Below are 55633 nucleotides of genomic sequence, written 5' to 3'. Positions count from 1 at the left end.
ACCTTTTATCCGTTGAGCGATGGCCCTTCCATACAGAACCACCGGATCACTAAGACCTACTTTCGTACCTGCTCGACTTGTGGGTCTCGCAGTTAAGCGCGCTTTTGCCTTTATACTCTTTGAACGATTTCCGACCGTTCTGAGCGCACCTTCGTACTCCTCCGTTACTCTTTAGGAGGAGACCGCCCCAGTCAAACTACCCACCATACATTGTCCTTAGATCTGTTAATCTCAAGTTAGAACCCCAACATAACCAGGGTGGTATTTCAAGGTTGGCTCCACAAATACTGGCGTATCTGCTTCAAAGCCTCCCACCTATCCTACACAAGTTAGGTCAAAGTTCAATGTAAAGCTGTAGTAAAGGTTCACGGGGTCTTTCCGTCTAGCCGCGGGTACACAGCATCTTCACTGCGATTTCGATTTCACTGAGTCTCTGCTGGAGACAGCGCTGCCATCATTATGCCATTCGTGCAGGTCGGAACTTACCCGACAAGGAATTTCGCTACCTTAGGACCGTTATAGTTACGGCCGCCGTTTACTGGGGCTTCGATCAAGAGCTTCGCATACGCTAACCCCATCAATTAACCTTCCAGCACCGGGCAGGCATCACACCCTATACGTCCACTTTCGTGTTTGCAGAGTGCTGTGTTTTTAATAAACAGTTGCAGCAGCCTGGTATCTGCGACTGCCAACAGCTCAAAGAGCAAGTCTTATCACCATCGGCAGCGTACCTTCTCCCGAAGTTACGGTACCATTTTGCCTAGTTCCTTCAGCAGAGTTCTCTCAAGCGCCTTGGTATTCTCTACCTGACCACCTGTGTCGGTTTCGGGTACGATTCATTTATGACTATGCTTAGAAGCTTTTCCTGGAAGCATGGTATTTGCCACTTCGCTGATAAATCAGCTTGCTATCAGATCTCATTAATAACCGAGCGGATTTGCCTACTCAGTCTAACTACATCCTTCCACCTGGACAACCATCGCCAGGCTGGCATAACCTTCTCCGTCCCTCCATCGCATCATAAACAAGTATCGGAATATTAACCGATTTCCCATCGACTACGCCTTTCGGCCTCGCCTTAGGGGTCGACTCACCCAGCCCCGATTAACGTTGGACTGGAACCCTTGGTCTTCCGGCGAACGGGCTTTTCACCCGTTTTGTCGTTACTCACGTCAGCATTCGCTCTTGTGATACCTCCAGCACACCTTACAGTGCACCTTCACAGGCTTACACAACGCTCCCCTACCACTTAATTGAAACAATTAAATCCGCAGCTTCGGCTCCTAGTTTGAGCCCCGTTACATCTTCCGCGCAGGCCGACTCGACTAGTGAGCTATTACGCTTTCTTTAAAGGGTGGCTGCTTCTAAGCCAACCTCCTAGCTGTCTGTGCCTTCCCACATCGTTTCCCACTTAACTAGGAATTTGGGGCCTTAGCTGGCGGTCTGGGTTGTTTCCCTCTTGACGACGGACGTTAGCACCCGCCGTCTGTCTCCCGGATATCACTCATCGGTATTCGGAGTTTGCATCGGTTTGGTAAGTCGGTGTGACCCCCTAGCCGAAACAGTGCTCTACCCCCAATGGTGTTCGTCCGAGGCGCTACCTAAATAGCTTTCGGGGAGAACCAGCTATCACCGAGTTTGATTAGCCTTTCACCCCTATCCACAAGTCATCCCCTGGCTTTTCAACGACAGTGGGTTCGGTCCTCCGGTGCCTGTTACGGCACTTTCAACCTGCTCATGGATAGATCACTCGGTTTCGGGTCTATACCCTGCAACTCATTCGCCCTATTAAGACTCGGTTTCCCTACGGCTCCCCTATTCGGTTAACCTTGCTACAGAATATAAGTCGCTGACCCATTATACAAAAGGTACGCCGTCACGGAACAAGTCCGCTCCGACTGCTTGTATGCACACGGTTTCAGGTTCTATTTCACTCCCCTAACAGGGGTTCTTTTCGCCTTTCCCTCACGGTACTGGTTCACTATCGGTCAGTCAGGAGTATTTAGCCTTGGAGGATGGTCCCCCCATCTTCAGACAGAATTTCTCGTGTTCCGCCCTACTTAATATGTCGCTTAAACAGTTTCGCATACAGGACTATCACCTACTATGGTTGGCTTTCCCACGCCATTTTGCTACTGTAAAATTGATCGGCTCCTCCGTGTTCGCTCGCCGCTACTTACGGAATCTCATTTGATGTCTTTTCCTCGGGGTACTGAGATGTTTCACTTCTCCCGGTTTGCCTTACACAGTAAACTGTGTAATAACCAACTTGTGTTGGTTGGGTTTCCCCATTCAGAAATCGCCGGGTCACAGGATATTGCCACCTCACCGACGCTTATCGCAGGCTATCACGTCTTTCATCGCCTCTGACTGCCAAGGCATCCACCATGTGCACTTCATTACTTGACCATACAACCCCAAGGGGTCTTATGGGTAATGTGTAACGATTCACCTATGTTTACGCTTGATTCAGTTCTCTTTACTTTAGGTGATTGTATTGGGTACAATCACCATGGTTAATTATTACGTTGGATAATAATTAACCCAGACTCATACTATGTTGTTAAATAATGTTATAAACTTCGTCAGTTTATAAAATGAAAGCATAAATAAGAAATCTTATTTAAATTGCTTATGTATGCTTTGATGTTTATTGGTGGAGCCAAGGAGAGTCGAACTCCTGACCTCCTGCGTGCAAGGCAGGCGCTCTACCAACTGAGCTATGGCCCCAAAATGGTGGGTCTAATAAGACTTGAACTTATGACCCCCGCGTTATCAACACGGTGCTCTAACCAACTGAGCTATAGACCCGTTTTAAACATCTTACCAAAGAACAACTTGTTGTGAATTCTTGCCAATCAGATAACTTCGTTAAGGAGGTGATCCAGCCGCAGGTTCCCCTACGGCTACCTTGTTACGACTTCACCCCAGTCATCGACCCCACCGTGGTGATCGCCCTCTTGCGTTAGGCTAACCACTTCTGGTGAGATCAACTCCCATGGTGTGACGGGCGGTGTGTACAAGGCCCGGGAACGTATTCACCGCAGCATTCTGATCTGCGATTACTAGCGATTCCGACTTCATGGAGTCGAGTTGCAGACTCCAATCCGGACTACGATAGGCTTTTTGAGATTGGCATCACATCGCTGTGTAGCAACCCTTTGTACCTACCATTGTAGCACGTGTGTAGCCCTGGTCGTAAGGGCCATGATGACTTGACGTCGTCCCCGCCTTCCTCCAGTTTGTCACTGGCAGTATCCTTAGAGTTCCCGACCGAGTCGCTGGTAACTAAGGAAAAGGGTTGCGCTCGTTGCGGGACTTAACCCAACATCTCACGACACGAGCTGACGACAGCCATGCAGCACCTGTATGTGAATTCCCAAAGGCACTCTCGCATCTCTGCAAGATTCTCACTATGTCAAGACCAGGTAAGGTTCTTCGCGTTGCATCGAATTAAACCACATGCTCCACCGCTTGTGCGGGCCCCCGTCAATTCATTTGAGTTTTAACCTTGCGGCCGTACTCCCCAGGCGGTCTACTTATTGCGTTAACTGCGTCACTAAGTCTTTAAAAGACCCAACGACTGGTAGACATCGTTTACGGCGTGGACTACCAGGGTATCTAATCCTGTTTGCTACCCACGCTTTCGCACCTCAGTGTCAGTATGATGCCAGGGAGCTGCCTTCGCCATCGGTATTCCTCCAGATCTCTACGCATTTCACCGCTACACCTGGAATTCTACTCCCCTCTCACCTACTCTAGTCATCCAGTATCAGATGCAGTTCCCAGGTTAAGCCCGGGGCTTTCACATCTGACTTAAATGACCACCTACGCGCGCTTTACGCCCAGTAATTCCGATTAACGCTTGCACCCTCTGTATTACCGCGGCTGCTGGCACAGAGTTAGCCGGTGCTTATTCTGTGGGTAACGTCAGGGCTTATGGGTATTAACCATAAGCTTTTCCTCCCCACTTAAAGTGCTTTACAACCAAAAGGCCTTCTTCACACACGCGGCATGGCTGGATCAGGCTTTCGCCCATTGTCCAATATTCCCCACTGCTGCCTCCCGTAGGAGTCTGGGCCGTGTCTCAGTCCCAGTGTGGCTGATCATCCTCTCAGACCAGCTACAGATCGTCGCCTTGGTAGGCCTTTACCCCACCAACTAGCTAATCCGACTTAGGCTCATCTAATAGCGAGAGCTTGCGCCCCCTTTCACCCGTAGGTCGTATGCGGTATTAGCTTGAGTTTCCCCAAGTTATCCCCCACTACTAGGCAGATTCCTAAGCATTACTCACCCGTCCGCCACTAAGTATCAGAAGCAAGCTTCCTAACTTCGTTCGACTTGCATGTGTTAAGCCTGCCGCCAGCGTTCAATCTGAGCCATGATCAAACTCTTCAGTTTAATCTTTTATTTGCCAATGAAAAAGACAAGCTTTTTTATTGGACTTTAATTTTGGCTCATTCATCGTGTACATTATGTACTTACTAGCAATAATTGATATTTTTAAAATATCTGCTCATCGTGTAAATGAATTAACTTTGAGTATTTTTGCCTTACTTAAGATAAGTAATTAAGATAAGTAATAAGTATCAATGAATGATAATTTATTTAAGTATCTTGTATTGACAAAAATCCACACAAGTTGTTCTTTAGTTTGGATTTTAAATAGTGTGTTAATCATCGTCTGATTAACTTGAGCTGAACATTATAACATGGAATGTTTTAAAGTCAAGCGGTTTTTTTGTTTGTTTTGCATGATAATTCGATTAATTAAAAAACCATCGTTGCAATCAACGACGGCTATTATACGCTAAATTTTATTGGCGTCAAGCACTTTTTTTAAAAATTTTGAAAATTTTTTGTATTGTTAAAATTTTTTATTTAATGTGGTCACAAAACCTGATAATACATAAGCAATCCCTATCGCCAATAAGCCAACTGGAATATCATACAACACAACACCAAATACCAAAACAGCCAATAACAGCACAACAAATGGAACTTTTTGTTTATCAAATTCTTTAAAAGAATAATACTTTATATTGCTGACCATCAAAATCCCACAGACAATTGTCCAAAGAGCAAAAAACCAAGTTAATGCGGTGGGTATTGCTGTCATAAGACTGGCATATTTAGCTGCAACTAAGACAGAACACGCAATTAATAAAGCTGCCAAGGGGCTTGCCAGCCCAATAAAATATTTTTTATCCACAACATCGATTTGGACATTAAATCTTGCTAAACGAAATGCTGCACAAGCTGCATAAACAAATGCACACGCCATGCCAAATCGACCCAATGGTGCCAAAGCAAAACTGTAGATTAAAATTGCTGGTGCTAAACCAAATGCAATGCAATCTGCCAATGAGTCGTATTGTTCGCCAAAGGGGCTTTGGGCGTTAAACATACGCGCTGCTCGACCGTCCATACCATCCAAGAAAGCAGAAACAAAAATCGCAAGCCCTGCACGCTGATAATCTGCACTGGTGCTTAAAATAATGGAATAAAATCCTGAAAATAATGACAAAGTGGTAATTAAATTTGGAATCAAATAGACTCCTGAAGTCATAATGCGTTTATCACCTGAATGCTCAGGCTCAATCACCTCAAAGGTGATGCCATCATGCTCATGCTCATTTGATGCAGTATGCGTTTCAGGCTTTTGAATTTCTGACATAATTGCCCTTTTTTATTTATTAGACATCCAAAGCTATCTTAACTTGACTTTGTGATTTTACTTGATTTTGTGATAAAAATCATTCTGCAACCAACCACTTAACCACTGCCATCTCACCAAGAGACATTTGAGGGGCGTCTTGAGGCTTTAAGATCGGCGCCAAAAATTCAATGATCTCTTGAGCATGATCGGCAAATTGCCACGGTGGATTGATGACCAATAGACCCGTTCCATTTAGTCCAACAGCGACATCATTAGGATATAAATTTAACTCACAGACCAGTTGTTTTTTGATACCAGTGCGTTTCATTTTTTTATAAAATAAGTCAACTGCCTCAATATTTTTAATGGGATACCATAAAACAAAAGTCCCTGTCGCAAACTTTTTATGGCTGCTAACCAATAAATCTACCAAGCGGCTAAAGTCTTTATGCTCTTGTTCAAATGGCGGATCTAATAAAATGATGCCACGCTTTTCTTTGGGCGGTATAACAGCACGCACGCCCTCAAAGGCATCTCGATGATGAATACCGATCGGCAGCTGATAAAGCTGATAATTAAGCGCATCATATTCATCAGCGATCGCCTCAAAAGCTTCCGCGCGAAGCGGCGCATCCTCGGAGTGATATTCGCCATGATGCGCGATCCACCAAGGCGAGCCAGGGTAAACATGCTGATCATATTTTTGACGGGCAAATGCTAAGTCTGATAAATATCGGCTGACAGCTTTTGGCAGTCCGTCCAAGCCTGCCCTAACAGCTTGCTCAAGCGCGATAACGCCTCGCTGCGCTTCTTGGGTTTTTTGGATTTCGGTGCTTGCCAATGAGTACAAGCCACGACCGCCATAGGCATCAAGCACATAAAATGGCTTGGCTTTGGCGCTAAATTGGCTTAATAACTGCAAAAGTAAAATATGCTTGGCAACATCAGCAAAGTTACCTGCATGATAGGCATGTTTGTAGTTCATAAGTGAAAATTATTAGATGGTTAATTATTTATGGTATCATAAATAGGTATATTGCGCTATGCCTATTTATAAAGGCTTGGTCAGCAATCCTGAGTATGGCAGCGGCTTTTGATACGGCAATAATCATAAAGGTGATGATGGTGGATGCTTTGAGCATGTCAAAAAAAGGGTTTCGTGTTGATTGGTCAGGGCTGATCGATAATCGGTTGGATACTTTTTTGGAAATGGGCGTTTTGGTATTAGATGAGGTATTTGACCACCAAGATGTTTTATTGCTTCAAAAAGAAAGTGGGTTTATTGAATATAAATTAGCAACGCTAGCCCAAGGCGAGAGACGACAAAGCATTCGTGGCGATGATATCCGCTGGATTGATGAAGACTGTCCCATCGGCATGGATTATTTGGGCAGCATCATGTCACTGGCTGAATATTTTAATCAAGCGTTATATGCAGGGATTCGCCGCAGCGAGGCGCATTATGCTTGCTATCCTGCAGGTTTTGGCTATCAGTGGCATGTCGACAATCCTAAAGGTCGCGATGAGCGCGTTATTTCAGCGGTATTTTATTTAAATGACGACTGGTCTGACACTGATGGCGGAGAGATTTTGGTTATTGACAAGATGGGCAAACAGCAAACACTACAGCCCAAAGCCAACCGCTTGGTAATCTTTGACAGCAACCTTAGACATCAAGTCAATATCACTCATCGCTACCGCTTTTCGATTGCCACATGGATGAGAAAAGACGATCAGATTTTATGAATTATCATTGAGAATATATATGAAAAACACACCGTTTGTACTGATGACAATTTGCGCTCTCATGGTCGCGTGCGCGCCTACCAAACCGCCTGCCAAACCTAGTGAGCCGACTGACCAAAACCCAAAAGTCAGCACACCCACCCAAGACAAGATGCTTATCTCAAATATTGCCGATGACGCCAGCGAAGCACAGGTGAGATCAGTGCTTGGTCAGCATTTATCGCACGATCAGGTAGATTTGGTCATGTCTTGGATCAAAGATTATAATCAAACCATCCAAAAGGTCAGCCTAACAGACGGATTTAGTGCCAAACAGCCTGATTATGATACACTAGCTATGGATACTCTGTGGGCGGACGCCAAAGGTGACTTTATTGGTACAAATTGCCGAATTAATACTTTTGCCTTACTAAAAGACACCATCCATATCTCAGAAGACCCCACAAAATCAGACGCGCAAATGCTTTTTCCTGATCATGATGCGATTGAAGTGGGCGGCTTGATTGATGATACAGACTTGCCAAAATACAACCGTTTATATGGACGCGTCAAAACTCAAGCCACCAAAGATGCCAAAATCCATGCCGAGCACATGAAATCGCATTTTAAAGGCATTAAATTTGACGATCAAGCAACCATGCTATCGGTAGTTTTTCATGATGATCAAGATGGCGAGTATCTGTTTATCGGTCATGTCGGCGTGCTTGTTCCTGCTGACGATGGCTATTTATTTATTGAAAAATTATCTTTCCAAGACCCATATCAAGCCATTAAATTTACCTCAAAACAGGATGCTTATACTTATCTACTGACCAAATACGCTACACATTATAATCAGCCGACGGCACAGCCATTTGTGATGGAAAATGATACACTCGTAAAATGGGTGGAAGAATAATCCGATTTTTTCTTAAATTAAAATTTTAACAACATATTATTTAACAAAATATTACTCATCAATTCATTATTTTGGAGACATCCATGCACACTCCGACACTTGCGCTATCTATTGATTTAATTCGCGAACCTTCCATCACACCTGATGATAAAAATTGTCAAAATATCCTTGCTAAACGCCTATCTGAGATTGGCTTTGAGTGTGAGTTTATGCATTTTGGCGATGCGCATGACACTGGCAAAAATGCCCAAATCAAAAATCTTTGGGCAATCAAACATGGTAAAGATCCAAAAGCACCAGTGCTATGTTTTGCGGGGCATACCGACGTTGTACCCACAGGAGATGAGTCTCGCTGGAGATTCCCCCCTTTTTCTGCTACCATTCACGAAGGTAGGCTTTATGGGCGCGGCGCATCGGATATGAAAACGGGCGTGGCAAGTTTTGTTGTCGCTGCCGAAAACTTTATCAATCGCTATTCTGATCATTTAGGCAGCATCGCCCTGCTCATCACCGCTGATGAAGAAGGTCCTGCCATCAATGGTACTATCAAAGTCGCCGAAACCTTAAAAGCGCGTGGGCAAAAAATGGATTTTTGTTTGGTCGGTGAGCCATCAAGTACGCAGTCGTTGGGCGATGTCATCAAAAATGGTCGGCGTGGCTCTTTAAATGCCAAACTGACCGTCACAGGCAAGCAGGGTCATATCGCCTATCCATATCTGGCGGTCAATCCCATTCACGCGGTGTCAGCTGCACTTAGCGAGCTGATTGTGACGCATTGGGATGACGGCAATGACTATTTTCCCAAAACCTCTCTGCAAATCTCCAACATTCACTCTGGCACAGGCGCAACCAATGTCATCGGCGGTACTTGTGAAGTGCTGTTTAATTTTCGATATTGCACCGAAAATACTGCCGAGAGCCTTATGGCAAAAACTCATGCCATTTTTGATCGGCATTTTCAAGATAGCAAAGCAACTTATGAGATCGAATGGACACTTTCAGGCGTGCCTTTTTTGACCGAAAAAGGAGAGTTTGTCTCGGCGTGCGTCAATGCCATCAAAACTGTCACTGGCACCGACGCTAAGCTATCGACTTCGGGCGGTACTTCAGATGGTCGGTTTATTGCACCGATCATGGGCGCGCAGGTGGTTGAATTAGGCGTACTCAATGCCACCATTCATCAAGTGGATGAACACGTTGATATTGATGACCTAGAAAAGCTCACACAAATTTATGAAGAAATTTTAGTCAGTTTAATCAAATAACCTAAAAATTTATCGCCCAATTAAAAAGCACTTTGATTTGACCAAAGTGCTTCTTAATTATCTAAACATGAACAGATTATTTATAACCGGCGCGCTTCATCAGCATGATGGCTTTTTGTTGGTTTTGACCCGCTACTGAGACATTGATGAAATCTTGTTTAAATTTGCCCCAGCGAGCTACAGCGGGCGTTGGCGCTACCCGTATATTGGCTGGATATTCAAAGTTACGGTCAGCATACAAACGCTGTGCTTCGTTGCTAGATAGCCATTCGATGAATTTTTGGGCTTCGGCAGGATTGTCTGAATGTTTTACCACGCCTGCACCTGAAACATTGACATGCGTGCCTTTGCCTGCTTGGTTGGCAAAAAATACTTTAACATTATTGGCAACCTGAGGTTTGGAATTTAGCAAGCGTCCATAATAATAAGTATTGGCAATGCCCACATCACAGCGACCTGCGTTAATGGCTTCTAATAATGCTGTGTCATTTGCAAATGGTGCGGTTGCCAAATTTGCTACCCAGCCTTTGACCACTCTGTCGGTAGCAGCTTGTCCATGGTTTGCAATCATCGTTGCTACCAAAGACTGGTTGTACACATTATTAGAGGTACGCAAGCACAATCTGCCTTTCCATTTTGGGTCTGCCAAATCGGCATAAGTTGAAAGTTCGCTTGGATTGACCTTATTTGGGTTATAAAAAATGGTACGAGCCCGTACTGATAACCCAAACCAGTGATTTTTTGGGTCACGCAAATGTGATGGAATGTTGCTTTTTAATACAGATGAGTTGATGGGGCGTAAGACACCAGCTTGTGTCGCCTGCCAAAGATTGCCACCATCAACTGTGATAAGCACATCAGCTTGGGTATTTTTGCCCTCAGCTTTTAGCCTTTCCATCAAAGGACCGGCTTTATCGCTCACAACGGTCACCTGTGTGCCAGTTTTCTTTTGATACGCTTCTGCGATCGGCTTTAGTAGTTCATCGGCGCGCGCTGAATAGACAACGATTTCATTAGCAAATGCTGGGGCGGTAATTGCCATCGCCAATGCGGTAATAACCAGTTTTTTCATCATAGATCCTTTTATAAGCAATGTTATGAAACAATAAATTAACACCAATCATGCTACTTAATCTGTCTTAAAACCACCGTGATTTATACAGAAAAAAAAGTGCATCAATGTGACAGTTTGGTTAATAAACCTGTCAAATTTTATGCTATTATACTATAATAATTTCTAAATAGAAACAAGAAAAATTATCATTATCTATCATTTTTTGATAAAATATGATACCACCTTTTGATTTATCATAACTTTAATGCTCATGAATTCATCTTCCATTTTATCGCGCTTGTGGCTTGGTCTGTGTGCCTTGTTGGTTTTGGTGCCATTATCCGTCATTGTCTTTGCACTTAACAGTTTTGATGCTGAAATTTGGCACTTTTTGCTGGATTATGAGTTGCCACTGCTGCTTAAAAATACCGCATTACTGGTACTGGGGGTGGGCATTGGGGTAACAGTACTTGGCACAACAACCGCTTGGCTGACTGCCATGACCGATTTTCCGTTGAAACGCTTTTTTGGTTGGGCGATGATGTTGCCACTTGCCATGCCCGCTTATGTGCTTGCTTTTGTGCAGTTGGGTATTTTTGACTATACAGGTACCATTAGTACTTATTTAAGACAAGCGTGGGGCTTTGAAAATGGTCTGCCAGATATTAGAAATGGCTTTGGCTTAACGGTGGTCATGAGCCTAACTTTATATCCTTATGTTTATTTGTTGGCAAAAAATGCCTTTGGCAGCATGGGCAACCGAGCTCTTGAAGCGGGGGCATCATTGGGGCTGTCATCCGTGCAGTCATTTTTGAAGCTGGCATTGCCCATGGCAAGACCTTGGATTGCTGGCGGCAGCATATTAGCCTTGATGGAAGTATTGGCGGACTTTGGTGCGGTCAGCGTCTTTGGCTATGACACTTTTACAACGGCAATTTATCAAGCATGGTTTGGGTTTTATTCGCTTGATACCGCCAAACAGTTGGCAAGTTTATTAATTGGTCTTGTGTTTGTTTTTTTGCTGCTTGAACAGCTAAGCCGTGGTCGTCGCCGTTTTGAGACCACAGGTCGTGCCAGTCATCACCGAAATATTGTCTTAACTGGTCATAAAAAATGGTTCGCCACTTTGTACTGTGGGCTGATTTTATGTTTGTCTTTTGTCATTCCAATCATTCAGCTGACCGCATGGGCGATGTCAAGTTGGCAACAAATTGTGCTTGGTGAATTACTGATGCAAATTTGGCACTCTGTCAGCATCAGCCTAATGAGTGCTGTGGCGGTCGCTGTGGTTGCATTATTTATCGCCATTGCAGCTCGCTTGGATAAAAGTCGCTATGCTTTGATTGCCACCAAAATATCCACACTGGGCTATGCCATCCCAGGTACGGTATTGGCTGTTGGTGTCTTTGTGCCTGTTGCATGGCTTGATAATTGGCTCATTACCAACATATCTGCATTTTCAGATACCGATGCGATCTTTAAGGGGACGATCTTTGCCATGCTCATTGCGCTATTGATTCGTTTTTTGGCGCTCGGCGTACAGTCGGTCGATGCAGGCATGAAACGCATTCGCACGACGCACATCGAAGCGGCTGCCTCTTTGGGGTTGACGCCTTTTGGCACAGTGCGGCGCGTTTATTTGCCGCTGATCAAAAGTGCGCTGGGCGTGACCATGCTGATGGTCTTTGTAGATACCATGAAAGAGATGCCGATCACATTGATGATGCGTCCTTTTAATTGGGATACGCTGTCGGTGCGGATTTTTTCTTTCACCAGTGAAGGCTTGTATGACAAAGCCTCTTTACCAGCACTGGCGATCATTTTGGCTGGACTGATTCCTGTCATATTATTTGCTAAGATGGACCAAAAGTAGCCTTTATTTTCCTATCATCGAGACACTCATGCTAAGTATTAAAAACCTCTCCATCAGTTTTGATCAAAGACCCATTTTGACCGATATCAGCTTTGATCTACAATCAGGACAAATCGCTTGCCTGCTGGGCGCATCTGGCTGCGGTAAAACGACGCTGCTACGCTGTATTGCAGGGTTTGAGACGCCTGACAGTGGCAGCATCCGCATTCAAGATCAAACGCTGTATGACAGCCAAATTCATATCCCTGCGCATGAGCGACAAATCGGCATGGTATTTCAAGACTATGCCCTATTTCCGCATCTGACTGTGAAAGATAATATCGCCTTTGGGCTTTCTAAAATGGATAAAACCGCCAAGTCTAAGCGCGTGGAAGAAATGCTTGAGCTGATTGGTATGAGCGAATATGCCAACTACTACCCTCATGAATTGTCTGGCGGTCAGCAGCAGCGTGTGGCGCTGGTGCGTGCGCTTGCACCGCGTCCGAGTTTGATTTTACTTGATGAACCATTTTCAAATCTAGATGTTGAGCTAAGAACCAGTCTGTCCAAAGAAGTACACCGCCTGCTCACCTCCCAAAATGTCTCTGCCATCTTGGTGACACATGATCAAGCTGAAGCCTTTGCGATGGCAGATGTGGTTGGGCTGATTACCCAAGGCAAAGTGCAGCAATGGGATACACCAAATGCTCTATATCAGCGCCCTGCCAATGAATCAGTGGCGCGCTTTATCGGCGAAGGTGTGATTATTGACGTGCTAACTATGACAGATGATGGATTTGATAGCCCAATCGGCTTCATTCCTATTCCGCTGTCCGCTCACCCCACCAAAGCCTTGATCCGCCCTCATGATGTGAAGCCTAGCCAAGACGCCAACGCCATCGCTGTCACAGTCATTGATAAAGACTTTCGCGGCGGCTATTGGCTATACACCCTGCGCTCTGCCCAAGGTCAGACGTTACTGATGCAAACCTCAATGGCTGTCAATCACAGCAGCCATGAGATTGGCGATCATATTGGCGTGGTGATACGCCGAGCGTCTGGCATCACTGCAAGCGATTCATGACTGATTAAGCGTAATAAAAAACCCAAGCAAGTACTTGGGTTTATTTTTATAGCTCATCAAGCCACGCCATCTGAATGGCTTCTAAAATTCGCTCATTAGACTTGTTGGGATCATCATCAAAGTCTTCAAGCTCACACACATAGCGGTGCAAATCGGTGAAACGGATATATTGCACATCCTCATCAGGATATTTTTCAGCCAATGCAATGGCGATATCTAAAGTGTCTTGCCAAGTCAACTTCATGATTTTCTCCCATATTTTTTATATTGTATCACACTCGCTGATACGCGCCAATTATTTCATCATACTACTTAATTTATCACCAAACATAAAAATCAGCAAACCTAAAAGCATCACCAAAATGCCGATATATTTTTGCCAAGATAAGGGGCGAGTGGGCATTTGGATCAGCCCATAAGCATCAATCGCCATACCCGCTGACAGCTGACCTAGTATAATCAAGAACACCATATTGACCAAGCCGATCTTAGGTGCAAGCAGGACGGTAGAAAAAACAAATGCTGCACCAATCAAGCCGCCCAGCCAGCGCCACCAAGGCTGCTCCGGCAGACCAGCCCAAGCAAGTGTTAAATTGCTTTGGCTGATCATGATCACGCCCAAAAATATCGTCCCAATCAAAAACGAGATAAATGCTGCAATGACAGGCTGATCGCCTAGACCAGCTGCCAATCGTGAATTGATGGCTGCCTGTATGGCTGCACCTGCGCCCACAAAAAACGCCAAAAGCCAATAAAAATATTGCATGATCGCCTCCTGATATCATGCCACCATCATACACCATCGGGCGGCAGTGACCAAGCCTGTGACATAAAAATTACGCGCTATTTTTGTAGCGTGTAATTTGGGGTAATTACCATTATTAACCGTTCATCATCAAATATTCAAAGGCTGATAAGCCCGCCTTAGAACCTTCGCCCATTGCGATATTGATTTGCTTATATGGCACTGTTGTCACATCACCACAAGCAAAAATACCAACCTTACTTGTGCGACATTTGGCATCAATTTCAATCTCACCTTGTGGCGTCATTGTTACCAAGCCTTTGGCAACCTCTGAATTTGGCACCAAGCCAATTTGGACAAAAACAGCAGACAATGGTAATGTTTGGCTATTGCCACTGGTACGATCTTGATAAACCAAAGCATTGACTTTATTACCATCGGTGGTGATCTCGGTTGTTGCTGCTGATTTTATGATTGTGATATTCTCTCGTGCTTCAGCTTTGTCAATTAACACTTGATCGGCACGCAATGAGTCACCAAACTCCAAGACAGTCACATGATTGACAATCCCCGCCAAATCCAACGCCGCCTCAACACCTGAGTTACCACCGCCAATCACCGCAACATCTTTACCTTTAAAAAATGGACCGTCGCAGTGTGGGCAATAGGCGACACCATTGCCAATATTTTCATCCTCACCCTTAACACCAAGCTTACGCCATTTGGCTCCCGTCGCCAAAATCAAAGTGCGAGAAGTCCAAGTTGCGCCAGTGCTTAGGGTGACTTGATAACCACCTTCAACTTCTTCCAACTTAGTTACGCTGACATGCTCTTTGACGGTAATATTGTACTCTTTGATGTGTGTTGCCAAATTTGCAGCCAATGTATTGCCATTGGTCAAAGGAATAGAAATTAAGTTTTCGATATCTTGCGTATCTTTAACCTGACCACCGATGCGATCCGCCACGATCGCAACACGCAAGCCCTTACGAGCGGTATAAATCGCTGCCGCTGCACCCGCTGGTCCACCGCCAATGACAGTGACATCTTGGGTCTCAAGCTGCGGCTCATCACCTGCCGACAACAGATCTGGGTACTGCTCTTGCAGCTTTTCGATGATCTTGGCGGTATCCACTTTACCATTAGCAAATGGCTTACCGTTTAAAAAGACTGCTGGCACGCCTTGGATTTTTTTCTCAGCTACCAATTCAGGAAACACGCCACCATCAATCATTTCATTTTCGATATGATCGTTCAAAATCGCAAACTGATTGAGCGCTTGAATCACATCTGGACAGTTATGACATGACAATGAAACAAAAGTCTGGAATTTAAGCGGCTCTTGAATACGCTTAACCAGCTGCTGAATATCTTCATCCAGCTTCAATGTATGCCCGCCTGCCTGCAAGATGGCCAAAATCAATGAAGTAAATTCGTGTCCCCCTGGAATACCGCTAAACACAATACCTGTTTCGCGATTTTCTGTGGTGATTTTAAAGCTCATTGGTGATAAGTCACTGTCCACCGCCGAAGCGTCAAATTGGATTTTGTCAGTTGTGCCTGCAATTTTACTCAAAAAATCGACCAATTCGGCACGCTTATCATGTTCGCCCGCGCCGATCACTAGCTGAATTGGGCGCGTCATATTGGCGCTGTATGATTTGACGGCATCTAATAAACCTTGATCTAACATATTTCCCCCTAACGTGTTATGAAATTATCACTGTTTGAACAACTCATATCCTTATTATAACTCATTGAATCGCATTCAAAAAATTAGGAATTTCAAACATTGTCATTACTAACATTAAATCATCAAAATGCACTGTATTTAACTTGATAATCAGTGTCAATCTTGATAATATAATCTTAAGATTACAACTTGGCACTGATACTAAAATCGGTCCACGCATCTCAAGGAGAACACCATGCTACCAGAATATCGTGAACTTATGACCAAACTAAAAGCCGAAGGTGATAAGCACTTTTTGAAGCTGTTTGATGAGCACAATGATCTAGATACGCAAATTGATAATCTTGAAAAAGATCCTGTTGCTTCAGCCAGCCGTGTTGGCGAAATTGATGAAATGAAGCACAAAAAACTTCATCTAAAAGACGAACTAAAAGCCTACTTAGACAAAGTATCAGCTGAGCGTGGTTAATCAATCACCCTAAAGCCTTAAATCTCAAAAAATCAGTCATTCATTGGCTGATTTTTTATTGATATATTTTTAAAATTGCAAAATCGAATGAATAAAAATCCCCAAAGCTCATTACCTTGGGGATTATTTATCTGATAATATTGAGTCACTCAATATGCCAGCAGATCTTAGATTTTACCAACTAGGTCTAGGCTTGGCTTCAGTGTCTCTTGACCAGCTTCCCAAGCTGCTGGGCAAACTTCACCATCGTTGTCACGTACATATTGAGCTGCTTTAACTTTACGAACCATATCTTTGGCGCTGCGACCAATACCTAGGTCATGGATTTCAGCAACTTTGATCACGCCATCTGGATCTACCAAGAAAGTACCGCGTAGTGCTGCGTTGTCTTCTTCGATCATCACATTGAAGCCGCGAGTGATCTTACCAGTGCCATCACCAAGCATTGGATATTGTACTTTGCTGATCGCAGGTGAAGCGTCATGCCATGCTTTATGTACAAAATGCGTATCAGTTGATACAGCGTACACTTCAACACCTAAGCCTTTTAGCTCATCGTAATGTGCTGCCATGTCTTCAAGCTCAGTTGGGCAAACGAATGTAAAGTCATGTGGATAAAACATGAAAATTGCCCAATTGCCTTTCACATCGTCAGACGTGATGGTTTTAAACTCACCATTAACATATGCTTGGGTTGAAAATTCTGGAATGGTTTGGTTAATAATTGCTGCCATAATATTCACCTTTCTTTGGTTGATTTATTGGATTATACACCATAACTGCAAGCAAAAATTGCGATCCTATCGCGTCTGCGTTGCTGTTGCTGTAGTGTCTTAATTATAATACAACAAAATCATCCATTTTCTACAGTTAAAACTTCCAAAGATATTGTTTTATTTTATCAAACTTAGGTACAATAGGACTGTCATTAAGTGATGATAAAATTACGTTTTTAAGGACTGACATGATCACACTACGCCAATTAGAATTTGCGCTTGCAGTTGCCAAACATCGTCATTTTAAGCGCGCGGCTGAAGAATGTAACATTTCCCAATCAGCCTTAAGTTTGGGTATCGCCGAACTAGAAAAACAGCTTGATACACAGATTTTTGAGCGAAATAACAAGCAAGTACTCATCACCCCAATTGGCGAAGAATTACTAGAGCGAGCCCAAAGAATTTCTAGTGAGATCAATGACTTAATGACACGCGCGCACAGTCACCAAGTCCCACTTGCCTATCCGATGACCATCGGCATCATTCCGACGATCGCCCCTTATTTATTACCAAAAGTCCTGCCATCTCTTAAGCAGCTACATCCACATTTTGAGCTGTCAGTGGTCGAAAAACAGACCGAGCGGCTCATCGATCAGGTGCGCTATGGTCATATTGATACAGCGATCATTGCCCTGCCTTATCCGCTTGATGGCTTGCATGCGTTTGAGTTTTGGGCGGAAGATTTTTTTGCAATTTTACCTGAAGATGACGAACACATCCACAGTGGCAAAATTAACAGCGACGATTTATCCAAGACCAATTTATTACTGCTGGGTGAAGGTCACTGCTTGACCGATCAAGTGCTGTCTGTCTGTGCGCTGAGTAAAAGCGAGATCCAGTCAAGCTTTTCTGATGCCAGTTTAAACACATTGATTCAAATGAGCTTGGCAGGCATGGGGACAACCTTGGTACCCAAGATGGCGCTAGAGCAGATCAAAGACACCAAAGCAGTCCATGCCGTCCCTTTGGCTGAGCCAGGTCCTCATCGCCGATTGGCTTTCATTACTCGCCTCAATTATGCGCGCGTCAATGATGTGCGCCTACTGAGCGAAATTTTTGGTCAAGCGCTTGCGACGGCAGAAAACGAAGCATAATTCATCGTTTGGATTTTTTTAATAAGCCATGCCAATATTGATAATCTGACATGGCATTTTCGACACTTCTCCAAAAATCGGCGCTGTGATTGGCGTGATGCAGATGACACAGCTCGTGAACAAGCACATACTCCAAACATCCTAAAGGATAAGACGCAAGATGGGTGTTTAAAGTGATTTTTGCAGATATAGTATTGCAGCTCCCCCAACGACTGGACATCTTTCTTAGGCGGATGGCGGAGGCTTGTTTGCCCACTTTGGGCTGCCATTTGGCGAGCAAACTGGGCATGCGTCGGCGGATTTCATCTTGATAAATCCATGTGATCAGCGCCTGTTTGGATAATTGTTTTAGGCGCTCGAAGGTATGAGTAGGCAAATCTTTATGATGAATTGTTAGCCATTCTGCCACATCCAAGTACTCGCCCCAAAGTGTCTCATAGGGCGCCTGTTCCATCATCAATGCGCGATGGCAGCGTATCGCCCAATCTATCTTAGCGCGAATGGCGTCTGTCAGTATTTGATCGCAAACATGCTTGGGCGCACTGACCTTCAGTGCCGCTTGAGTCATGCGAAAGTTAATATGTTTCACTTGCTTTTTTTGGACAGACAACACAATACCATGGCTAGCAAATTCGTCAATCAGCTTAGCCATGGCATCGGATTTCTGATGAGATGTGGCAGAACGGTCAGCTATGCCAAAGTTTCGCTGAGAATTTGTAGGCATAATTCATCAAATGCCATGCCGCGAGCACGCGCTGCCATCGGTACAAGGCTATGATCGGTCATGCCTGGGACAGTATTTAGCTCCAACAAATACAGCTTGCCTTCTGTATCTTTTAAGAAATCCACACGCGCCCAACCCTCGCCGCCAATGGCTGAAAACGCATCTTTGGCAATTTGATGCATCTGCTTTTCTTGCTGCTCAGTCAAATCTGATGGACATTGATAGATGGTATCATCACGCAAGTATTTGGCTTCATAATCATAAAACTTGCCTTTAGGGATAATGCGAATGCTAGGCAAAGCCTCACCGCCAAGCAGCGCACAGGCATATTCGCCGCCAGTCAAAGCCTTCTCCGCCAAAATGGCGCCGTGATATTGCTTAAGCTCAGGATACGCCTTGGCAAGCTCGCCTGGATGTTCGATCATCATGACGCCCACGCTTGACCCTTCTGCGGCAGGCTTGACAAATAATGGCAATCCCAGCTTTTGTTCCACAGCATCAAAATCGGTCTCATCATCCAAAACCACATAAGGAACATTTGGCAAATCAAGCGCCTGCCAAATCAGACGACAGCGAAATTTATCCATGGCGATGGCAGAAGCAAGCACACCACAACCTGTGTAAGGAATATTAAAACCGTCAAGCACGCCCTGAAGACTGCCATCTTCGCCAAATGTGCCATGCAGCACATTAAATACCCGATCATATTGGCGCAGTGCCATGATATCAGTCTGCTTAGGATCGAAATGATGCGCATCAATACCTTTTGATAGGAGCGCTTGTAGTACTGCTTTACCACTATTGAGTGATACTTCACGCTCTGTACTTGTTCCGCCACAAACCACGGCAACTTTGCCAAAGCGATTTTGATCAATAGTTTGGGTGCTCATGTATTTTCTCTTTATTAATAATTCAATCAATTTGGGTCTTAAACTGTATTATTCAAATACAGCTGGTTATCACGTAGATCCAAGCAAATTTGTCCCACATTGCCCGCACCTTGGGTGATGAGCACATCTCCCGCCTGCAAGATCCGCTGCATAACAGGTGCCAAATTACCTTTATCAACCAAGGTGGGCTCTACTTCACCGCGAAGTCGAATACTGCGCGCCAGTGATTTGGTATCAGCGCCAACAATTGGCGCCTCGCCAGCAGCATAGACATCCAATAATAACAGTTCATCAACACCCGACAACACTTCCACAAACTCATCAAAACAATCGCGCGTTCGGCTATAGCGATGTGGCTGAAACATCAGCACCAAACGGCGCTCAGGATAGCTTTGACGGGCGGCTTTGATCGTTGCGGCTACCTCTGTCGGATGATGCCCATAATCATCAATCAAAAGCACATCACCATCATCAATCTGTACCGTTGCTTGATGTTCAAATCGACGACCTACCCCGGCAAATTTTGACAAAGCCTGCACAATGGCTTCATCATCCACACCTTCATCAGTTGCCAATGTGATTGCCGCCAAAGCATTATAAACATTATGCTCACCAGGGACATTAAGTGTCAGGCGTAAGGGCTCGTGATCTTTTCTTAAAACCGTAAAATGTGTCTTGGTGCCATCAGCGACCAAGTCGATCGCCTGCACATCATTATGTCCTTTTAAGCCGAAAGTCAGCACAGGGCGGGCAATTTCATCAATCATGCCGTACAGCTCTTTGTCATCGCCACAAACGACCGCCAAACCATAAAAAGGCATATTATGTAAAAACTGTATATAAGCTTGCTTTAATTTATCAAAGCTGCCTTCATAGGTATCCATGTGATCTTCATCAATATTTGTCACAATCGCTGCCATCGGGCGCAATGATAAAAAAGATGCATCGGATTCATCAGCTTCTGCTACCAGATAACGACTCTTACCTAAAGACGCGTTCGTTCCTGATGCATTCAATTTGCCGCCTATCACATAGGTTGGATCAAAGCCAGCTTCAGTGAGCATCATGGTCAGCATACTGGTTGTAGTGGTCTTGCCATGCGCGCCTGCTACAGCGATACTATGACGATAGCGCATGAGCTCGCCTAACATGTCTGCGCGTCGAACGACAGGTAAGCGGGCTTGTAAGGCTGCTTGAACCTCAGGATTTTTTTTATCAATGGCTGATGAGACCACTACCACATCTGCCATTTTGATATTACTGGCATCGTGACCGATATACACCGTCACATCCAAGTTTTCTAGGCGCTCAGTGACTGCGTTTGCCTTAATGTCTGAGCCAGTCACTGCATAGCCTTGGTTGGCTAATACCTCAGCAATACCACACATACCAGCGCCGCCAATACCAACAAAATGAATATTTTGAATTCGTCGCATTTCTGGAATTTCTATTAAGCGTTTTGGGAGCGTTGTTTTGGTTGGCATTTAAAAATTATCCTCAAAAAGGTAGTAAAAAATTAATTAACTGACCGCTCAATCACATCAGCCACGATGACATCAACTCGATCTTTTGCTTGACTGCGTGCGATGCTAGCCATGTGCTGACAGTGTTTGCGATCCAGCTCATCAAGTGTTATGGCGAGTAATTGACCAGTCAATGCAGACTGGGGCATCAAGATTGCGGCGCCAGCATCCACCAAAACGCGGGCATTGGCAGTCTGATGGTCATCCACAGCGTGCGGCAGCGGCACTAAAATCGCAGCAACGCCAGCATTTTGAATCTCCGTCACCGTCAAAGCGCCAGCACGGCAAACAATCACATCCGCCCAAGCATAAGCCGCTGCCATATCCTCGATAAATGGCTTGAGCTCTATGACATGTTTGGTATTATCAATGCCTGCTTGAGAGTACGCCACCAGCATCTGATTATGGTTATCTTTACCACATTGGTGCTGCAGCGACAGCGGACGATTGACAAGTTTTAGCATTTCAACGACTGCTTGATTGATTGCCATCGCGCCCAATGATCCACCCACCACCAACACTTTAAGTGGTGAATCGTCATTCAAATAACGCTCTTGTGGTGGCGCAATATTGGCGATAGATTGGCGTACTGGATTGCCCACAGTCAATACTTTTTTGCTGTCGCCATCAAACGCGCCATCAAAGGCTTGCAGTACTTTATCGGCATGACGTGCTAGATTTTTATTACTCATGCCTGCAATGGCGTTTTGTTCATGAATGATGAGTGGGATTTTGCACAGCTTAGCTGCCAAACCGCCTGGCGCGGTAACATAGCCACCAAATCCAACCACAGCATCTATTTGATGCGTTTGGATAATATTGCGTGCTGCCATGACAGATTTTAACAGCATGAAGGGCAGCTTTAGCATACGCATCAATCCCTTACCGCGCAGCCCTTGCATGTCAATGTGGTGCATGGTATGACCGTGTTTGGCAACAAGCTCATTTTCCATGCCCTTTGGTGTGCCAAGCCAATGAATGACAGCCCCACGCTGCAAAAGCTCGTCTGCCACCGCCAAGGCAGGAAACACATGCCCGCCAGTACCAGCCGCCATCATCAGCACATTTAATTTTTTTGACATAAAATTATCCAATCAATCACCCACAGCGATAAAGGCAGTTATTTTGGATGACTTTTTACACGAACTCAAGTAGTTTTTTGCGACATTTTGTCAAGCAAGTTTTGCGCATTCACTGCTAAAAACATCAAAAATTATCATTCAGCACTTGGCGTTGTATAATGCTTGAGATTCGTTTCAATAAATTCAATAAAATCAACTGCAATCTGCGTGCCGCACTGATCATCAATCTCACGCACGCAGGTTGGACTGGTAACATTAATCTCGGTAATATACCCACCAATGACATCCAGTCCGACAAAATACAAGCCTTTTTCCAATAAAGTTGGCGCCACTGCATTAGCCAATTGGCGTTCACGCTCCGTCAGTGGCATTGCCACACCCCTACCGCCTGCCGCTAAGTTCCCCCGTGTTTCGCCTTGGCTAGGAATTCGTGCCAGACAATAATCAACAGGTTTACCACCCACAATCAGCACCCGCTTATCCCCTTCGACAATGGCAGGGATGTATTTTTGTGCCATGATGGGTAACTCACCCATCTGTGTCAGCATCTCAAGCGTGGCGCCGATATTAGGGCTGTCCGCCGTCAAGCGAAAAATGCCCATACCGCCCATACCATCTAAGGGCTTGACAATCACATCTTGATGTTCAGTGATAAAAGCGCGAATATGCGCCTGCTTATTGGTGACGATGGTCGGTGACATCAGTTCGCTAAACTGCGTGGCAAACAGCTTTTCATTACAATCTTTGACAGCCAAAGGATCATTGACAACCCAAACACCTGCCCGCTTGGCATAATCCAGCAGATGCAGCGCATACAAAAACTTCATATCAAATGGCGGATCTTTACGCATCAAAATGACATCAAAATCCGTGGCAAGATGGGTTAATGCTTCACCAAGCTCATAAAACTTTTCAGGATTTTTAAAAACTTGTAATGGCCAAGCATCCACATTCAATGCACCCTGACTAAGCCAAAGATCACGAATTTGACAATAATACAGCTCATGCCCACGCTCATCAGCCGCCCACATCATCGCAAGCGTGGTGTCTTTTTTATAATTCACTGTGGCGATGTCGTCCATCACGATCAAAAATCGAAGCTTTTTCATCTCATCATCCCGATATCTTAATTATTTAACTATAACTAAAGTATTTCATTGTATCAGCCTTTAGTTGATGCCATATTCTGCACGATAAGCCTGCATCTGAGTCAGCTCATCTTGAGATCCATGTTTAGCAACATAATCAATAATATCATCCATCGTCACCAAAGCAAGCACTGGCACTTGCAGGCTCTCAGCAAGCTCTTGAATGGCCGATCGATCACTTTGACCTTTTTCTTTACGATCAAGGGCAACAATAATACCTGCAACGCTTGCCCCAGCTTTACTCAGCAAAGTAATAACTTCGCGCATGGCGGTACCTGCGGTCATGACATCATCGATCACCCAAACAGATTTACCGTTTAAATCAGCACCAACCAGCATACCGCCTTCACCATGATTTTTGGCTTCTTTGCGATTATAACCCCACTCAGCATTAATCTGATGCTCACGCCACAACACTTGAGCAGTCGCTGCCACAAAAGGAATGCCTTTATAAGCGGCACCAAAGATGACCAAATCATCTTGATTGGCGTGTTTGGCAAGGGTATCTGCATAACCTTCTGCAAGCACGCTTAATAATTCACCTGTTGATAGCAAACCTGCATTAAAGAAATAAGGACTTTTACGCCCTGACTTTAGGGTAAACTCACCAAAACGCAAAACATTGTTTTTTAAGGCAACCTCAATAAACCGCTCAGGATGAAATGACATAAAAATTCCTCAATCTGATAAAATTCATACATTAAACTATTTTACTCTGTATGATCGATTTTTACAATTAAACGAAGGATAATTTCAGCCAAAATAAAAACCCAATAGGCAAGCCATATTGGGTTTTTATAAACAGCTTAAAATTAAGCTTTGGCAGCGGCTTGAGCAGCAGCAACTTCAGCAGCGAAGTCCTCTTGCTTTTTCTCAATGCCTTCACCAACTTCTAGGCGCTTGAAGCTAACCACAGTGGCGTTTTCTGATTTTAGAACATCACCAACTTTTTTATCATTATCCATGACATAAGGTTGATTCACCAAAGTCACTTCGTTCAGATACTTTTGTAGACCGCCAGTGATCATCTTTTCAACCACTGCCTCTGGCTTGCCAGATTCTTTGGCTTTAGCTTCGATGATGTCTTTTTCGCGGGCTAGGATATCTGCTGGTACATCAGCTTCGTTCACAGCCAACGGATTGAATGCCGCCACTTGCATGGCAACTGCTTTACCCACTTCTTCAGAACCGCCTTCAATTGAGACAACAACACCAATACGCAGGCCGTGGCGATAAGCAGCAAGGTTAGCACCTTCAATCACTTCAGCACGGCGAACTTGGATATTCTCACCGATTTTTTGAACCAATGCCACACGCGCTTCTTCAACTGTTGAGCCATCACCGTATGGTAGCTGGGCAATCGCTGCCACATCTGTGGTGTTGTTTTCAAGTGCAAGCTTGGCAACTTTATTGGCAAATGCAGTGAAGTTTTCATCTTTGGCAACGAAATCAGTTTGGCAGTTTACTTCTAGTAGCAACGCTTTGCCTTCACCTTGGGCAATGATAATCGCACCATCAGCAGCGATATTACCTGCTTTTTTGGCAGCTTTTGCTTGACCTGATTTACGCAAATTATCAATCGCAAGTTCGATATCGCCGCCTGCTTCTTCAAGTGCTTTTTTGCACTCCATCATGCCAAGACCAGTACGGTCACGCAGCTCTTTTACTAGCTTTGCAGAAACTTGAGTCATGTCAATTACCTTAAGTTTTAATTGAACAAAAATTTAGGATAAGCTTGGTATGACCACGCCAAACCAAGCTTAATAAATTAGTAGTTGTTAACCACTTGACCAGCTTGGTCAACTTTATCTTCAACAGGTGCGGTTGCATTTTCACGGTTGGCTTGCTTATCAGTATCAACTGCATCAGCATTACCTTGAGTTTTAGCGTACTCTTTACCCGCGATGATGGCATCTGCCATTGCAGTCACATACAAATTAACAGCGCGGATCGCGTCGTCGTTCGCTGCAATCACATAGTCAACATTGTCTGGGTTTGAGTTGGTATCTACAATACCAATCACAGGGATACCAAGGTTTTTGGCTTCTTTGATGGCGATCGCTTCGTGGTCAACGTCAACAACAAACAACGCATCAGGCAAACCGCCCATCTCTTTGATACCACCCAAAGCACGCTCTAGCTTTTCCATTTGACGGGTACGCTCAAGTGCTTCACGCTTAGTCAATTTTGCAAATGTGCCATCTTCGGCTTGCTTTTCTAGCTCTTTTAGACGAGTGATTGACTGGCGAAGTGTTTTCCAGTTTGTTAGCATACCGCCCAACCAACGATGGTCAACATAAGGCATGCCTGCACGCTGTGCTTGTTCACGGATTACCGCACCTGCTGCACGCTTAGTACCAACAAATAAAATCTTGTTGCGAGCCGCTGCTTGTTTATTCACGAAAGTTAGTGCTTCGTTAAATTGCTTAACAGTATGCTCAAGGTTGATAATATGAATGCGATTACGAGCACCAAAGATGTACTGGCTCATTTTTGGATTCCAAAAACGAGTTTGGTGACCGAAGTGAGCACCTGCTTCTAGCAAGTCACGCATTGAGATTTGAGTTGGGTTTTTATCTGACATAAAAAATCCTAAAAGTTTGGGTTACGCCTCCACGAAACCAAAATACCGAATCCATTAGCACGCATTCGCCACAATGACGAATTATTCAAACCAACAGACACCCCAATATTTCAAATAATTTCGTGTGTGTAGTGTGAGTTTAAAAAATACGCCCATTTAAAAAATGGACGCATTATTATAGCAAATTATTATCAAAAAGTCCAAGTAAATGTTAGATAATGGACAGTTTTTATTCAGTCATTGATTTCTAAATATTTTTGGGCTTCTTGTAAGTCAACTGTCACCAAACTTGAGATGCCAGCGGTTGGCATGGTAATGCCTTTTAACTCATCAGCGATTTGCATGGCAAGCTTATTATGACTAATAAAAATAAACTGAACATCATCAGCCAATTCTCTAATCAACCCTGTAAATCTGGCGACATTGGCATCATCAAGCGGTGCATCAACCTCATCAAGGACACAAAAAGGTGCAGGGTGCTGCTTAAAAATAGCAAAAATCAAACTCAGTGCCGTCAAGGTTTTTTCGCCACCTGAAAGTACAGCAAGTCTTGAGTTTTTCTTACCCTTTGGTTGAGCCATCAGCACAAGCCCTGCTCGCCATTTGTCCGATTTGGGCAAGTCATCATCTGCCATCAAAGTTAAGCTTGCTTGACCACCACCAAAAACCTTTGAAAATAGTGCGTTCAGCTCTTTATTTACTGCCTCAAGTGCTGTCAAAAACAGTGTTTTGGTTTTTTCGTCAATCGCACGAATGGCATCTTGAAGCTTTTTCATGCTTTGGGTGATGTCATTGATTTGCTCATCCATGGGCGAGACGCGCGCCTCAAGCTCAGCAAGCTCAGCTGCAGCTGCCAAATTCACCGCACCAAGCTCAGCAATTTTGCTTTTGATTTGATTTTGCCTTGCTGAATTATCGGTGAAATTTTGATTAGGATTTGTCCGAAAATCTGCCAGTTTAGACGCTAAATTAAACGATTCATCCAGACGCATAAGCTCGCCACCAATGTCTTGAACACGGCTTTCACCGACCGCTGTATCTGCACTGATCTTTGCCAAAGTTGCTTGAGCGGTGGCAAATTTGGTATGTGCCTCAGTCAGCGTTTCTTGCAATTGACTTTGGGCAATTTGCTGTGCTTTGGCTGCCAACTCATATTCATCACTGGCAATCTTAAGCTCATGACTTACCGCTTTGGCAGCTTTAAACGCCTCTTCAAGCACTGGTAACTTTTGACTGAGTTCCTGCTGCATACTTTTGGTTGTCTCAATGTCCGCTTGGGTTTGTGATGCGCTGTGTTTTGCCATCTCAAGCAAACGCTCGGCATGGGTTTTGGCTTGCGTCAGTGTGCCAAGCTTGATTTGTAAAGCCTGATAGGTGTCATTTTGGGTTTTAAGCTTAGCGGCAGCTTCGTCGATACGCACCGTCTGCACCGCCATAGCTTGATTTGCTTGCTCAACTTTTGGCTCAAGCTCCCTTAAGCCAAAATCACAGGTCTCAATCTGCATATTAAGCTCTTGTAGCTCATTTTTAATACTGCTATTTTCATCATCCAGTCGCTTAAGCTGACTGTCAATACTCTCACGGTGTGCTTTTTCAGAATCAAGCTTGGCGGTTAGCGTTGTCACGCTTTGTTCTAATTGGTGCAGCTGCTGAGTGGCGGCGTGTTTTTGGGCGGTGATTTCTTCAAGCTCAATTTTACTGCTTTGAAGCCTTGTCATTGCTTGTTTGAGCTGCTTTTGATCTTTTTCAAGCGAGTCTTCAAGCGTATTCAGCTCATCTTCTAATATTTCCAATCGCTCAAGATGCTTTTTTCGATCACTCAAGAACTGACTGCTGGTATCGCCAAGTTTTGAAAGATGCATCATACCAAAACTGCCCACCAGCCAACCAGCCTTGGTGACAATCATCACACCAAGCAGCGCACCTATCTGTAGATCTGTGAGCGGCTCATCACCCACATATAAATAGCAGCGCCCAAATAACTCAAGCGTGGGCGCACTAAACAGCCGATCAAAGCGCACCAGCTGCTGTTGTAGTGATGTGGGTAATTGGGAGATCACCTCATTGGCATGGATTGATGAAGAGACAATGCCTGCATCGCTTTTTTTGCCTGACTTTAAGATGACATGATCATTATCATCCATCGCATGATCCAAAAAAGCCGTTGGCAGATCATCGCTCAGGCGCGCACTGAGCCAAAATCCCAAAAACTGATCCAAAATGTCTGCATGTGCCAAACCTGCCCCTGTCAGCACCAAACTTTCTTTTAGGCTTGGTAGCGCATTCAAGGCTGTGAGCGCATCCGCATCAGGCGCCATCGTGATTTTGTTTGACTGCACTTTGGTGTGCGTCAGTTTATGTAAAATTTCATATTCGCCCATCAAACTGGCATGGCGTTTTTCTTGGCTTTGCACATGAGCTTGGGACGTTTGAACCGCTACTCTTAGCTCTTCTACGACTGATTTTAGGGCTTCATCATCATTAAGATGTTCAAGCTTTTGTCTCAGCGCTGCGGCTTTTAGCGTATCGGCAGACAGCTGCTTTTGCGCCTCGGTGGTATCGCTGAAGCGGCTTTTGGCAGTGATGAGCTCATCATAACGAACTTGCCATTTATTTAACCCGATCTCCAAACGCTGACGCTGAGATTGTGCCAATTTCTTGAGATTTTCAAGATTATTTTTTTCTTGCATTAGGCTACTTAGCTCATCTCGGTGCGATTGCCAAGTCAACTGCACCTCACTTTGAGCTTGCTTGGCATGGGTAATCTCATGTGTCATCGCTTCTACTTTAGGCGTGATAACATCTAGCGATTGGTTAATTTGTAAAAGCTCGTCTTGTGCCTGATTTATCTTGGTTAGAGCTTCTTGATGCTGAGCCTGTAGGCGAGCGATTTTTTCATCATTTTGGGTAATTTGGCTATTGACTGTATAAAAATTATGCTGCGCGGTCTGCTCTGCCATCTGCGCATTGTGATAGTTATCTTTGGCTTCATCTTTTAGCCACTGCGCCTCAGCGACGCGTGCAGACAGCACATCCAGCTCACGGCGCACTTGATTGGCTTCGGCTTCTAGTTTGGCAAGCGCCTCACCTGACTTGCCCTGCTCGCCCTTTTTTTGTTCATGATGGCGCCACGCTTCAAATAAACGCCTGATCAGATCGTCTTTTTGTAGCACTTTTAATTCATCAGACAAGGCTTGGTACTGCTTGGCAGATTCCGCCTGACGGATCAGCGTTTTATGCTGCTTTTTGAGCTCGCCTTGTAAATCTGAAAGTCTTTTAAGATTATCTTGGGTTTCGCCAAGTTTTTTTTCGGTATCAGCTCGGCGTACCTGATAGCGAGACACGCCTGCCCCTTCTTCGATAAATTCTCGAAGCTGCATGGGGCTTGACTCAACGATGCGCCCAATCATGCCTTGCTCAATCACTGCATAACTGCGCGCGCCAAGCCCAGTTCCCAAAAACACATCCACCACATCACGGCGGCGCACTCGCTGACCGTTGATAAAATAATCAGACTTCCCTTCTTTGGTTACTTGGCGGCGCAGTGACAGCTCTTGATATAGATTTAATTCATGGCGAATACCGTGGGTTTCGTCTTGAGTATGCTCAAAAATCAGCTCAACACTTGCCAAGCTCTTAGCAGCACGCCCTTCCACGCCTGCAAAAATCACATCACTCATCGCACCGCCGCGCAGCTGCTTGGCGGAAGTCTCACCAAGCACCCAACGAATCGCATCGATGACATTGGATTTGCCGCAGCCATTGGGTCCTACGATGGCGGTAATATCATGTCGAAAAGTAAATGTTGTGGGATTGGCAAAGGATTTAAATCCTGCCAGTTTTAAAGATTTTAGGCGCATGAAAACTAAGACAGATGTGGCAAAAGGAGAGTATTTTAGCAAATTTTACCTAAGTATGCTAATCACAAAACCCAAATCGCCCTCAAAACAAAAACCATCACCAATGTGGTGATGGTTTTTGATGGCTCATCATGTTTTCGTTACCAAAGGCTTTTGTCTGGGCACGGCATCAATCAGTTCAAGCAGCGCCCTTTGATAAACATTGCGCTTAAAGGGCACAACCCCCGTCAAAGGAAACCAATAACTCACCCACTGCCAATCATCAAATTCTGGAACACCCACATCAAAACGGATGTGTTTGGTGTTGGCTTCATCAAGATATAACAAAAACCATTTTTGTTTTTGTCCAATGCACAAAGGCTCCTGCCCTGTACGCACATAACGCTTAGGCAAGCGATAACGCAACCAATCACGGGTGACTGCCAGCACTTTGACATGCTCAGGATGCAGCCCCACTTCTTCATACAGTTCACGATACATCGCATCCAGCGGTGTTTCGCCACGACTGATACCGCCTTGAGGAAACTGCCAACTGTCATGTCCGATACGCTTTGCCCACAAAAGTTGCCCGTGTGCATTTACCAAGATGATGCCGACATTTGGACGAAACCCGTCTGCATCAATCATACTTAAACTCTTAATTTATAAATTCATTTAAATTTCATCAAAGACTTTTGATGAATCACTTGATGTCTATTAAACCAAAAAACAGCGCAAAAGTATAGGGTTTTATCCAAGTGCTCTTGTGATCAAATTACCGTTTGTATAATGTGATGACAGCTTAATTTGGCTCATAATTTTTATGATAAAAAGTTTTTTACACCGTTAAAAAATCAATCGGCTAAAATCGGTAGCGACTCAAATGGTTTGCCAAAGACTGTCAAACCAAGTAAAATAAATTGATAAAAAGTTGAATGTTACATAAAAAGGTTTTGATATGGCACAATTAGATGCAGAACTGATTTGGGAAGATGGCGTGCATTTTGTGGGTACTTCACCATCAGGGCATACCATACATCTTGACGGTGATAAAACCGCTGGCGCAAGTCCGATGGAGCTGATTTTATTAGGACTTGGTGGTTGTGCCAGTTATGATGTTGTCACCATCATGAAAAAATCTCGTCAAGACATCACCGATGTCCGCTGCCAAATGCGCGCCCACAGAGCAGATACCATCCCTGCAGTATTCACCGACATTCACTTACATTTTGTGGTGGCAGGCAGCAATATCAAAGAATCACAGCTTGCCAAAGCCATTGAGCTATCCGCCGAAAAGTACTGTTCAGCCTCACGCATGTTGTCAGCAGGCGGGGTGAATATTACGCATGATTATGAGATCGTTGATGTATGATGTATGCACTCTTTGCTAATACCAATATCAAGCTTACCATCATCTTGATGGTCATCGCCTGCCTATTACCTTTTGTGTGTGCCGCTCTTGCCAAATATTTGGGTGGTTTTAACATAAAAGACAATCACACACCGCGTGAATTTTTGGCAAATACTCAAGGAGCTGCCGCAAGACTCAACCATGCTCAAACCAACAGCTTTGAGAGTCTGCCAATTTTCTTGGCTTCTGTATTGATTGCCATTTATGCTTTTGTACCTGCAAGCATCATCAATATGCTTGCGACAGGCTTTATCATCTTTCGGATATGCTTCATCATCAGTTATGCAGCAAATTTAGCCATTTTGCGCTCCGTGACTTGGATGCTGTCATTGATTTGCTGCATCGTGCTATTTATTTTGGCATATCAAATAGGCGTGTAAGCGTGATAAGTTAACACTTAACAAAAATATCTTTGCAGTCCTTTTAGTAGCAGATCTTCATCGACTTGGATATGGTTTAGGTGCGGTTTTAGCATTTGTGCGCCGCCACCTGTGAGTATCACTTCAAAATTTGGATAGTTAGCTTGCACACTGGCGACAGCGCCCACCACCCCAAATAGCACCCCATGATTGACAGCATCATCAGTGGTCCTACCAAGGCTTAAGTCATCAAATCGCCCTTGCTTGACGCCGATTTGCTGCGTACCTGCGTATAGGGCGTGGCGCTGCATATACACATTGGGTAAAATATAACCGCCCAAGTGCGTATCTTTATCAATAATATCAATGGTCAGCGCCGTGCCACACCCAACCACGCACTGCTGACGCATCGGATCAACCGCGCCAAGCATCTGCAGCCATCTATCCACGCCCAGTTGTGATGGGTCGTAGCGGCTAGTGAGCATGGGATGCTTATCGTTAACTTTGGCAAATTCAAAAGGGACGCCAAGCTCATCTAAAGTTGCCGCGATGGCATGGTTAATTTTTTCGCCCAAGACACTAGAAATCCCCACAAAACTTGGCTCAAACTGCGCAAATGTTCTAAGCAGCCCCATCAAAAGCTCATTGGGTGCTTTTAGGTGCTCTTTGGCATCAGATAAGATGATTTGATCATCTTGGATCAGCCAATATTTTAGGCGAGTATTTCCCAAGTCAAGCCACAGCACCATCGCATTTTCCATAACACCAATCCCTTAATTTTAACTTTTTAATTGAACCATGCCAGCAAACAGACTGTGCTCGCCTTGCTGAGTTTGTAAGACCAATGCCCCTTGATCATTGATGCCGATACAGCGCCCCGCGTGCGTGATCTTTTCTCGATCATCCTGCAAAAACACTTGCACATCTCGCCCCGTCAACACATGCACCTGATTAAATTCATGAACAAACTCAGTCAGCGCCTGATGATGAGCCAAAGTCAGCTGATTATGATGTGCGACAGCTTGGCAAATCGCCTCACAGATCGGCTGATACAGTGTCGCAGCGTCCGGTAACTCATCTGCCTGCCAAAGATCGCTAAGACTCGTGGACTCATACAGCGAATTTTGGATCATTGGGCTGTTTTTTACATTCAGCCCCACACCAATCACCAGTCCTATCAAGGTGCTGTGATGATTGATGGCTTTAAATACTGGCTCTATCAAGATGCCTGCCAATTTATGAAATTTAGGATGCGCCTGATCAATAAATCCCAAATCATTTGCCCATTTGACGCCAATAGTGGGTAGGTTTTTGGTCATGCGAATTTGGTTTATTTGCTCAATGATGGGCATTTTTACCAAATAAAAACCCACCAACAGTGAAATCAGTCCCGATAACTGATCAATGCCAAAGTCATGGGCTTGTGTCCGCATTGGCACATATAAAGACAAAAAAACATTACCTTGGGGGCTGATCCAAGAACGACCATGCTGTCCGCGCCCAGCGCTTTGTTGATCAGCGGTATATAAATGCAGCGTCTGATGTGCGATTTGACCTTGAGTGAGTGCATCCATCAGCTCAGAATTGGTACTTTGGGCAAGCTTAGCATGGCGATGGTTGGCTGTCACGGTTTGCCACAGTTGGTCAAAGTTGCTTTGGTTAACATTCATCAGATGACAATTTACGACAAAGATAATAAAAGTGCGTTATAATAGCACAAATTTAAAGAAATAATGGACGAATATCGATGATTTATATCTGGTTTGCAGCAGCTGGTATCATTGCCGGACTGTGCGCAGGATTATTTGGTGTGGGCGGCGGCATGGTGATTGTGCCTGCATTGATCTGGATTTTGGCAGCATATGGCATGCCAACCGACATCGTACCTCATGTCGCCGTTGGCACAGCACTTGCGACGATTATTTTGACTTCCATCAGCTCAATGAGCGCACACCATAAGCGCGGTGGGGTGCGTTGGGAGATTTTTAAGAATATGTCAAAAGGCTTAGTGCTTGGCAGTTTATTTGGTGCATGGGTTGCAACGCTGATTAGTGGTGCAGCATTACAAGCAATTTTAGGGGCTGGTGCTATCTTAGTGGCGATCAAAATGCTATTTTTCCCCAATCAAGAAAGACTAGATATACCACCACCGCCTGCTTATAAACAAGGGTTTGCTGGCGTTGTCATCGGTATTTTATCCGCCATCTTTGGTATCGGCGGCGGTAGCTTAACTGTGCCTTATTTAAGCCAAAATGGTGTTCCCATGCGACAAGCCGTCGGTACATCAGCCGCCTGTGGCTTACCCATTGCTTTGGCAGGAGCATTTGGTTTTATTTGGTTTGGGCATCAAGTTGGTACTGCCAATATTGATGGTTTGATTGGATTTGTGCATATTGGGGCATTTATTACAATCAGTATTTTAAGTTTTATCATGGCAAAAGTTGGTGCCAAGTTGGCTCATGCTCTACCCGCTCAAACCCTTAAGCGTGCTTTTGGCGTACTGTTGATGATTGTAGGCGTACGGCTAATTATGAACGGACTTTAGGACTTTAATACTTCATGATAAAAAGCATCGGTCTATGACAGGTGCTTTTTAATATTAAAACGGCTCATAACCAAAAACCCCAAGCAACTGCTTGGGGTTTAATATGGTGGCGAGAGGCAGGATCGAACTGCCGACACACGGATTTTCAATCCGTTGCTCTACCGACTGAGCTATCACGCCGAATTGATGCGTATTAAAACAAAATTTCATCAACTTGTCAAGAAAAATATGTCCAAAATTGCATTTTGTATCAAATTGTCAGGTTTATGCACTGATATGCACAAGGGATTACATAATATTTAATTTATTTTCATAAAGCTTACAATTCATCAATATGTTTAATAAAATTATTTCTCTAAAATAACCTATAAGAATAAAAGAAAATACACCATTTTCTTTTTCATCAAAACCCAAACTGGTCAATACAAATTTATTGGACACATACCAGTTATTATCAGGAGAATCATATGTTTCGTTGGGCTATTATTTTTGCAATTATCGCCATTATCGCAAGCTTTTTAGGATTTGGTAATATTGCAGGTTTAACCAAAGAGTTTGCCTATATCTTCTTGATCATCGCTGTCATCTTGTTTATCGTTGGCTTTATTGGTGGTCGCCGTAGGTAATTGCTACATAAACAATTATCTCAAAATAAACAATTATCTCAAAGATAATTAAAATAAAAAGTCTGTCATTGTGGCAGACTTTTTATTTTTGAATCACTTTTATTGATTTGCCAAAATTGGCAAACTCATACCAGTAAATTATCGCTCAGCATCAAACATCAGGCGCGCTGCCTCAAGCACATAAATCTCGCTTTCAGGCAGCTTTGGACGCTCATTTTCTTTCATAGCACCTCGCTCTTCAGCCATCGCCTCTAGGTTGGCTTGATACGTTGACCAATTGACAAATGGCGTCTCGCCTGTGGCTTGTCTGCGCGCATTTTCGGCAGCTAAAGTACGGTTTTCGATCAGCTGTAATTTGGCACGACGTTTTTGTAAATTGATCTCGGTCGGTTGTTTGTCATCATCAAGCGCACGAATGGCATTGAGTTCAGACAAATATCTAAACTGCGGATCACTTGCTTGGCGCGCTTTTGACTGCTCATTGAGTGAGCTTAACAGGCTTGGCGAATATTTGCCAGCAGCTTGATAATTTGTTGACTCAATGGTATCCCAAGGCAGCGGATTTTTATATTCACGCTCGCCAAATTCAATGCCTTCATAGATATTGACCAGTTCAACATCAGGCACCACCCCTTTGGTCTGAGTACTGCCACCATTGACACGATAAAATTTACGCTGCGTCAATGTCACCGAACCAAGCGCCACATCGTCACGCTGAGTCTGAGCGGTGCCTTTACCAGTAGTCGTACTACCCACCACTAAGCCTAGTCCATAGTCTTGGATCGCCGCAGCAAAAATCTCACTGGCAGATGCCGAGCCAAGATTGACCAGCACAGACAATTTACCATCATACAACTGGCGACCGCCATCTTTATCTTCAAAGACTTGTACATTGCCTCGATTATCACGAATCTGAACCAAAGGACCTTCTTTGATAAACATACCAAGCATTTTTGCCACTTCATCAAGCGAGCCACCTGGATTATGACGCAGATCGACCACCAAGCCATCAATGCCTTGAGCAGTCAGGGCTTTGATCGCTTTTTCGGTGTCGTTGCTGACACTGCGATACTGACTGGCGTCTACACCTTCGCGGCGCGCTTTAAAGTTCAGATAAAAACTTGGAATCTCAATGACGCCGACTTTTTTTATGCCGCCATTATAAGGCATCTCAATCACCCGATGCTGCACACCCGATTCTTCTTGCTGAATGACATCACGCACTAAGGTGACGGTTCTGGCTTGTGAATCTGGCGTATTGGGCTGTTTGACTTTGACAGTCACTTCAGTACCGCGAGCGCCGCGGATCAAAGCAACGATCTCTTTGGTGCTATAGCCGATGGTATCGACCATTTCGCCTTCGGCTTGTGCCACGCCGATAATCAAATCATTGGCCAAAATTTGACCTGACTTGGCAGCCGGTCCACCATCTACAAGGCTGACAATACGAATGTAGTCCGGATTTTTACGATCAGGGCGAATCGAAACGCCAATCCCTTCAAGCTGTAAACTGGTCTGAATTTGGATGTCTTGGGCTTGCACTGGGGCATAATAATTGCTGTGCGGATCATAGGCAGTGGTCGCTGCATCTAGAACTGCTTCCATGATTTCGTCATTTTTAAGCCGCTCAAGCTGCTCTTCTTGGCGCTTAAGACGATTTAACAAAATCTCTTTGGGTGTGCGACTTTCTGCCTTAACCAAGTCTTGACCGCGCGCCAATTCAGGATTGTCTAGATACGCTTGGTCTTTGGCTTTGTCGTCTTCTTGATTGAGCATGATGGTAATCAGTGACAGCGCTGTCTGATTTTTCCAATATTCAAGCTGCTCTTGTTTGGTTTGAAAACGCGGCGCATCTTCGCGATCAAGCGTGATGCGCTTATCGGTATATAAATCGATGTCGGTATCCAAATATGATTTGGCAGCGCTAAAGTATTCAAAAGATCGCGTGCGAAAACGCTCAAAAATCTCAATGCCTGGTGTCATATCACCGCGCATCAGATAAGCGGTGTAAGTGTTGCCGTATTTATTGGTAAATTCGTCCACATCAGACTGTAAAAACAACGTACGATTTGGGTCAAGCTTATCAAAATACATCTGTAAAATGACTTTGCTCATATCCGCATCCAGTCGTTGATCATTATAATGCGCTCGATCAAGCAATATGGCAATCTGACGAGCCGTCACTCGCTGCTCAGGTGTCTGCATAAATGCGGCACGATCGGATGCTTGAGCAAGCGAAGAAAAACTGCTTACAAACAACGCACATGCCACCGCGCCAGCCACGCCTGATAAAAGATATTGTTGTTTTGACATATCCACATCCTGATGTTAGATGATTAAAAAACAGGTAAAAAACCCAAAATATCCGCTATCTTAACATAAAAAACACAAAGTTTTTTTACCTAAGTGCTAGTTTTTGTGCAACTGCCTTAAGCAATCGTTACAAAGTCACTACTTGGGCATGAAAATTAGCGCTCACTCCTCTTTTCATCTCAATTTCATGGCATAATAAGCATCAGATGACTGATTAACTAAGGAGTTTTTTGTGGCAAAAGGTGTGATTATGGCGGATGTCACTGCCAAGACATTGGATGATGAAGATCGTGCGTTATTATCACATCCAGAAGTTGGCGGTATTATTTTGTTTGCGCGTAATGTTGAGTCACCTGCACAAGTGCGTGCGCTCACCGATTCGATACGACAAATCAACCCAAGCGTGCTCATCGCAGTCGATCAAGAAGGCGGGCGTGTGGCACGGTTTCGCTCTGGATTCTCACCCCTGCCTGCCATGGGCAAATTGGGTGAATTATATGATCTAAATCCTGCTGACGCTCTATCATTGGCGTATGACTGCGGCTATTTGATGGCGTGTGAAGTTTTGGCAGTCGGTGTTGATTTTAGTTTTGCACCAGTGCTTGATGTTGATGGCAAAAGCCTTGTCATTGGCGATCGTGCTTTTCATGCAAATCCAGATGCCATCATAGCATTATCAAGGCAATTCATGGACGGTATGAAAAATGCTGGTATGGCAACCACAGGCAAGCATTTTCCAGGTCATGGCTCCATCGCCCCTGACTCGCACGTTGCCGATGCGATCGACGACAGAAGCTTTGATGAGATTATGCATCACGACACCCAAACCTTTATCCAAACCTTAGATCAGCTTGATGCGCTCATGCCTGCCCATGTGATTTTTAGCCAAGTTGATGATAAGCCTGCGGGATTTTCCAAACTCTGGATTCAAGATATCGTGCGTAATCAGCTTAGATTTGATGGCGTGATTTTTTCTGATGATTTATGCATGCAAGCAGCGCACATCGCAGGGGATGTGGATGCGCGTGTGCTTGCCGCGCTAGAGGCTGGCTGCAATATGGCGCTAGTGTGCAATCATCGAGACGGGGCACTGCTTGCCATCAAAGCCGCTCAAAGCTTGGTAGATCAGCCACAACATCGATTTGGGCGTATGAAAGGGAGAATCCCAGATTGGCAAGGTAGCTTGGAAGCCACTTGCCGCCAATTTCCGCTATGGCAAGCCGTGAAAGATCGTGTGCAAAAAGCCTTTTTTGAAGATAATCAAGAAAGCTTAGCCAAGGATCCAACAGCTTATACCAAGACTTTTTAATCAGCCTTTAAACCTTAAATATAAGTCATTAATATCAAAGGATGAAATTTTTAGACATTTAAAGACAGGCTTTTTAAAATAGGCAGTGGCACTCCCCATCAAAAAACCCATCAGTGATACTCATGGGTTTTTTGATAATAAATTTGATGATTTTTGACGATTAACGCATCGTGACAAATTCTTCGGCAGCCGTTGGATGAATGGCAATGGTATCATCAAAATCTTGCTTGGTTGCACCCATTTTCATCGCAACCGCAAATCCTTGAATCATCTCATCCATACCAAAACCAATACCATGTAGTCCAATGATTTTTTGCTCCTCTCCTAGACAAATAAGCTTCATTCGACATGGCTCACGATGTGATGTTACCGCACTGTACATCGGCGTGAAGTTTGAGGTATAAACTTTGATATTATCAGCACCATATTGTGCAACTGCTGACGCTTCACTTAAGCCCACAGTCCCAATCGGTGGGTGGCTAAAAATTACCGTCGGCACCAAGTGTAACTCCAAATGCTCGTCTGGCTTATTATTAAACAGTCTTTCAGATAATCGTCGTCCTGATGCCACCGCCACAGGTGTCAGCTCAACACCATTTGCAACGATATCCCCAACAGCATAAATCCCCTCAATATTGGTATTTTGAAATTTATCAGTGATAATTTGACCTTTGGCATTGGTTTTGATACCAACGGCATCAAGGTTAAGCTGATCCGTTGCAGGCTTGCGGCCTACCGCCCAAATCACACAGTCAACGGTGAGATTTTGTCCATCATTAAATTCAACCGTCAGCGTTTTATCCTCATTTTGGATAATTTGTTGTGTATTGACGCCTGTGTGTATTTGAATGCCATCATTTTGCATGACATTAACCAACACCTCAACGATATCATCATCAAATGAACGCAGTGGCTGATTGCCACGAATCATCAGATGCGTTTGAGCACCCAAACTATTCATCACACCTGCCACCTCAACTGCGACATAACCTGCACCAATGATAGCCACACGCTTTGGCATCTCATCGAGTGCAAAAAATCCATCTGAGTCAATACCTAGCTCCTGACCAATAATATCAGGTCTGACTGTCTGACCACCCGTTGCGATGACGATGTGGTCAGCACTGATTTGCTCAGTTGTGCCATCATCATAAGCCACCTCAACGGTATTTTTATCAATAAAGCGGGCAAATCCTTGAATCAATTCAACGCCATTTCTTTCAAATACCATACGATAAGATTGGTGAATACGCTCAATATATGCTTGGCGTGATTGGATTAATTGACCAAAATCAAACTCATCAATATTGCCTTTAAATCCATAATCTGGTGCATATTTATGAATTGCATCGGCGATTTGGGCAGCATACCACATGACTTTTTTGGGTACACATCCAACATTAACACAAGTACCGCCAATCAAATTGGCTTCAATAATGGCACATTTTTTGCCATATTGGGCAGCACGATTAATAGATGCAATACCACCTGAACCGCCACCAATGGCAAGATAATCATAATGTTTGGTCATTGTTTTCCTCATTTTTCATTATGTGCAAACAGTCAAATATGACCTGCACAAAATTATCATGTTATTATTAATCTATTGTACCATAAAATCACAAAAACCGCCTGATTAAAAGCGGTTTTGTCATCATGATTGGATTTGATAAAATCAATTAAAACAATACTCTGACTCGGATGGTTTCTGGCACAGCACGCAGGCGCGCCAAGGCTTTTTCTGAATCGTTATCATCCACATCCATCACCAAATAGCCCACATCTCCTTTGGTCATCAAAGACTGTGCCGCGATGTTGATGCCTGCATCAGCAAACGAAGCATTGACTTGCGACAAGACACCTGGAACATTGCGGTGAATGTGCAATAAGCGATGCGTGCCATCAGTAAATGGAATGGAGACATTCGGGAAGTTGACGGCACTGGTGGTGTCACCTTGATCAGAGTAGCGCACGAACTTTTCGGCGACTTCAAGACCGATATTGGCTTGAGCTTCTTGAGTTGAACCACCGACATGCGGCGTCAAGATCACATTATCAAAGGCGCGTAGTGGTGATTCAAACTCTTCGTCGGCTGATTTTGGCTCTTTTGGGAATACGTCAATTGCCGCGCCAAGAATCTTTTTACTCTCAAGCGTCGCCGCCAAAGCATCGATATCCACACATCCGCCGCGCGCAGCGTTGATGAAAAACGCCCCATCTTTCATTTGCGCAAACTCTTTGGCAGTCATCATGTTGCGCGTGCTTGGCAAATCAGGCACATGCAGGGTAACGACATCCGCCTTAGATAGTAGCTCCTCTAGGCTACCAACTTGCACCGCGTTACCCAGTGGCAGCTTAGTGATGACGTCATGATAAATGACTTTCATACCCAAACTTTCGGCAAGCACTGACAACTGAGAGCCGATTGAGCCATACCCGACGATACCCATGGTCTTGCCACGCACCTCATAGCTGTCTTTAGCAGACTTATTCCAGCCGCCGCGATGCACGACAGCATTTTTTTCAGGCACGCCGCGCATGAGCATGATAGTTTCAGCAAGCACCAGTTCCGCCACAGAGCGCGTATTTGAATAAGGCGCATTAAATACAGGAATACCCAGCTCAAGTGCCGCCTCTAGATCAACTTGGTTGGTGCCAATGCAGTAGCAGCCGATGCAGATCAGTTTTTCGGCAGCTTCAAGCACCTTGCGCGTCAGCTGAGTGCGCGAGCGGATCCCAATAAAATGTGCGTCCTTGATCTTCTCAATCAACTCAGCCTCATCAAGCGCTGATTTGATGTATTCAATATTTGTATAGCCGGCGTCATTGAGTACTTTTAGCGCATTTTCATGAACGCCTTCAAGTAACAAAAAGCGGATTTTATCTTTATTTAACGATAAGGTCATGAGAATATCCTTGCAGGTGACAGTTAAAAGTATAGTTATACACCCATTAATACAAATTTGCAATATATTCACAAACTTGCGAATGTAAATTATCAGACAATTTTTTGGACTGTATGACTGAAAATACCGATAAGAGCTTTGGCTAGATTATACAGCTTCATTTTAGCCCAAAAAAACAAAAGCCCGTTCCTAGAAACGAGCCTTTGAAAATATACGCTTACTCTTGAGAGCCCAGCTCATCAGCGAATGCTTTGGCAAAACTGTCTTCAACACTCAAATTATCTTCTGAAGTTGCAGACGGTTCAGCTGCCATGGCTGACAACAGCTCATCAACCTGAACGCTTTCGCTGCTGGCATTTTGAGCTTTACGCTGGCGAGCTTGATGATACGCCAAGCCAGTACCTGCTGGGATCAAGCGACCCACAACGACGTTTTCTTTCAAGCCAGACAAGTCATCCACTTTGCCCATCACCGCAGCGGCAGTTAAGACACGGGTAGTTTCTTGGAACGAGGCTGCCGAGATAAAGCTTTCGGTTGCCAAACTTGCTTTCGTGATACCCAAAAGCTGACGCTCATATTGCACAGGGAATTTGCTATTAGCAACCAATTCTGCATTCAATGCGCGAATCTTTGAGTATTCAGCTTGATCGCCTTTGAAGTAGCTTGAGTCGCCACCATCAATGACTTCAACTTTGCGCAGCATCTGACGCACGATGACTTCAATGTGCTTGTCGTTGATTTTTACACCTTGTAAGCGATAAACTTCTTGCACTTCATTGACAATATAATTTGCCAGTGCTGTCTCACCTTTTAGGCGTAAAATATCATGCGGGTTTTGAGGTCCATCAGAAACCACCTCGCCACGCTCAACAGTTTCGCCCTCAAAGACGTTGATTTGACGCCATTTTGGAATCAACTCTTCATGCACATCGCCATCTTCATTGGTGATGATAAAGCGGTTTTTGCCTTTGGTTTCTTTACCAAAACTGACCACACCACTCATCTCAGCCATAATGGCATGATCTTTTGGACGTCGTGCTTCAAACAAGTCAGCAACACGCGGCAGACCACCGGTAATATCTTTGGTACCTGAGGTTGCCTGTGGTACACGGCCAAGTACCGAACCTGCTGTGACATGCTCACCTTCAGAGACGCGGATGATGGTTTCGTTTGGTAAGAAATAAACCACTTCTTTACCTTCATCGGTATCCAAGATGATCGCAGGACGCAAATCTTTGGCAATACTTGGGCGATCTTTGCTGGTCAGGATTTCAAATGAGCTCACACCCGTCATCTCATCCACCTTAACTGTCGCAGTCATACCATCGGTAATGTCGCTAAAGCGTGCGGTACCTGAGAACTCTGTAATGATCGGATGGGTGTGCGGATCCCATTTGGCGATGACCTGTCCTGCTTCAACGGTATCTGTGTCACGCACCAAGACGCTTGAGCCATAAGGTACTTTATAACGCTCACGCTCACGACCTTGATCATCAGTCACACCAATCTCTGCCGAACGAGAAACCACAACCAAATGACCATCGGCATGTTCAACTGTTTTCATATTATGAAAACGAACTGAACCTGAATTACCAACCGAGACGCTGTTATCAACAGAAGCCGCGGACGCCGCACCACCAACGTGGAACGTACGCATGGTCAGCTGAGTACCTGGCTCACCAATTGACTGTGCTGCCATCACGCCTACAGATTCGCCAATATTGACCAAATGACCACGAGCCAAATCACGACCATAGCACTTAGCACAGACGCCCTGAGTGGCTTCACAAGTAATGACCGAGCGCACATATACTTCATCAATTGCATTGGCATCTAGCTTTTCAACCAATCGCTCGTCAATCAAAGCACCTGCTGGTACAACCACTTCGCCATCTGCATTCACCACATCTTTGGCAGCGACGCGTCCAAGCACACGATCACCCAAGCGTTCAACAATTTCACCACCATCAATCACAGGTGTCATGCGCTGACCTGCATCCGTACCACAGTCATCTTGGGTAATGACCAAATCTTGCGCCACATCAACCAAACGACGGGTCAGATAACCTGAGTTTGCTGTTTTCAAAGCGGTATCTGCCAAACCTTTACGGGCACCGTGCGTTGAGATGAAGTACTGAAGTACCGTCAAGCCTTCACGGAAGTTGGCTTTAATTGGTGTTTCGATAATCGAGCCATCTGGCTTAGCCATCAGACCACGCATACCTGCAAGCTGACGGATCTGCGTTGCACTACCACGAGCACCTGAGTCAGCCATCATATAGATTGAGTTAAATGACTTTTGAGTTTCGGTCTCGCCGTCTGCGTTGGTTACCTCGTCTTTAGACAAGTTATCCATCATCGCATTTGCAATTTTATCTGAAGTACGCGCCCAAATATCAACAACTTTGTTATAACGCTCACCTGCAGTGACAAAGCCTTGCTCAAATTGTTGTTCAATATCGCGGACTTCGGCATCAGCTGTATCCACGATTTGCTTTTTGGTTGGTGGAATAACCATATCTTCCATACCAATCGAAATGCCCGATAAAGTCGCTTGTGCAAAACCCAAATACATCAGATGGTCAGCAAACATGACCGATTCTTTAACACCCAGCTTACGATAGCATGAGTTTAACAGCTTAGAGATATTTTTCTTGGTCATCTCCGTGTTACACTCACTAAACGCCATGCCTTCTGGCATGATATTCCAAATTAGCAAACGACCAGCTACGGTATCTTGGATACTGGTATGGCTGATTTTTTCACCTGTTTTTTCATCCAAAATTGTCTCAGCGACACGAACTTTAATCTTGGCATTCACAGATAAATCATCTGAACCAATTGCTCTTAGAGCTTCATTCACCGTACTAAATACCATGCCTTCGCCTTTGGCATTCACACCGCCACGGCTAATATAATACAAACCAAGCACAACATCTTGAGAAGGCACGATGATCGGCTCACCATTTGCAGGCGACAAGATGTTGTTGGTTGACATCATCAAAGCACGAGCCTCAAGCTGAGCTTCTAAAGTCAGCGGTACATGAACTGCCATTTGGTCACCGTCAAAGTCGGCGTTAAACGCAGCACACACCAGTGGGTGCAACTGAATTGCTTTACCCTCAATTAACACAGGCTCAAACGCTTGCAGACCCAAGCGGTGAAGTGTTGGTGCACGGTTTAGTAGGACAGGATGTTCACGAATGACCATCGCAAGCATATCCCAAACGGCTGGCTCTTCACGCTCAACCATTTTTTTGGCGGCTTTAATGGTACTTGCAATGCCATTTTGTAATAACTTAGCATAGGTAAACGGCTTGAACAGCTCAAGTGCCATTTTCTTTGGTAAACCACACTGATGCAGACGCAAAGTAGGACCAACCACAATCACCGAGCGTCCAGAATAGTCTACACGCTTACCAAGTAGGTTTTGACGGAAACGACCTTGCTTGCCTTTAATCATATCAGCAAGTGATTTTAATGGACGCTTGTTAGACCCTGTAATAGCACGGCCACGGCGACCATTATCCAGTAGTGCATCAACTGCTTCTTGTAGCATACGCTTTTCGTTACGCACAATGATATCAGGTGCATTCAGCTCAAGCAGGCGTTTTAAACGATTATTACGGTTAATCACACGGCGATACAAATCGTTCAAGTCTGACGTTGCAAAACGACCACCTTCAAGCGGTACCAAAGGACGCAAATCTGGTGGCAACACAGGTAATACGGTCATCACCATCCATTCAGGCTTGTTGTTTGAGTCGCGGAAAGACTCAAGCAGCTGCAAGCGCTTGGACATTTTTTTCAGTTTGGTCTCAGAGCCAGTTTGTGGAATTGCAGTACGAAGCTCATCAATTTCGCCATCCACATCAATATCACGCAGTAAATCTTGAACAGCTTCAGCACCCATCTTCGCAATGAACTCATCGCCATATTGCTCAAGCGCATTAAAATACTCTTCATCATCCAACAGCTGATATTTTTCAAGACTGGTCATGCCAGGATCGGTCACGATGTAGCTTTCAAAATAAAGCACACGCTCAATGTCACGCAACGTGATGTCTAATAGAAGACCGATACGGCTAGGCAATGATTTTAAGAACCAAATATGAGCAACTGGAGAGGCAAGCTCAATATGACCCATACGCTCACGGCGAACCTTAGCCGCAGTCACTTCAACACCGCAGCGCTCACAAATAATACCTTGGAATTTACGGCGCTTATATTTGCCACACAAGCACTCAAAATCTTTGACAGGGCCAAAGATTTTGGCACAGAATAAGCCATCACGCTCAGGCTTAAAGGTGCGGTAGTTAATGGTTTCTGGCTTTTTAACCTCACCATGTGACCAAGATTTGATTGCCTCAGGTGATGCCAAAGAAATTTGAATGCTATCAAATTCTTTGACGCCATTGTCAGCAGGGCCTTTCATGATATCTAATAAATCTTTCAAAAGGTTTCTCCGTTGTATTCGTCGTAATCTTTACGCCCAGTGATCATTTGATCACTGGGTAGTGTTGGTCTTGGGCTTTGGTTACTTCTTTTCTTTTAAGTCAATGTTGATACCCAGCGAGCGAATCTCTTTGGTCAAGACATTGAACGACTCTGGCATGCCAGGATTCATATACTGCTCACCATCGACAATATTCTTATACATGCGTGTACGACCCTCAACATCGTCCGACTTCACAGTAAGCATCTCTTGCAAGGTGTAAGTTGCGCCATAAGCCTCTAACGCCCAAACTTCCATCTCACCAAAACGCTGACCACCGAATTGTGCTTTACCGCCCAATGGCTGCTGAGTGACAAGCGAGTACGAACCTGTCGAACGCGCGTGCATCTTATCATCCACCAAATGGTTTAGCTTCAGCATATACATATAGCCAACTGTAACAGGGCGATCAAATTTCTTACCAGTGCGGCCATCATATAGTGTTTGTTGGCCGGTGGTTGATAGATCAGCTAAGCTTAGCAGCTCTTTGATTTGAGCTTCTTCAGCGCCATCAAATACCGCTGTGCCCATAGGTACGCCATCTTTTAGATTTTGGCATAGCGCTAACAAATCTTCATCAGACAAGCTGTCTAAATCCACTTGCTCACCGCCAACTTGGTTATAAATCTTATCTAAGAATTCACGCAGTTGGGCGATGCTGGCTTGAGCACGCAGCATGCCATTAATCTTATCACCCAGACCTTTGGCTGCCATACCCAAATGGGTTTCTAGCACCTGACCGATGTTCATACGCGATGGTACACCCAATGGGTTTAGCACGATGTCAACAGGGTTGCCATTTTCATCATAAGGCATGTCCTCAACTGGCATGATGCGCGACACAACCCCTTTGTTACCATGGCGACCTGCCATCTTATCACCTGGCTGGATACGACGCTTAACCGCCAAATAAACCTTAACGATCTTTTGGACGCCATGCGCCAAGTCATCACCTTGGGTTAATTTGCGTTTTTTCTCGGTAAATTTGTTATCGATGTCTTTTTGCTTATCGCTTAAGAATTCAGCAATCTGACCCAAACGCTCTGAAACTTCCTCTTCAGCAGGCTGAATATCTAGCAAGCTTTCTAGTGGCAAATTTTCGATATCTGCAGCGCTTAGAACTGTACCCGCTTTAAAGCCTGCACCGCCGCTGACTTTTTTGCCTTCTAGCAGGCTCAAAATACGGCCTTTTGCTGCTGCTTCAAAAATCACCAATTCTTCTTTTAAGTCTTTACGGTAATCGTCAAGCATGGCTTTTTCGATAGACTTAGCGCGGCTGTCTTTTTCAAGGCCGTCGCGTGTGAAGACTTGCACATCAATCACCGTACCTTTGGTTGATGATGGCACACGTAAAGATGTGTCTTTAACGTCGGCAGCTTTTTCACCAAAAATGGCACGAAGCAGCTTTTCTTCTGGAGTGAGCTGACTTTCGCCTTTTGGAGTCACTTTACCAACCAAAATGTCGCCAGCATCTACTTCCGCACCGATATACACGATACCTGCTTCATCAAGATTTGCCAGCGCAGCTTCACCAACGTTTGGAATATCGCCTGTGATTTCTTCAGGACCAAGCTTAGTATCACGAGCCACACAAGTCAGCTCTTGAATATGAATGGTAGTAAAGCGATCTTCTTGAACCACGCGCTCAGATAATAAAATCGAGTCTTCGAAGTTATAACCATTCCAAGGCATGAATGCCACGCGCATATTTTGACCCAGTGCAAGCTCACCAAGATCGGTTGACGGACCATCTGCCAAGATATCGCCACGCGCGATTTCATCACCTTCATTGACGATGACACGCTGGTTAATACAGGTGTTTTGGTTTGAGCGAGTGTATTTAATCAAATTATAAATATCAATACCTGCCTCACCTGCCGTCATCTCGTCTTCATTGACACGCACAATGATGCGACTGGCATCAACTTCTTCGATCACACCGCCACGCTTAGCAACCACACAAACGCCCGAGTCACGCGCCACGTGACGCTCCATACCTGTTCCCACAAGCGGCTTATCACTGCGCAGTGTTGGAACTGCCTGACGCTGCATGTTTGAGCCCATCAAGGCACGGTTTGCGTCATCATGCTCCAAGAATGGGATCAGACCTGCTGCTACCGATACTACTTGACGCGGTGAAACATCCATATGAGTGACTTTATCAGCACTCATACGCACAAATTCGCCGTCATGACGGACACTGACCATTTCTTCGGTCAGCTCACCTTGATCATTCATCGGTGAGTCAGCTTGTGCGATCACCATGCCCACTTCTTCGATGGCAGAAACATATTCAATCTCATCGGTCACACGACCATCAACGACGCGTCTGTATGGTGTCTCCAAGAAGCCAAAATTATTTGTTTTGGCAAAAGTTGCCAAAGAGTTAATCAAACCGATGTTTGGACCTTCAGGGGTTTCAATTGGACATACACGACCATAGTGAGTCGTATGGACATCTCGAACCTCAAAGCCTGCACGCTCACGCGTCAAACCACCTGGACCCAATGCTGATACACGGCGTTTATGCGTAATCTCAGATAATGGGTTATTTTGATCCATAAACTGCGATAGCTGACTTGAGCCGAAGAACTCTTTGATAGATGCTGCCACAGGTTTTGAGTTAATCAAGTCCTGAGGAGATAAATTATCAGAATCGGCTGTGGTCAAGCGTTCTTTAACGGCACGCTCAACACGCGCCAAACCGATACGGAACTGGTTTTCAGTCATCTCACCCACAGAGCGAATACGGCGATTACCTAAGTGGTCAATATCATCTACCTCGCCACGACCATTACGGATCTCGATCAACTCTTTTAAGACATCAACAATATCTTGATTCGATAAAACACCTTGCTCGCGCTGCACATCCATATCGTCAGTGTCAATGAACTCACGACCCAAACGACGGTTGAATTTCATACGACCCACATTAGACAAGTCGTAACGCTCTTGGCTAAAGAACATGGATTCAAAAAGCTTTTCAGCAGTCTCAAGTGTTGGTGGTTCACCTGGACGCATCACTTTATAGATTTCGATCAGCGCCTCTTCACGAGTCAAAATGGTGTCAGCGCGTAGTGTATCAGCGATATATGCACCATGATCGATATCATTGGTGAATAAAATCTTAAATGATTGAATATTCTTTTCAGCAAGTTTTACCAAAATTTCATGGTCAATCAAGGTATTGGCACGAACCAAAACCTCGTCCCCAACCACAATATCCTCGCCAATGATACGCTCATACAAGTATTCATCAGGCACAGCTAGCTTAGTCATACCAGCATCTAGGATTTGCTTAACACGGCGTGCGTTGATACGCTGACCTTGTTCAACAATCACCTTACCATCAGGGCTTACGATGTCAAACTGAGCCATCTCACCTTTTAAACGATCAGCAATCAGTTCAATTTCAAAGGATTCATCACCTTTAAATACTTCAACTTTTTCAAAAAATTGATCTAAAATTTGAGCGGTATCCATGCCAATGGCACGCAAAATAATCGTTGCCAACAACTTACGACGGCGGTCAATACGCGCATACACCAAATCTTTGGCATCAAATTCAAAGTCAAGCCAAGAACCACGATAAGGAATAATGCGTGCGTTATAAAGTACTTTACCGCTTGAGTGCGACTTGCCTTTATCGTGATCAAAGAAAACACCAGGTGAACGATGCAACTGAGAGACGATGACACGCTCGGTACCGTTAATAATAAAAGTACCATTATCCGTCATCAATGGAATTTCTCCCATATAAACGCTTTGTTCACGGACGTCTTTAATGGCAGTTTTGTTTTCTTTATCCTTGATAACGAGGCGAATTTTTACACGCAAAGGTGCTGCAAAGGTTGAGCCGCGCATGATACATTCACGCTCATCAAACTCAGGCTCACCTAAGTAATACTCAACGAATTGTAATTGAGCATTACCAGAGTGGCTTTCGATCGGGAAAATTGAAGAAAAAGCCGCTTGTAAACCAATATTGGCACGAGCTTTTGGTTTTTTATGCTCTTGTAAGAATTGCTCATAAGAATCCACTTGGATGGCAAGCAGATAAGGCACATCCATGACATCTGGAAGCTTTGAAAAACTTTTGCGAATACGTTTCTTTTCGGTATAAGAATATGCCATTAAGATTCCTTAGATTAACTTAAAAATATGCTGCCAAAGAGGCAAACACTGCCAAAGATTTTGTCTATTTTAATAGCTAAAATCAAAATATGAAAGAATCATTGCGATTCTTGAGAATAAGCACCCATTTTTTGAACTTTACAAAGGAAAATCGCACGGAAATAAAACAGACAGACACAACAAATCGCCAAATACCGTTCAGTATCTAGCAAATCACTGTTAATAATAGGTAAGTCGTTCAGCTTGCATGGGTGCGTTTGTCCTTTTGGGATGTGTTTCTATTCCGCTGTAAGAACAGATACACAAAAGGTCAAATACTTAATTATAATAAAAAAAAGCCAATAATGCAATACATTATCGGCTTTTTTGAAAAATAATTTTTTAAATTGCTGGCTGTATGACTAGCAGCAATTTAGGTAAATTATTTAAGGTCAACGCTTGCGCCAGCTTCTTCAAGCTTCTTCTTAAGCTCTTCAGCTTCAGCTTTAGATGCCGCTTCTTTAACAGTTTGTGGAGCACCTTCAACTAGGTCTTTAGCTTCTTTTAGACCTAGACCAGTAACTTCACGCACAACTTTAATAACAGCAACTTTCTTATCGCCTGCGCTGGTTAGAACAACGTCAAACTCGTCTTTTTCTTCAGCCGCACCGCCAGCATCGCCGCCAGCTGCTGGAGCTGCTGCTAGAGCTGCTGCAGATACGCCGAACTTCTCTTCCATCGCAGAGATAAGCTCAACGATTTCCATTACTGATTTTTCCGCGATTGCGTCTAAGATTTGTTCATTAGTTAGTGACATAGCAATTATTCCTAACAAAGGTATGAGAGTAAATAAATTTAAAATGTTACGGTAAATTAAGCCGCTTCTGATTCCATCTTATCACGAAGTGCAGCTAAAGTACGTGCAAGTTTGCCCGCTGCTGCTTCTTTCATAGTACCCATCAGACGTGCGATAGCTTCGTCGTAAGTTGGTAGGGTAGCTAGGCGATCGATAGATTTTGCGTCGATAAATTCACCTTCAAAAGCTGCGCCTTTGATTTCGAACTTGTCATTGGTCTTTGCAAATTCTTTGAACAAACGTGCTGCTGCACCTGGATGCTCATTTGAAAATGCGATTAGTGTAGGACCAACGAATACATCGTTCATGCACTCAAAAGAGGTGTCAGCTAGAGCACGACGCAACAAAGTGTTACGTACAATGCGCATATCTACACCTGCTTCACGAGCAGCTTTACGAAGTTCGGTCATCTTTGCCACTGTAACGCCGCGAGAGTCGGCAACTACAGCAGAGAGCGCACCTTTGGCAGCTTCATTTACTTCAGCAACAATTGCTTGTTTGTCTTGAAGATTTAGTGCCATGGGTTGTCTCCAAAATTATTGCTTAAATACCACAAAAGCAATAAGCCAAATTCACAAACACCTAAGGATGTTTGCACCATTACGGCGACAATACAGTCTCACCGTCTGCGTAGGCAGGTTTCCCTATTAGATTGCTGAGCAATACCTACGGTCTTAGACAGCACAACCCGTTGTGCTGAACTAATAAATATTAATTTGTTAAACTTTTTTGATGGCTAAAATAAACTTTAGCCATCAAAAGTTGCATTATTATAATCAATAAAATTTTAAAATCAAGTTAAATATAAGAATTTAACCCAACGCATTGATTATTTATTAACGCGGTGTGGTACTGGATCAATTGCGATACCAGGACCCATGGTGCTAGATAGCGTGATCTTCTTGATATAAATACCTTTAGAAGTTGCTGGTTTAGCACGCTTAAGATCATTTAATAGAGCTGTTGCGTTTTGCTCGATTTGCTCAGCAGTAAAGCCAACCTGACCGATAGAAGCATGAATAATACCTGCTTTATCAACACGATACTGAGCCTGACCCGCTTTAGTATTTTTTACTGCAGTAGCGACGTCAGCAGTTACAGTACCAACTTTTGGGTTTGGCATCAAACCGCGTGGACCAAGAATGGTACCAAGCTGTCCTACAACACGCATCGCATCAGGTGATGCAATCACAACATCAAAATCCATGTTGCCAGCTTTGATGCTTTCTGCTAGGTCTTCAAAACCAACGACATCAGCACCTGCCTCTTTAGCAGCATCGGCAGCGGCGCCTTGTGCAAATACTGCAACACGCTTAGTTTTACCAGTACCCGCAGGTAGATTGGTTGCGCCACGAACAACTTGGTCAGATTTACGTGGATCTACACCCAAGTTAATCGCAATATCAATTGACTCTTTGAATTTTGCTGCTGGCAAATCATTCAAAATTGCAACGGCTTCTTCGATGGTGTATAGCTTGTTGCTGTCCACACGATCTTTAATTAATTGTTGACGCTTAGTTAGCTTAGCCATTACACACCCTCCACAGTGATACCCATTGAACGAGCAGTACCTGCAATAGTACGGATTGCCGCTTCAAGTTCAGCAGCGGTTAGATCTGCTTGCTTGGTTTTTACGATTTCTTCAAGTTGATCACGGTTAACAGTACCAACTTTTGATGTGTTAGGAGTGCTTGAACCTTTTGCAATACCTGCTGCTTTACGCAATAAAACCGCCGCAGGAGGAGATTTCATCACAAAAGTGAATGACTTGTCATTAAAAACGGTAATTACAACAGGAATAGGCAAGCCTGGCTCAATATTTGCAGAAGCAGCGTTGAACTCTTTACAGAATGCCATGATGTTCACGCCTTTTTGACCCAATGCTGGACCAATTGGTGGCGATGGATTTGCCTTACCGGCAGGCACTTGTAGCTTGATGTAGCCATCAATCTTCTTTGCCATGAGAATCTCTCCAATAACGGGTAGTAACGCTAAATAGCTCCCCAGGTTAATAACAAGCTCTAGACCAGTACCCAGAGCCGAAACCGCATATTATACGGTAATTAATTAATCTTTTCAACCTTATTAAATTCAAGCTCAACTTCAGTTGGACGATTAAATACGCTGACGGTCAGATGTAATTTTGACTTATCATAATCCACTTTCTTAACAAGTCCTTTGAAATCTGTAAATGGACCGTCAATGACCAACACTTCTTCGCCAGGCTCGAACATGGTTTTTGGACGTGGGGCATCACCAGTTTTATTAATACGATTTAAGATTCGATCCGCTTCAATCTGAGTAATTGGTGCAGGATGCTCTGGCGTGCCGCCGATAAATCCTGTGATATTTGGGCAAGATCTGACAATATGCCAAGTATCTTCGTTCATTTCCATATTGATCAGGACATAGCCTGGGAAAAGTTTTTGCTGCGTTGTGCGCTTTTTGCCTTCACGCATTTCTACAACTTCTTCAGTCGGTACAAGCACATCACCAAACTTATCGGCAAATTCACTGCGCTTAATGCGCTCAATCAAAGAACGCTGAACTTGATTTTCATAACCAGAGAACGCTTGAATGATATACCAACGCATTTTATACCCTTTTTAATTACTTAAATAACAAAGCCAACAACGTAGCTAAAGAACATATCCAACAACCAAATGATAATTCCAAAAACAATCATCATCAAAATCACTTGCCAAGTATAACGAACAGTCTCATCTTTGGTTGGCCATGTCACACGGCGCAGCTCAATACCCGCATCTTTTAACAATGTTTTGAAAGCCGATCCTTGATTGGTAAATGCCAGACAAATAAAGCCAAATACAACCAAGCTTACCGTAATAGCAATCTGTGTCCAAACATTATTAGCAGGCGCCCAATACCTTGGCAAATATTGAGACACCAAAGTTGCCGAAATCATGGCAACGATGGCAACCAACCACAAAAGCATATCTTTTGGCGAACGCTTTTTAGCAACCTCTACCACACTCTCTTTTGAAACTGTGATTGGGGTTTTGGTAGGTTTTAAGCCGGATGCTGAAGTTTCAGATTGGATATCCAAATTGTCTTTATTATCGCTCATGCAGGGACTTGCCTTGGAATGACCAATTTTTATGAAGTTAAAAGAATGGTATGAAGAATAAGATGGCAGGCGATGAGGGACTCGAACCCCCAACCCTCGGATTTGGAGTCCGATGCTCTACCAATTGAGCCAATCGCCTAGGGTGTTAAGGACTGCTATTATAGCAAACTTTTTATTTTTTGCAAGTATTTTATCTAAAAAAATCCAACCACCACCCATAAAAAAACCAAACCCTTTCGAGTTTGGTTTTTGTGGCAATTGCCTGGTTAATGACTGAAAAAGAATCAGTCTTTAACGTTAGCAACAACACCAGCACCAACAGTACGGCCGCCTTCACGGATTGCAAAGCGTAGACCTTTGTCCATGGCGATTGGGTGGATTAGCTCAACGCTCATCTCAACGTTATCACCTGGCATAACCATTTCAGTGCCTTCTTGTAGGGTGATGGCACCAGTTACGTCTGTGGTACGGAAGTAGAACTGTGGACGATAGCCATTTAGGAATGGGGTATGACGACCACCTTCTTCTTTTGATAGCACGTATACTTCTGCATCAAACTTGGTGTGTGGGGTGATTGAACCTGGCTTAGCCAATACTTGACCACGTTGAACTTCTTCACGCTTAGTACCACGTAGTAGGATACCACAGTTCTCACCTGCACGACCTTCGTCTAGCAGCTTACGGAACATTTCAACACCAGTACAAGTGGTTTTAGTAGTTGGTTTGATACCGATGATTTCAATTTCATCACCAACTTTAATAATGCCTGATTCAACACGGCCAGTTACAACAGTACCACGACCTGAGATTGAGAAGACATCTTCGATTGGCATTAGGAATGACTTATCGATGTCACGCTCAGGCTCTGGGATGTATGAATCTAGCGTGTCTAGTAGTTCTAGAACAGCAGGCTCACCATATTTACCGTCAGAACCATTCAATGCTTCTAGTGCTGAACCTTTGATGATTGGGGTGTCATCACCTGGGAAGTCATAGTCAGATAGAAGTTCACGAACTTCCATTTCAACCAATTCTAGTAGCTCTTCATCATCTACCATGTCGCACTTGTTCATGAATACCATGATATATGGTACACCAACCTGACGAGACAGTAGGATGTGCTCACGAGTTTGTGGCATTGGGCCGTCAGTTGCAGAAACAACCAAGATTGCGCCGTCCATCTGTGCAGCACCTGTGATCATGTTTTTAACATAGTCAGCGTGGCCTGGGCAGTCTACATGTGCGTAGTGACGAGCTTCTGTGTCATACTCGATGTGAGATGTGTTAATAGTAATACCACGTGCTTTTTCTTCAGGGGCAGAGTCGATAGCAGCGTAGTCTTTTGCTTCACCACCGTGGTGCTTAGCAGCAACGGTTGCGATAGCAGCAGTTAGAGTGGTTTTACCATGGTCAACGTGACCGATGGTACCAACGTTTACGTGTGGTTTTACACGTTCAAACTTGGCCTTTGCCATGATGGTTTCCTC

General features: G+C 44.3%; 43 protein-coding genes, 4 tRNA genes and 2 rRNA genes. 12 read left to right on the top strand and 37 right to left on the bottom strand.

The window, feature by feature from the left end:
• From AO382_RS04500 to AO382_RS04475, 6 genes are all read right to left on the bottom strand, one after another.
• Positions 1-2409 (bottom strand): 23S ribosomal RNA (locus AO382_RS04500); the annotation flags it as partial.
• A gap of 245 nt (positions 2410-2654) precedes the next feature.
• A tRNA-Ala gene (locus AO382_RS04495) sits at positions 2655-2730 on the bottom strand.
• A 4-nt stretch (positions 2731-2734) separates the two neighbouring features.
• Positions 2735-2811, bottom strand: a tRNA-Ile gene (locus AO382_RS04490).
• A gap of 61 nt (positions 2812-2872) precedes the next feature.
• Positions 2873-4401, bottom strand: a 16S ribosomal RNA gene (locus AO382_RS04485).
• Positions 4402-4867: 466 nt separating this feature from the next.
• Positions 4868-5677 carry a CDP-diacylglycerol--serine O-phosphatidyltransferase gene (gene pssA / locus AO382_RS04480; protein WP_064618541.1) on the bottom strand — a complete coding sequence of 270 codons (810 nt, stop codon included), beginning with the start codon at positions 5675-5677 and terminating at the stop codon, positions 4868-4870.
• A 79-nt stretch (positions 5678-5756) separates the two neighbouring features.
• Positions 5757-6644 (bottom strand): 23S rRNA (adenine(2030)-N(6))-methyltransferase RlmJ, encoded by an 888-nt coding sequence (locus tag AO382_RS04475; protein ID WP_064618539.1) that lies wholly within the window; start codon positions 6642-6644, stop codon positions 5757-5759.
• Between the two features lie 155 nt (positions 6645-6799).
• On the opposite strand from AO382_RS04475, the gene AO382_RS04470 reads away from it, so the two are divergent.
• The 3 genes from AO382_RS04470 (at position 6800) to dapE (ending at position 9568) form a co-directional block, all read left to right on the top strand.
• Positions 6800-7405, top strand: coding sequence for a 2OG-Fe(II) oxygenase (locus AO382_RS04470; protein ID WP_064618547.1), 606 nt, complete (start codon positions 6800-6802; stop codon positions 7403-7405).
• 19 nt (positions 7406-7424) lie between these two features.
• The gene (locus AO382_RS04465; RefSeq protein ID WP_064618537.1) at positions 7425-8303 is read left to right on the top strand and encodes a DUF4300 family protein; all 879 of its coding nucleotides are present in this window, start codon (positions 7425-7427) and stop codon (positions 8301-8303) included.
• A gap of 83 nt (positions 8304-8386) precedes the next feature.
• Positions 8387-9568 carry a succinyl-diaminopimelate desuccinylase gene (gene dapE / locus AO382_RS04460; RefSeq protein ID WP_064618535.1) on the top strand — a complete coding sequence of 394 codons (1182 nt, stop codon included), beginning with the start codon at positions 8387-8389 and terminating at the stop codon, positions 9566-9568.
• Between the two features lie 76 nt (positions 9569-9644).
• Here dapE and AO382_RS04455 read toward each other — a convergent pair whose 3' ends face one another.
• The gene (locus tag AO382_RS04455) at positions 9645-10640 is read right to left on the bottom strand and encodes a Fe(3+) ABC transporter substrate-binding protein (protein WP_081261364.1); all 996 of its coding nucleotides are present in this window, start codon (positions 10638-10640) and stop codon (positions 9645-9647) included.
• Positions 10641-10887: 247 nt separating this feature from the next.
• Between AO382_RS04455 and AO382_RS04450 the strand changes: the two genes are divergently transcribed.
• A complete protein-coding gene (locus tag AO382_RS04450) occupies positions 10888-12495 on the top strand; it encodes an ABC transporter permease (RefSeq protein ID WP_064618533.1) in 1608 nt (535 codons plus the stop codon).
• Between the two features lie 28 nt (positions 12496-12523).
• Complete coding sequence (locus tag AO382_RS04445) at positions 12524-13558, top strand: ABC transporter ATP-binding protein (RefSeq protein ID WP_064618531.1); 1035 nt, start codon at positions 12524-12526, stop codon at positions 13556-13558.
• Positions 13559-13604: 46 nt separating this feature from the next.
• Here AO382_RS04445 and iscX read toward each other — a convergent pair whose 3' ends face one another.
• The 3 genes from iscX to ahpF form a co-directional block, all read right to left on the bottom strand.
• Positions 13605-13802 carry a Fe-S cluster assembly protein IscX gene (iscX, locus tag AO382_RS04440; protein WP_049237875.1) on the bottom strand — a complete coding sequence of 66 codons (198 nt, stop codon included), beginning with the start codon at positions 13800-13802 and terminating at the stop codon, positions 13605-13607.
• Between the two features lie 51 nt (positions 13803-13853).
• Positions 13854-14324 carry a DMT family transporter gene (locus AO382_RS04435; RefSeq protein WP_064609986.1) on the bottom strand — a complete coding sequence of 157 codons (471 nt, stop codon included), beginning with the start codon at positions 14322-14324 and terminating at the stop codon, positions 13854-13856.
• 115 nt (positions 14325-14439) lie between these two features.
• The gene (gene ahpF, locus AO382_RS04430) at positions 14440-15996 is read right to left on the bottom strand and encodes an alkyl hydroperoxide reductase subunit F (protein WP_064618529.1); all 1557 of its coding nucleotides are present in this window, start codon (positions 15994-15996) and stop codon (positions 14440-14442) included.
• Between the two features lie 235 nt (positions 15997-16231).
• Between ahpF and AO382_RS04425 the strand changes: the two genes are divergently transcribed.
• Complete coding sequence (locus AO382_RS04425) at positions 16232-16465, top strand: YdcH family protein (RefSeq protein ID WP_049237869.1); 234 nt, start codon at positions 16232-16234, stop codon at positions 16463-16465.
• A 167-nt stretch (positions 16466-16632) separates the two neighbouring features.
• Here the strand turns inward: AO382_RS04425 and ahpC are convergent, their stop codons facing one another.
• The gene (gene ahpC, locus AO382_RS04420; RefSeq protein ID WP_049237867.1) at positions 16633-17199 is read right to left on the bottom strand and encodes an alkyl hydroperoxide reductase subunit C; all 567 of its coding nucleotides are present in this window, start codon (positions 17197-17199) and stop codon (positions 16633-16635) included.
• Between the two features lie 230 nt (positions 17200-17429).
• On the opposite strand from ahpC, the gene AO382_RS04415 reads away from it, so the two are divergent.
• Positions 17430-18335 (top strand): hydrogen peroxide-inducible genes activator, encoded by a 906-nt coding sequence (locus AO382_RS04415; protein ID WP_064618527.1) that lies wholly within the window; start codon positions 17430-17432, stop codon positions 18333-18335.
• A 1-nt stretch (position 18336) separates the two neighbouring features.
• On the opposite strand, the gene AO382_RS04410 is transcribed toward AO382_RS04415, so the two are convergent.
• The 10 genes from AO382_RS04410 to AO382_RS04365 form a co-directional block, all read right to left on the bottom strand.
• Complete coding sequence (locus AO382_RS04410) at positions 18337-19059, bottom strand: M48 family metallopeptidase (protein ID WP_227513625.1); 723 nt, start codon at positions 19057-19059, stop codon at positions 18337-18339.
• Positions 19026-19949, bottom strand: a complete 924-nt coding sequence (locus tag AO382_RS04405) for a D-alanine--D-alanine ligase (RefSeq protein ID WP_064609992.1) — start codon at positions 19947-19949, stop codon at positions 19026-19028. The genes AO382_RS04410 and AO382_RS04405 overlap by 34 nt, the downstream gene beginning before the upstream one ends.
• Before the next feature lie 38 nt (positions 19950-19987).
• Positions 19988-21433 carry a UDP-N-acetylmuramate--L-alanine ligase gene (murC, locus tag AO382_RS04400; protein WP_064618525.1) on the bottom strand — a complete coding sequence of 482 codons (1446 nt, stop codon included), beginning with the start codon at positions 21431-21433 and terminating at the stop codon, positions 19988-19990.
• Positions 21434-21465: 32 nt separating this feature from the next.
• Positions 21466-22554, bottom strand: coding sequence for an undecaprenyldiphospho-muramoylpentapeptide beta-N-acetylglucosaminyltransferase (gene murG, locus AO382_RS04395; RefSeq protein ID WP_064618523.1), 1089 nt, complete (start codon positions 22552-22554; stop codon positions 21466-21468).
• A gap of 134 nt (positions 22555-22688) precedes the next feature.
• Positions 22689-23663, bottom strand: a complete 975-nt coding sequence (gene gshB, locus AO382_RS04390) for a glutathione synthase (RefSeq protein ID WP_064618521.1) — start codon at positions 23661-23663, stop codon at positions 22689-22691.
• A 60-nt stretch (positions 23664-23723) separates the two neighbouring features.
• Positions 23724-24371: an orotate phosphoribosyltransferase gene (pyrE, locus tag AO382_RS04385; RefSeq protein ID WP_064618519.1), complete on the bottom strand. Its 648-nt coding sequence runs from the start codon at positions 24369-24371 to the stop codon at positions 23724-23726.
• 143 nt (positions 24372-24514) lie between these two features.
• A complete protein-coding gene (gene tsf, locus AO382_RS04380) occupies positions 24515-25393 on the bottom strand; it encodes a translation elongation factor Ts (protein ID WP_064602504.1) in 879 nt (292 codons plus the stop codon).
• A gap of 77 nt (positions 25394-25470) precedes the next feature.
• On the bottom strand, positions 25471-26286 hold the full coding sequence (rpsB, locus tag AO382_RS04375) for a 30S ribosomal protein S2 (RefSeq protein ID WP_064618517.1): 816 nt from the start codon (positions 26284-26286) through the stop codon (positions 25471-25473).
• Positions 26287-26519: 233 nt separating this feature from the next.
• Positions 26520-30146 carry a chromosome segregation protein SMC gene (smc, locus tag AO382_RS04370; protein ID WP_064618515.1) on the bottom strand — a complete coding sequence of 1209 codons (3627 nt, stop codon included), beginning with the start codon at positions 30144-30146 and terminating at the stop codon, positions 26520-26522.
• 129 nt (positions 30147-30275) lie between these two features.
• Entirely contained in the window at positions 30276-30773 is a 498-nt protein-coding gene (locus AO382_RS04365) for an RNA pyrophosphohydrolase (RefSeq protein WP_064618513.1), read from the bottom strand.
• 310 nt (positions 30774-31083) lie between these two features.
• On the opposite strand from AO382_RS04365, the gene AO382_RS04360 reads away from it, so the two are divergent.
• Positions 31084-31497, top strand: a complete 414-nt coding sequence (locus tag AO382_RS04360) for an OsmC family protein (RefSeq protein ID WP_064618511.1) — start codon at positions 31084-31086, stop codon at positions 31495-31497.
• Positions 31494-31916: an MAPEG family protein gene (locus AO382_RS04355; protein ID WP_064618509.1), complete on the top strand. Its 423-nt coding sequence runs from the start codon at positions 31494-31496 to the stop codon at positions 31914-31916. Before AO382_RS04360 ends, AO382_RS04355 begins: the two co-directional genes overlap by 4 nt.
• 17 nt (positions 31917-31933) lie before the next feature.
• On the opposite strand, the gene AO382_RS04350 is transcribed toward AO382_RS04355, so the two are convergent.
• Together AO382_RS04350 and AO382_RS04345 are read right to left on the bottom strand one after the other, a co-directional pair.
• Positions 31934-32644: a pantothenate kinase gene (locus AO382_RS04350; protein ID WP_064618543.1), complete on the bottom strand. Its 711-nt coding sequence runs from the start codon at positions 32642-32644 to the stop codon at positions 31934-31936.
• Positions 32645-32674: 30 nt separating this feature from the next.
• Entirely contained in the window at positions 32675-33565 is an 891-nt protein-coding gene (locus AO382_RS04345) for a biotin--[acetyl-CoA-carboxylase] ligase (protein ID WP_064610022.1), read from the bottom strand.
• Between the two features lie 77 nt (positions 33566-33642).
• Here AO382_RS04345 and AO382_RS04340 point away from each other — a divergent pair, with 77 nt between their 5' ends.
• Positions 33643-34440, top strand: coding sequence for a sulfite exporter TauE/SafE family protein (locus AO382_RS04340; RefSeq protein WP_064618507.1), 798 nt, complete (start codon positions 33643-33645; stop codon positions 34438-34440).
• Between the two features lie 104 nt (positions 34441-34544).
• Here the strand turns inward: AO382_RS04340 and AO382_RS04335 are convergent.
• Positions 34545-34620: transfer RNA gene (locus tag AO382_RS04335), tRNA-Phe, on the bottom strand.
• A 287-nt stretch (positions 34621-34907) separates the two neighbouring features.
• On the opposite strand from AO382_RS04335, the gene AO382_RS04330 reads away from it, so the two are divergent.
• The gene (locus tag AO382_RS04330; protein ID WP_064618505.1) at positions 34908-35066 is read left to right on the top strand and encodes a DUF1328 family protein; all 159 of its coding nucleotides are present in this window, start codon (positions 34908-34910) and stop codon (positions 35064-35066) included.
• Between the two features lie 138 nt (positions 35067-35204).
• On the opposite strand, the gene AO382_RS04325 is transcribed toward AO382_RS04330, so the two are convergent.
• Positions 35205-37379, bottom strand: coding sequence for a carboxy terminal-processing peptidase (locus AO382_RS04325; RefSeq protein WP_064618503.1), 2175 nt, complete (start codon positions 37377-37379; stop codon positions 35205-35207).
• A gap of 232 nt (positions 37380-37611) precedes the next feature.
• Here AO382_RS04325 and nagZ point away from each other — a divergent pair, with 232 nt between their 5' ends.
• Positions 37612-38688 carry a beta-N-acetylhexosaminidase gene (gene nagZ / locus AO382_RS04320; RefSeq protein WP_064618501.1) on the top strand — a complete coding sequence of 359 codons (1077 nt, stop codon included), beginning with the start codon at positions 37612-37614 and terminating at the stop codon, positions 38686-38688.
• A gap of 160 nt (positions 38689-38848) precedes the next feature.
• Here nagZ and gorA read toward each other — a convergent pair whose 3' ends face one another.
• The 12 genes from gorA to tuf all read right to left on the bottom strand — a co-directional run bounded on the left by gorA (position 38849) and on the right by tuf (position 55621).
• Entirely contained in the window at positions 38849-40219 is a 1371-nt protein-coding gene (gene gorA, locus AO382_RS04315) for a glutathione-disulfide reductase (RefSeq protein WP_064618499.1), read from the bottom strand.
• Positions 40220-40367: 148 nt separating this feature from the next.
• Positions 40368-41600 carry a phosphoglycerate dehydrogenase gene (serA, locus tag AO382_RS04310; RefSeq protein ID WP_258865266.1) on the bottom strand — a complete coding sequence of 411 codons (1233 nt, stop codon included), beginning with the start codon at positions 41598-41600 and terminating at the stop codon, positions 40368-40370.
• Between the two features lie 211 nt (positions 41601-41811).
• Positions 41812-46050: a DNA-directed RNA polymerase subunit beta' gene (gene rpoC, locus AO382_RS04305; protein WP_064618496.1), complete on the bottom strand. Its 4239-nt coding sequence runs from the start codon at positions 46048-46050 to the stop codon at positions 41812-41814.
• Between the two features lie 81 nt (positions 46051-46131).
• Entirely contained in the window at positions 46132-50223 is a 4092-nt protein-coding gene (gene rpoB, locus AO382_RS04300; protein WP_064618494.1) for a DNA-directed RNA polymerase subunit beta, read from the bottom strand.
• A 421-nt stretch (positions 50224-50644) separates the two neighbouring features.
• Positions 50645-51019: a 50S ribosomal protein L7/L12 gene (gene rplL, locus AO382_RS04295; RefSeq protein ID WP_049237832.1), complete on the bottom strand. Its 375-nt coding sequence runs from the start codon at positions 51017-51019 to the stop codon at positions 50645-50647.
• A 56-nt stretch (positions 51020-51075) separates the two neighbouring features.
• The gene (gene rplJ / locus AO382_RS04290; protein WP_049237830.1) at positions 51076-51579 is read right to left on the bottom strand and encodes a 50S ribosomal protein L10; all 504 of its coding nucleotides are present in this window, start codon (positions 51577-51579) and stop codon (positions 51076-51078) included.
• A 308-nt stretch (positions 51580-51887) separates the two neighbouring features.
• Positions 51888-52589, bottom strand: coding sequence for a 50S ribosomal protein L1 (gene rplA, locus AO382_RS04285; protein WP_064609843.1), 702 nt, complete (start codon positions 52587-52589; stop codon positions 51888-51890).
• Positions 52589-53020 carry a 50S ribosomal protein L11 gene (gene rplK, locus AO382_RS04280; protein ID WP_049237827.1) on the bottom strand — a complete coding sequence of 144 codons (432 nt, stop codon included), beginning with the start codon at positions 53018-53020 and terminating at the stop codon, positions 52589-52591. The genes rplA and rplK overlap by 1 nt, the downstream gene beginning before the upstream one ends.
• Before the next feature lie 101 nt (positions 53021-53121).
• Positions 53122-53652, bottom strand: a complete 531-nt coding sequence (gene nusG / locus AO382_RS04275) for a transcription termination/antitermination protein NusG (protein ID WP_064618493.1) — start codon at positions 53650-53652, stop codon at positions 53122-53124.
• A 20-nt stretch (positions 53653-53672) separates the two neighbouring features.
• Positions 53673-54146 carry a preprotein translocase subunit SecE gene (secE, locus tag AO382_RS04270; protein WP_064618491.1) on the bottom strand — a complete coding sequence of 158 codons (474 nt, stop codon included), beginning with the start codon at positions 54144-54146 and terminating at the stop codon, positions 53673-53675.
• Between the two features lie 63 nt (positions 54147-54209).
• Positions 54210-54285 (bottom strand) — tRNA-Trp (locus AO382_RS04265).
• A gap of 145 nt (positions 54286-54430) precedes the next feature.
• Complete coding sequence (gene tuf / locus AO382_RS04260; protein WP_064609853.1) at positions 54431-55621, bottom strand: elongation factor Tu; 1191 nt, start codon at positions 55619-55621, stop codon at positions 54431-54433.
• Between the last annotated feature and the right edge of the window lie 12 nt (positions 55622-55633).

Source organism: Moraxella catarrhalis (genome assembly GCF_001656295.1).
Classification (GTDB): domain Bacteria; phylum Pseudomonadota; class Gammaproteobacteria; order Pseudomonadales; family Moraxellaceae; genus Moraxella; species Moraxella veridica.
The sequence above is the reverse complement of the archived record's forward strand: the minus strand, read 5'-3'. Positions and strand labels throughout refer to the sequence as shown.

Coding starts and splice junctions, on each gene's coding strand:
- pssA (WP_064618541.1), bottom strand. CDS start 5,677: ATGTCAGAAATTCAAAAGCCTGAAACGCATACTGCATCAAATGAGCAT.
- AO382_RS04475 (WP_064618539.1), bottom strand. CDS start 6,644: ATGAACTACAAACATGCCTATCATGCAGGTAACTTTGCTGATGTTGCC.
- AO382_RS04470 (WP_064618547.1), top strand. CDS start 6,800: ATGTCAAAAAAAGGGTTTCGTGTTGATTGGTCAGGGCTGATCGATAAT.
- AO382_RS04465 (WP_064618537.1), top strand. CDS start 7,425: ATGAAAAACACACCGTTTGTACTGATGACAATTTGCGCTCTCATGGTC.
- dapE (WP_064618535.1), top strand. CDS start 8,387: ATGCACACTCCGACACTTGCGCTATCTATTGATTTAATTCGCGAACCT.
- AO382_RS04455 (WP_081261364.1), bottom strand. CDS start 10,640: ATGAAAAAACTGGTTATTACCGCATTGGCGATGGCAATTACCGCCCCA.
- AO382_RS04450 (WP_064618533.1), top strand. CDS start 10,888: ATGCTCATGAATTCATCTTCCATTTTATCGCGCTTGTGGCTTGGTCTG.
- AO382_RS04445 (WP_064618531.1), top strand. CDS start 12,524: ATGCTAAGTATTAAAAACCTCTCCATCAGTTTTGATCAAAGACCCATT.
- iscX (WP_049237875.1), bottom strand. CDS start 13,802: ATGAAGTTGACTTGGCAAGACACTTTAGATATCGCCATTGCATTGGCT.
- AO382_RS04435 (WP_064609986.1), bottom strand. CDS start 14,324: ATGCAATATTTTTATTGGCTTTTGGCGTTTTTTGTGGGCGCAGGTGCA.
- ahpF (WP_064618529.1), bottom strand. CDS start 15,996: ATGTTAGATCAAGGTTTATTAGATGCCGTCAAATCATACAGCGCCAAT.
- AO382_RS04425 (WP_049237869.1), top strand. CDS start 16,232: ATGCTACCAGAATATCGTGAACTTATGACCAAACTAAAAGCCGAAGGT.
- ahpC (WP_049237867.1), bottom strand. CDS start 17,199: ATGGCAGCAATTATTAACCAAACCATTCCAGAATTTTCAACCCAAGCA.
- AO382_RS04415 (WP_064618527.1), top strand. CDS start 17,430: ATGATCACACTACGCCAATTAGAATTTGCGCTTGCAGTTGCCAAACAT.
- AO382_RS04410 (WP_227513625.1), bottom strand. CDS start 19,059: ATGCCTACAAATTCTCAGCGAAACTTTGGCATAGCTGACCGTTCTGCC.
- AO382_RS04405 (WP_064609992.1), bottom strand. CDS start 19,949: ATGAGCACCCAAACTATTGATCAAAATCGCTTTGGCAAAGTTGCCGTG.
- murC (WP_064618525.1), bottom strand. CDS start 21,433: ATGCCAACCAAAACAACGCTCCCAAAACGCTTAATAGAAATTCCAGAA.
- murG (WP_064618523.1), bottom strand. CDS start 22,554: ATGTCAAAAAAATTAAATGTGCTGATGATGGCGGCTGGTACTGGCGGG.
- gshB (WP_064618521.1), bottom strand. CDS start 23,663: ATGAAAAAGCTTCGATTTTTGATCGTGATGGACGACATCGCCACAGTG.
- pyrE (WP_064618519.1), bottom strand. CDS start 24,371: ATGTCATTTCATCCTGAGCGGTTTATTGAGGTTGCCTTAAAAAACAAT.
- tsf (WP_064602504.1), bottom strand. CDS start 25,393: ATGACTCAAGTTTCTGCAAAGCTAGTAAAAGAGCTGCGTGACCGTACT.
- rpsB (WP_064618517.1), bottom strand. CDS start 26,286: ATGTCAGATAAAAACCCAACTCAAATCTCAATGCGTGACTTGCTAGAA.
- smc (WP_064618515.1), bottom strand. CDS start 30,146: ATGCGCCTAAAATCTTTAAAACTGGCAGGATTTAAATCCTTTGCCAAT.
- AO382_RS04365 (WP_064618513.1), bottom strand. CDS start 30,773: ATGATTGATGCAGACGGGTTTCGTCCAAATGTCGGCATCATCTTGGTA.
- AO382_RS04360 (WP_064618511.1), top strand. CDS start 31,084: ATGGCACAATTAGATGCAGAACTGATTTGGGAAGATGGCGTGCATTTT.
- AO382_RS04355 (WP_064618509.1), top strand. CDS start 31,494: ATGATGTATGCACTCTTTGCTAATACCAATATCAAGCTTACCATCATC.
- AO382_RS04350 (WP_064618543.1), bottom strand. CDS start 32,644: ATGGTGCTGTGGCTTGACTTGGGAAATACTCGCCTAAAATATTGGCTG.
- AO382_RS04345 (WP_064610022.1), bottom strand. CDS start 33,565: ATGAATGTTAACCAAAGCAACTTTGACCAACTGTGGCAAACCGTGACA.
- AO382_RS04340 (WP_064618507.1), top strand. CDS start 33,643: ATGATTTATATCTGGTTTGCAGCAGCTGGTATCATTGCCGGACTGTGC.
- AO382_RS04330 (WP_064618505.1), top strand. CDS start 34,908: ATGTTTCGTTGGGCTATTATTTTTGCAATTATCGCCATTATCGCAAGC.
- AO382_RS04325 (WP_064618503.1), bottom strand. CDS start 37,379: ATGTCAAAACAACAATATCTTTTATCAGGCGTGGCTGGCGCGGTGGCA.
- gorA (WP_064618499.1), bottom strand. CDS start 40,219: ATGACCAAACATTATGATTATCTTGCCATTGGTGGCGGTTCAGGTGGT.
- rpoB (WP_064618494.1), bottom strand. CDS start 50,223: ATGGCATATTCTTATACCGAAAAGAAACGTATTCGCAAAAGTTTTTCA.
- rplL (WP_049237832.1), bottom strand. CDS start 51,019: ATGTCACTAACTAATGAACAAATCTTAGACGCAATCGCGGAAAAATCA.
- rplJ (WP_049237830.1), bottom strand. CDS start 51,579: ATGGCACTAAATCTTCAAGACAAACAAGCAATTGTTGCTGAAGTAAAT.
- rplA (WP_064609843.1), bottom strand. CDS start 52,589: ATGGCTAAGCTAACTAAGCGTCAACAATTAATTAAAGATCGTGTGGAC.
- rplK (WP_049237827.1), bottom strand. CDS start 53,020: ATGGCAAAGAAGATTGATGGCTACATCAAGCTACAAGTGCCTGCCGGT.
- nusG (WP_064618493.1), bottom strand. CDS start 53,652: ATGCGTTGGTATATCATTCAAGCGTTCTCTGGTTATGAAAATCAAGTT.
- secE (WP_064618491.1), bottom strand. CDS start 54,146: ATGAGCGATAATAAAGACAATTTGGATATCCAATCTGAAACTTCAGCA.
- tuf (WP_064609853.1), bottom strand. CDS start 55,621: ATGGCAAAGGCCAAGTTTGAACGTGTAAAACCACACGTAAACGTTGGT.